This window comes from Halomonas llamarensis (genome assembly GCF_023555005.1).
Classification (GTDB): domain Bacteria; phylum Pseudomonadota; class Gammaproteobacteria; order Pseudomonadales; family Halomonadaceae; genus Vreelandella; species Vreelandella llamarensis.
The window spans coordinates 172,734-228,883 of record NZ_JAMJPJ010000001.1 but is presented as its reverse complement, the minus strand read 5'-3'; the positions used below and the strand labels follow the sequence as shown (position 1 = coordinate 228,883).

Genomic DNA, 56,150 nt, shown 5'->3' with positions numbered 1-56,150 from the left:
GCGGCACCCTTGCCTCTAGTAAAGTTACAGACGCCAGTGAACCGCTAACGCTTAATGGCGCAACGCAGGTAGAGCTTAACTTCGGTGCTGACGGCACCGCGAGTAGCGTAAAAGTGGATATTGCGGCGGATAGCAGTCTAGAAGATATCCGCGATGCGATTAATGCCAACAAAGACGCCGGAGTGAGCGCCAGCGTGATTTTTGATGGCACAGATTACCGTTTAGCGTTGAGCTCTAACGAAACCGGCGTGGACGCGTCTGTTCACAGTTTCAGTTTCCTTGATGGTGCAGGTGCCGCCGCCGCCGTTGATACCGCCGAAGGCACCGCGCTAACCAGCGGTACGGCAATTGGCGGGCAAGATGCGGCGCTGACGGTTAATGGTATCGCCATCACCAGCGAAAACAACCAGGTGGAAGGCGCGATTCAGGGGGTTACGCTCAACTTGGGTGGGCTCAATATCGGAGTGGGGGAAACCGCCAGTAGTACGGTCACGGTAGAGCGCAATACGCTCAAAATCCGTGAGGCCGTGGGTGGCTTTGTTAAAGCCTTTAACGACATGAAAGAGACGATCGGTACGCTGACAAAATATTCGGGCGATAGGGAAACTGCCGGTGAGTTGGTGGGCGATAGTACAGTGCGTACCATTGAAGGTCGCTTGCGTAGTGCGCTGACAAACGGCGTGGCGGGTGGGGAGTTCTCAACGCTCAGCCAACTGGGTATTACGCTGCAGCGCGACGGCACGCTTGAAATCGACGAAGACACCATTAGCGATCTGGCTAAAAATAACCCCGATGCGCTGGGCGATTTCTTTGCCGGTGTTGAGGACGAAAATGGCTTGGCCGACGCCCTGAGCACTACCACGGCCCAGCTGACCGGAAACAACGGCACGCTCGGCATTGCGATTAGCGGCGCGGAAAACCGCATCGAGAGCCTTAACGCACGTTATGAGCGGATGGAACAAAGCATTGACCGCACGATTTCGCGCTATCGGGTGCAGTTTGGCCAGCTCGATGCCATGATTGCGCAAATGAATCAAACCAGCTCCTACCTAACACAGCAATTTGATGCGCTGGATATGGCGCTGGGCCGTAAAAAGTAGCGGTAAAAGAATCGCTTTACGGTGCGATCAAACGCCTCTATTTGCGCACAATAAAAAGCCCCGGCCGACATCGTCGTGCTGGGGCTTTTTAAGTGCCTAGATAAAACGCTAGCTAAATAGGGCAAAGCTTTCCGCATTCAGCATCATGTGGACAATGATGCTCGCCGCATAACCGAGGAAAATGACCGGCGTCCAGCGCAGGTGGCCCATAAACGTATAGGCACCACGTGCCTGCCCCATTACCGCGACGCCCGCAGCGGAGCCAATGGAAAGAAGGCTACCGCCCACGCCCGCCGTGAGGGTAATCAATAACCATTGGCCGTGTGACATATCGGGTTCCATGGTCAGCACCGCAAACATTACCGGGATGTTATCCACCAGCGCGGAAATAACCCCGAGGGTGATATTAGCCGCGGTGGCATTCCAGCCGATGTAAAGCGCCTCAGAGAGCATGGCGAGGTAGCCCATAAAGCCCAGGCCACCCACACACATCACCACCCCGTAGAAGAATAGCAACGTATCCCACTCGGAGCGGGCGACACGGTTGAAGACATCAAACGGTACGACACTACCCAGCTGTTCGAGTTTCTTGTTGTCGCCACGGCGGCTGTAGCGCTCGCGCTTGCGCTCCAACGAGCGTGGCAAGCTGCGGCGCAGGTAGTAGCCGAAAAACTGCAGATAACCAAGCCCCGTCATCATGCCCAGTACCGGCGGTAGATGCAGCAACGTGTGACATAAAACGGCGGTGATAATCGTGAGCAGAAATAGCGCAATAATGCGTCGGGCACCGCGCTTGAGCCAGACATCTTCGTAAACACTTTCGGGCTTGGCGCTTTTGATGAAGAAGTTCATGATCAACGCCGGGATCAGGAAGTTCACTAGCGCCGGGAAGAACAGGATGAAGAACTCTTGGAATTCTACCATGCCCGCCTGCCATACCATCAGCGTGGTGATATCGCCAAAAGGGCTAAAGGCGCCGCCAGCGTTGGCGGCCACGACGATATTGATACACGCCATGTTGATGAAGCGCTTATCACCCTCGGCGACTTTGGTGACCACGGCGCACATCAAAAGCGCGGTGGTCAGGTTGTCGGCGATGGGTGAGAGAACAAAGGCAAGCCCACCCGTGAGCCAAAATAACTGGCGATAGCTGAAGCCCTTGCGCAGCATCCATGAGCGTAATGCATCGAAGACCTTACGCTCGTCCATGGCGTTGATATACGTCATGGCGACCAGCAAGAACAGCATCAGCTCGGTGAACTCCAAAAGCGTGATGCGGAATGCGTGTTCGGAATCTGTCGACATACCGTTTTGGACGTAAACCCAACCGATAAGGCCCCAAATGATACCGGCGGCCACGAGTACGGGTTTCGATTTGCGCATGTGAATCTTTTCTTCGGCCATGACCAGCATGTAGGCCAAAACGAAGATCGCGACGGCAAAAAAGCCCACACCGCTACTGGTGAGATCGAGTTCACCGGTAACGGCGAAAGCGCTGGGACTAACAAAGAGCAGCAGAGAGGCCAACAAAAAAAGCCAGCGGCGATAAGGTCGCGGCTGGCTTGATGGCGCATATAACATTGTCATGGCGACGTTTTTCCTTTCAGTCAAGCGTCAAGGGGAGGGATGAAAAAGCGACAATATTTTAACAAGCGATACTGCAGCGCAATACGGAATAAAAACGAACGAAATAAGTTCATAGCTGCGTGATCGTGTCTTTTTTTAGTAAGTTAGTCGTTTGTGCACTGGTATCCCAGCAAATATTGCGTTCTTTGTTTGCGGCAATATGCTGCGCTACAGTTTTGCGCCCGTACGCCGATAACGTATGCTAGGCAATGTATTAACATTACGTCGATTTGACTGTTTGCGCACAATAAACGCACTATTAATGCTATCTCGCCCATACCGCATTCAAGTTACTGATACGGTTAAATTGTTCATACGCATCAGTCATTCATTGTAGGAGTCACTTACTTTCCATGTGGCCAACTATTTCTCTTAATAATCGCCCGCTCGTATGGGTGGCGCTGATGGCGCTGCCTGCTTGCGTGTGGATTCCTGATGCGCTTTTACGCTTGGTCGCTACGGCGATTGTCGCGTTGGGGATATGGGACGGGTGGCGTCTAGTGTGTCAGCAGCGCGTGTATATGCGGCTGTCGCAAGATGTGATTAGCCTAACCGGCGATGCCGTGGTGGTGAGCGATGTGGAGAATCGCGTGATAGCGGTAAACCCGGCGTTTACCGAAATTACCGGCTATGAGAGTTCGGAAATGGTCGGGCGCAAACTCGAAACGTTAGCCGCACCACGTCACGATAAAGCGTTTTACCAAACCTTCTGGAATACGTTGAAAAGCACTGGCCGCTGGGAAGGAGAAATGTGGAACCGACGCAAGCACGGTGATGAGTACCCCGAGTGGCTGAAAGTGCGTGCGGTGACCAATAAACGTGGTGAAATTACGCATTTCATCAGTCTCTTTACCGATATTTCGGCGCAGAAAGCCCGCGAGCAGGATTTGCGTCGTATCGGCTATGAAGACCCGCTGACCGGTTTGCCCAACCGCCGTCGGCTGCACGATTTGACGGCTTCGCGCCTGCGCCATCTGCGCGCCGGTGAGAGCCTGGATTTGGCGTTGATCGATATCGACGGCTTAAAAACCGTCAACGATGGATTAGGCGTTGAGCAAGGCGACCGCCTGCTGGCGCGTTTTGCTCAGCGTTTGGCAAGTTACGCGGCGGGCGGCGTGGTAGGGCGCCTCGGTGGCGATGAATTTTTGGTCATCCGTACCACTACCTTTGATGATCACGATAAGTGGGTGGCGGACGTTCGCGAACACATGTGCCACCCGTTTGAAATCAACGAGCAGTCGCTGCGGTTGGGGATTACCGTGGGCAGTTGTCGCGCACCGGAAGATGGGCGAGATTCCGGCGTGCTGTTCCAGCGCTTAGAGTCAGCGCTTTATAGCGCCAAGCGCTTGGGGCGTAACCATAGCCTGCGCTTTCGTCCGGCGCTGGATAAGCAGGATAACCCGCAGTTGGCGCTGGTCAGTGATTTGCGCGCGGCGTTAGTCTCGGGGGATCAGCTGGAGCTGCATTACCAGACGCAGCACCACCCAGGCTCGGGTGAGCTAACCGGGATGGAAGCGCTGCTGCGTTGGCGCCACCCCCGCGATGGCATGATTTCCCCCGGCGAGTTTATCCCCCTCGCTGAGCGCCACGGCCTAATGACAGAGCTTGGCACCTGGGTCATCGAGAAAGCCTGTGCTCAGCAAGCGCACTGGCAAAATAGCGAGATGCCCAAGGCCACGATTTGGATCAATATTTCCGCTTTGCAGCTGTTTCATGGGGATTTGGAGAGTCAGCTTGCGGGCTGTTTGAAGCGCTACCGCTTGCGCCCGGCGCAAATCGGGTTGGAGCTTACCGAGTCGGTGCTGTTAGATGAGCGCGCCGGCGATATGGGGCCAAGGCTGAAAGCGCTGCGCGACCAAGGCTTTCCGATTGCGATTGACGATTTCGGCACCGGCTATTCGTCGTTGGCTTATCTCAAGCGCCTGCCGGTGGATAAGGTCAAGCTGGATCGCGCCTTCATTCGCGAGCTACCCGAAAGCCAAGCCGATGCCGCCATTGTCAAAGCCGTGCTCGCGATGGCGGAAGGGATGGGGCTGGATGTGGTGGCAGAAGGTGTTGAAACCAAAGCACAGTGCCAGTTTTTGGTCGACGCAGTCTGTAGCATTGTGCAGGGGTTCTATTTTTCCCGCCCCTTGCCGGTGCCAGAGCTGGAGACGCGTTGGCTGGGTGATTCGCCAGGGCGTGCCGAGGCTTCGCTGGCTCAGTCGGCCTCTTAAACACGGAGCTCAAGGTGATAGGTCGTAGCGTGGGAAAAAGCGTGGCAAGTAGCGAGCCAGCACCACACATAGTATGCCCCAAATAACCGCCTGCGTGGGCAGCAGCCAAGGCGCTATTCCAACATCGGCTAGCATCGCGCCACCGTAATAGGAGAAGGGGCCGCTTACCGCACCACCCAAAAACGCCAATAGCGGGTAGCGCCACAGCCATCGCAGCGAGTGCAGAATCAAGGTGGCAAAAAGTGGCCACAACATCCATAGCCACAGCGGCATCAAGCCGAACACCCGTGTGTGGCCACTGAAATCAAACCCGCCCAACAGCGCCAAACCGCCGTCGAGCACAAGCCCGAGCAGCGCGAAGCCGAGAAGCAAACGCCACTCCCCGGGGGCTGCCATCACGCGTAAGTGCCAAGCAATCAGGGCACTTGCTGCTAGCAGTGCCACCCACGAGCCTCCCAGTACGCACAAAAACCAGCCCACTTCAAAGCGCAATACGTTGGCGAGCAGTGCACGCCAAGAAGGAGGCGTTGCCGCCATTACAAGGCTCCTGTCAGCGGTACCGGTTTGGCTTGGGGTTTGGCCATCAGTAAATGGCAGGTGCCGATGGAGCGCTCCAAAAAACCGCCTTCGCAATAGCACAGATAATAGCGCCACATACGCACAAAGCGTTCGTCGTAGCCTAAGTTGGACACGGCTTCTAGGTTCGCCTCAAAACGGTGGCGCCATTCGCGCAGGGTGCGCGCGTAGTGCTGGCCAATTTCATCGAGCGCTACCATATTGAGCGACGTTTTGCGCGTCAGGCTTTTCAGCATGGCGTGGTGCGAGGGCAAAAAACCGCCGGGGAAAATATAGCGCTTGATGAAATCCATCTCGCGTTTTGCCGCTTCAAAGCGCTGGTCGCGAATGGTGATGGCCTGCAGCATGGCTTGGCCATCCTGAGCGAGCAGGCTGTCGATTTTGGCCAGGTAGGTATCTAAGTATTGATGCCCTACCGCTTCGATCATCTCCACCGAAATCACGCGGTCGTAAGTGCCGGTGAGCGCGCGGTAATCCTGTTTGAGTAGGGTGATTTTATGCTCAAGCCCTTCGGCTTTGATGCGCGCCGCCGTATGGATGTGTTGCTCGTCCGAGATCGTGGTGGTGGTGACGTGGCAGCCACGGGTTTTGGCTGCATGCAGGGCAAGCCCGCCCCAGCCGGTGCCGATTTCCAGCAAGTGGTGTTCGGGGCGAACGTCGAGTTTCTCCAACATGAGGTCGAGCTTGTAGGTCGAGGCCTCTTCTAGGCTGGCATCCGGGTAAGGGAACACGGCGCTGGAATACATCCAGTGCTCACGATCCAAAAACGTCGAGAACAAGTCGTTGCCGATATCGTAATGGGCGGCGATATTGCGCTTAGCGCCTTCGACGCTATTACGTTGAAAACGGTAGGCGGTATTGAGCAGCCAACGGGTGAAGCGCGCGCTGCCGGTTTCCAACTTGCTATTGACCTGCTCTAAGTTCACGGCGAAAAGACGCACCAGCGCGACGAGGTCATCGGCGTCCCAATCGTGATCCATGTACGATTCCGCCGCCCCGATCGTTCCCCCGAAGGCTAGGCGTTTCCAGGCCCGCGGATGGCGAATGACAACCGTGACCTGCAGCGGCCCGCCTTGGCCGAGGTGGTGGCGTTTCGTGCCTTCAATCAAGGTGATATGGCCGCCCTGAAACGTGTCGAGCTGCTTGAGCAAGCGCGGTTTTAACCAGCGCGTCACACGATCAGCTTGCGCGGCGGAGGGCTTGGCCGCCGGTGCGGCCGCATCTTTTGCAAGCGCAGGCGACGTAGAGGGTGGGGTTGATGAGCGGGACGTACGCAGGATGGTCATTTTCGTGTCTCCTTGCGTTGAGAATGGTCGTAAAGGGGGACGCGCTTAAGCCACAGCTTGAGCGCTTGAAAGTGAATGCCCGCCACCGTTTTTAAGCTGATCCACGGTTGGCGTGCCAGTGTGCTTAGCAGCACGCGCCGAGTCGTCGGAGCGCCGGTGAGCGTCAGGGTGGCATCAAACTGAAGCGGCGGTGTATCGGGAGCAGGGGCGTTGTGCCAGTTCTCCATGTGTACGAGTAGCTGCTTGTCCGGGGTGTTGAAGCGCCAGCGGTAGGTCATGTCCATGGGGTTAAACGGCGAGACGTGCATGTGTTTGGCAAATGTCGCCGTGTGGCGATGGCGTTTGGGGTCGACCGTGCAGGCATAGGCGGTGCGCTCGCGCCACGGCATGTTGGTGACTTCCCCCAGCACGGCGGCGAGCCGGTCATCGCGGTCGTAAACGTAGTAAAGCGTGATGGGGTTAAAAATGACGCCGAAAGTGCGTAGCTGAGTGAGGATAAAAATTCGCCCTTCAGGGGCGCTGCCTAGCTGGCGGGTGAGCTCGGCGCGCACGGCGTCTTCTAGCGGGATATCCGTCGGCGCCAGGTAGTCTTCGCGGCGAAAGCGTGCCAGCGCCGAGCGGCGGGCACTAAAACCGGGCACGCCGTCGAATAGCGCGGGGAGCTCGTCAAGGTCCAGCCACGCCATCCATATCCGGTAACTAAAGGCATGATGGCGCGGCGTAAAGCGGCGGTGGCGCAGTGTGCCACAATAAATACGCGAGCTAACCGTCTCTGCCATGATGCTCATCCGAGCCCGTCTCCCACGCCCGCGTGGGGCATTAGCTCATGCGCGGGTAGGGCGGTGGGGGCGTCTAGTGGCGGAGCGGCTTCGTCGCAACCCAGGGCGCGAGCGACGCGCAGCGCGCTCCAAACGCCGTCTTCGTGAAAACCGTTGCGCCAGTAAGCCCCACAGAAGTGGGTGCGGCCAAAGGTCGACGGTGCACCGGAAATCTCGCCGTGGCGCTGCTGCGCGGCGTAGCCCTCAAGGGTGAACTGCGGATGGGCGTAGGTGAAGCGTCTAAGTACTTTGGCGGGGTCGATGCTTTCGCTGTCGTTGAGCGTCACACAAAACGTGGTGTCGGCCTCTAAGCGCTGCAGAATATTCATGTCGTAGGTAACCGAAACGCGCGCTTGTGCGTCGCGCTGGTCGAGACGGTAGTTCCAGCTGGCCCAAGCGCGCTGGCGCCGAGGTAGCAGGCGTGTATCGGTGTGCAGCACGACATCGTTGTCTTGATACGGCATCGCCCCGAGGATGTCGCGCTCAGCGGGCGAGGCATCGGACAGCATTGAAAGCGCCTGGTCGCTATGGCAGGCCAGCACCACTTGATCGAAGCGTTCTTCGCCTGACGGGGTGGTCAGCGTGACCCCGGTGCTATCGCGCTGGATGGCGCTGACCGGTGTGTTCAATCGAATACGCGCGGCATAAGGCGCGGTGAGCGCGGGGATATAGGCCCGGGAGCCGCCGATTAAGGTGTACCACTGCGGGCGGTCGCTGACGCTCAAAAGCCCGTGGTTGCGGAAGAACCGCACGAAAAACGTCAGCGGGAAAGCGCGCAGATCATTAATGCTTGCCGACCAAATCGCCGCGCCCATGGGCAGCAGGTAGCGGCGCTGAAAGGCGTCGCTGTAGCCATTGCGATCAAGATATTCACCAAGCGTCATATTGGCGGGTAGGCGTTCGCTGTCGAGGTCTTTGGTCGCCTCGCGGTTAAAGCGCATGATATCGCTAAGCAGCCGGTAGAAGGCCGGGCGCAGCAGATTACGCCGCTGGGCGAACAGTGAGGCTAGCGTGTGACCGTTGTACTCGAAATCGGCCTCGGTTTCGTGCACCGAAAAGCTCATTTCGGTGGGCTGCACGGCGACGTTCAGGGTTTCTAGTAGGCGTTGAAAGTGCGGGTAGGTCCAGTCGTTAAAGACAATAAAACCGGTGTCGATGGCATACGGCTTGCCGCCTACCTCCACGTCGACCGTCGCGGTGTGGCCGCCCAATCGCTCGGCGGACTCAAACAGTGTCACTTCATGCTGCGCTGAGAGATACCAAGCGGCGGCCATGCCACTAATGCCGCTGCCAACAACGGCGATACGCTGCGAGGCGTGAAACGGAGCCGGCTGAGTCATGCGTTATCTCCTTGCGAGCGGGCCATGCGCAGCCCAATAGCGCGACGAAACCTTGGCGGCAGAATGCCGATCAGCTTAACGAGGAAGGTAAAACGGCGCGGGAAGTGAATATCCAGCGTGCCTTTGGCCAAGCCATTAAGGATGGCCTCAGCGGCGTCATCAACGCTTACACGCATTGGCATGGGAAAGTCATTACGTTCAGTTAGTGGTGTTTTCACAAAGCCAGGGTGGATAAGGCTGACGCCGATGCCTTCTGGGTGCAGATCAAGGCGCAGCGATTCCAGAAAGTAGCTCACCGCCGCTTTGGAGGCGCCGTAAGCTTCAGCGCGGGGCAAGGGGAGATAGGCAGAGGCGCTAGACGTGGCGGCAAGGCGTGCCGGGCGGCCTTCTTTACGCGCCGCGCGCAGCAGCGGCAGGGCGGCTTCCACCCCGTACAGCGTACCGTACAGATTAGGGGTGAAAACCCGCTCGATTAGCGCCATGTCAAAATCAGGCATGTTCACGTACTCGCAGGTACCGGCGTTGAGCAGCACCACATCCAGCGCACCGACGCGTTCACGAATCGTTTCGCCGGCGGCAAGTACGGCGTCGCGGTCGCTGATATCCAGCGGCAGCGCAATGGCGTTGAGGTGATGAGCGCACAGGGCGTCAAGTTTGTCGGCGCTGCGGGCACTGAGTACCACCAGGTGACCTTCATTGAGCAGTTTTTTCGCTACGGCTTCGCCGATCCCGGAGGTGGCGCCGGTCAACCATATGCGTTGCGGCGTTTCCCATCGACTCATGTGACACTCCGTTAACTGACTGCCTGGCGTTAATTGACTCGCCTTTTAAGCAGGCGTACCAAGCGGCCTAAAATAGGGACGTGCTCGTACAGCATAGCACCCGCATCAAAGTAGTCTCGGTGGTGCGCGACACGCCCGTCGTCTGCGAATGTTAGGTGTGAGCACCCTTCAACCGCGATGACTTTGCCGCTTGCCAATGACGAGTGCGCAAAGTGCATGGTCCATGTCACAAAAGCGGTATCGCCTTGGCACACGCGTTGGTGATAGATGAAACGACACTCAGTCACGTTTTCGTACATCACCGAAAAGTAACTCTCCAGCGCAGCACGCCCTTCGACGCGGTGCAGCGGATCGCTAAAAACGACATCATCAGTATATACCTCGTATAGCTTTTCTGTACAGGTATTGTCTAGTTTATTAAAAAAAGCACAAAAGGTCTCTAACGAGGTATCGTGAGGCATGAGGATCTCCTTAAGGCTAAATCCTGTCCACTTTTCGACAAGCGCCCTTCGACAAGCTCAGGGTGAACGGATGACGCTCGCCCTGAGCCTGTCGAAGGGCCCGCCACCGGCTTATTTCAGCGCTTTGAACGCCTCAAGCGCGCGCTGGCGTGCCGCTTTGTGCTCGACAACCGGGGCGGGGTAGTCGAGCCGGGTGAGCAGGTCAGAGGGAGGAGCGTGGCGGGCTTTCGCCGGGAGTTCGGCGAGCTCGGGCAGCCAGTGGGCAATAAAGTCGCCCGCCGGGTCGAAGCGGGTGGACTGGGTCGTGGGGTTAAAAATACGAAAGTAGGGCGCGGCGTCGGTGCCGGTGGAAGCGGCCCATTGCCAGCCGCCGTTGTTGGCGCAGAATTCGCCGTCGATAAGATGGCGCATAAAAAACGCCTCGCCTCGGCGCCAGTCGATGAGTAAGTGTTTACTCAAAAACATCGCGGTTACCATGCGCAGGCGATTGTGCATCCAGCCGGTGGTCACCAGCTGGCGCATGGCGGCATCCACTAAAGGGTAGCCGGTTCGCCCCTCGCACCAGGCGTGAAAACTCGCCTTGTCATCGCGCCAAGCAAGCGCCCGAGTGTGGTCTTGAAAAGGCTGATAGCGGCATACCTTGGGAAAGCCTACGGCCACATGCTGGTAAAATTCGCGCCAGATCAGCTCATTCACCCAGGCGGTTAGCCCCGCATCGCCGTCGGCTAAGTGACCGCCGTTTTCGCTCATGACTGCCTGCAGGCACTGCCGATACGAAATCATCCCTAGCGCCAGATAAGGCGAAAGCCCACTGGTGCCGCGCACGGCAGGAAAGTCGCGCTGGTCGTGATAGTAGCGACCGCGAAAGCGTAAGAATCGCTCCAGGTGATCTGCGGCGGCGTTTTCACCCGCTGGCCACTGGCGGCCATCCACGGGCGTGTCGTCAAGTTCGGGAAGCGCCGGGAGTGGGTCGCTGTCGATATTGAGTGGCGTTTGTGGCGAAGGCGCGTCGCGCAGGGTTAGTTGCTCGGGTTGTACATTTTTATGCCAGGCTTTCGCGAACGGGGTAAAAACCCCGTAATAGTCGCCTTTGCCGGTGAGCAGTGTACCTGGAGCAAAGGCAACGGCGTCGTGGTAGCCGTGGGCGGCAATGCCAGCGTGATGAAAGGCGTCAAAGACGTCCTGGTCGCGGCGCTGCTCGTTAAGTGGGTACTCGTGATTAACGTGCAGCGCCGAGATGTCGTGCTCGCGGGCGATGTCTAAAAGCGCTTGAGGCGCGCTGTCGAAGGTGTCGATATCGCGGTGTAAAAGGGGAATGTTCAGCCCCTCAAGGGCGTCTTTTAGCGCGGTAACGCCACGGGCGTAAAAATCGAGTTTATTAGCGCCGTGGCCGTGGGCTTGCCACTGCGTGATGCTGCGCAAAAATACTGCGACCACAGGCCCTTTTGCCGCGGCGGCAGCAAGCGCGCTGTTATCGTGAATGCGTAAATCACTGCGAAACCAAACCAGCTGCCGTGCCATATTGCCTCCATTAACGCGAGAAAGCGCCGCGCGATCTAGCGCTATAGCACGCCCGATTCGCGTAGCAGCGGACGTAAGCGTGAGATGGCTTGCGGCAGGTCATCCCCCAGCAAATGGACCGAATCATCGCTGAAGGCGTGCTCTCGTAGGCGAGCCACTTCCCCGCACACGCCAAGCGGTACGTTCAGGGTTCTAGCGGCGTTAGGCAGCGCTTCGTGAATGTAGTGATCGCTCTCTTTTTGGCCGCTGGCCAGCAACACCATCGACGAGTGCAGGCGGGCCACGGCCTGGGGGAGATCTTCCAGCGGTAGGTTGCGATCTAACAGCTGCACGCGATAACCCTGTTCACTGGCCATCAGGGCGGCCATGAGACTCCATAGTGGGCCGGGGTCGTCGGGCATCACGTTGAGCAGAATCAGCGGCCCGCGCGTGGCCTGGTTGGCGTAATGCAAACGGATACCAATTTGACTGCGCAAAAACGCTTCCAAGGTGCGCCGTACTAAAGCATCGGGCGTGTTGGCCCATTGGGCTTCCAAGCTGAGAATCACCGGTTGCCACAGCTCGTTAATCGCCACGCTAACCGGATAGATAGAAAGGCTTTGGTAATACAGCGACTCAAGCTTAGGCAGGTTTAGCGCTTCGATGGTGGCCTGTAAGTGCTGGCGCTGGCTCTCCCAATCACCGCTGGTCGGTGTTGGGGCTTCGACTTTTTCCGGCTGGTCGAGCAGATCGCCGACTTGGCTGACCGGTACGCCGCGGTTTAGCCACTGAAGAATACGTTCAACCCGAGCGATGTCGTCCTGAGCATAGAGGCGATGCCCTTTTGGCGTGCGCTGGGGGCGAATGAGACCGTAGCGCCGCTCCCACGCACGCAGCGTCACCGAGTTCACACCCGTTAAGCGGGACACTTCCCGGATCGGATAAAGCGGAGTATCGGGTGGATGGGTCGCCTTGTGACTCATGGGCGCGAATGCCTCTTGATTGTCTTATCTATATGGTGACGTAACACCATTGTCGTCATACTGGGTAACGGGTGTCACGTTAATGCGTAATGTTACCACGTATTATACACGGTTCCTTTGTACAACTTGTGGCCGCCGGGTACAACCATTCAGCGTGGTGACGATCCCTTTTCTTCTAGCAGCGCCTGGGCAAGCCGGTAGCCTGAAAGCCATGCATCTTCAACGCGGCCTCCACGTAAGCTGTCGCCACAAAGTGCCAAGCCATCGCGGCCGATGGCAAAGCCCTCAGCCGGCATATCGGCATCCTCGGCGGGCTGCGAATAACGCCAGCGGTGGGCGCCGATATCGGTCACCTTGGGAAAGGTCAACGGGGCGGGAAATACGCTTTTTAGCGCGTCAAATAGTTGCTGTGCAACCGCATCGTTCTCGTCTTCTAAGTGCGCTTTGCTCCAATCGAGCTGGGCGATGAGGCTTACGCTTTCCGGCTCGGCTTCGCGCCCAGGCTTGGTGCGATTGCGCGCGATAAGCCGCAGCGCCGGGTGTTGGGCGCGTGCCATCTGCCAATCGGATGCAACGCCGGGAAGTGCTGGGAGAGGCGTCTCAAATACCACCCAGCCCGCCCAGCAGCTTTGCTGGGGAAGGCGTTTGCAGAGCGAAAATAGGGTGTTATCCAAGGGTTGTACCAGCGACTCGGCTTGCGGCGGTGGTGCGGTGATCACCACCTGTGTATAAGGGCCGACAACATCGCCATTCTCGCAGGTTAGCTCCCAGCCGGCCGCCGTGTTAGTCAGCGCCGTGATGCGTGTGCTGGTATAGAAGGTAGCGCCTTGTGGGGTGAGCGTCTCGGCCAAATGGCGCGTGATTGCGCTCATTCGCGGGGCGCCGGTATAGCGCGTTTGCCCATCATGATGCGTCTGCCAGCCACTTGGGTTAGCCTGATAAAGGGAGTTCGGCCATTCGGCGACACAGCCAGCAGCACGCCAGCGTTCGACTTCCGCAGCAAAGTCGTCGTCGCGAACGGTAAATGCTTGCGCGCCGAGATCCACGGTGGCTTCGGGGCGGCGCTTGCTTGACATGCGGCCCCCTGGGCCGCGCGCTTTATCGAACAGCGCCACGCGATGGCCCGCCTGCGTTAGAACGTTAGAGCAGGCAAGACCGGCGAGACCGGCGCCAATCACGGCAATGGCGGGAGCGTCGGTGGGAGGATCGGTGAAAAATTGGGTAGCCGACATAACGAATATCCTTTAATAAACTTACTCAATTGTAACAGTATGGTATAAATATTACTTAATAAAGATTTGCAACATTTTCGCCATCTATTTTCATTATCTATGTCGCCCAACGCGGTGTGGCCAAGGAGTTCTCAATGCGTGTACTAATCACCGGCGGTAGTGGGTTTGTGGGTCAGCGACTATGTGAGCGGTTGGTGGCCGAAGGGCATGAGCCCCAAGTCGTATCGCGCTCGCCGAATGCGGCACGCGGCCAGTTGCCAAAAGCATGTGATGTGCGCGAGAGCGCCCAGGCGTTCCTTGATTCCCCACCCGAAGCGCTAGTGAACTTGGCTGGCGAGTCGATTGCGACAAAGCGCTGGAGCGAAGCGCAAAAAAAGGCGCTGATCCAATCTCGGCTGAAAGCCACACAACAGTTGGTTGTGCTCTGCGAGCAGCTAAAAGATAACGGCCAGCCGCTGCCCAAGGCCATGGTGTCGGCCTCTGCTATGGGGTATTACGGCGATCAAGGCGATAAAAAAGTGACCGAAGAAACGCCGCCAAATGATGAGTTTGCTCATCGGTTGTGCGCCGAGTGGGAAGCCGCAGCCAAAGAGGTTGACGCCTTCGGTGTGCGCTTGGCGATCTTGCGAATTGGCTTGGTGCTCGATGCCGGTGGCGGCAGCCTGCAGAAAATGCTGCCACCGTTTAAGTTCGGTCTAGGCGGGCGCTTCGGTGACGGCGCACAGTTTATGCCGTGGATTCATCGCGAGGACTTGGTCGAGGCAATTGTGTTCCTGCTCAAGGAGGAAAGCCTAAGCGGGCCGTTTAACGCCAGCGCCCCGAATCCGGTCAGCAACGCCGAATTCACTAAGACGCTGGCGAAAACGCTCCATCGCCCGGCGATATTCCCCGTGCCGGCGTTTGTGCTTAAAGCGATGCTGGGGGAGATGTCGCGGCTATTGTTAACCGGCGCCGATATGCGCCCGGCACGCTTGGAGGCGGCCGGCTTCACCTTTCAATACCCTACGCTCGATAAAGCGCTGGGCGCGATTCTGCGTTAACGCCCGGTATCCACGGTAATCACTACCCGCACGGCGTCTAACCGCAAGCGGGTGTTTTCGATGGCGTCGCTAAGGGCAGCACGCTCGGCTTTTAGCGCCTGAACTTCCGTATCGCGTACCGCCGGGTTGTGCTCGGCCAGTGCCGTTAGGCGGGCAAGCTCGTTATCAAGCTGGGCGCGCATGCGGGTTTCCGCGGCTTCGATGATGCTCGGTAGCTCGCGCTCGGCTTCGCCTTCGCCTTGGGTTAAAAGCGTGCGCAGCTGTTCGTGGCGGCTTTTGATCAAATCCCGCGCCAGCGATTTGTTGACCTTCTGCACGTTCTTGGAAAGCCCGGTGAACGAGATCTTGTCGGTCAAGTTGGCGCCGGACTCATCAAGCAGAACACGCACTGCCGTCGGCGGTAGAAAGCGGTTCAGGTGCAGCCGTTTTGGCGCTGGGCAGTGGGTGCGAAATACCAGTTCCGCCATCAAACGCCCACTCGGAATGGCCGGGTGGCGCAGTAGCGCCAGCGCGCTGTTGCCCATGGTGCCGTCGATCACCCGGCCCATCATTTCGCGCAGCAGCGGGTGCTCCCAGGAGAGGCGCTGAATGTCGTCGCGGGCGAGCGCGACATCGCGGTGGTAGGTGGCGGAAAACCCTTCCTCGCCTTTTGCCAGCCCCGGTAGCCCGTCGAGCATCTGCTGGCTGGGTGAGATCAGCATGACGTCGCCGCCTAAGTCTTGGCTATCCACGCCGAAAATATCCAGCGCGCGCTCGACAAAACGGGGCAGCGCCTTATCGTCGTCCAATTCGCTGACGGCGTCGATCACCGCTTGCGCGCGGGCCGGGCGGCAGGCGTTAAGCTCCAGCAGGCGGTTGCGCCCGGCATCGCGCTCGGCAAGCTTGGCTGAGAACATCTCACGGGTTTCCTCGACAATCTCCGTGAGCATTTCGTCGTCGAGCAGGGCATCAGCGAGGGCATCGCCAAAGGCATCGAACAGGTCACTGCCCACGCCGTGGGGCGCGCTGAAGGCGTCCATGCCGTCGTGGTACCAGCGCAGCAGGCGCTCGCCGGGGCTACCTTCGAAAGTGGGTACGTGAACCTCGATGGCGTGCTGCTGGCCGATACGGTCGAGACGACCGATGCGCTGCTCAAGCTGATCCGGGTGCTGGGGTAAGTCGAACATGACCAAGTGGCGGCAGAACTGGAAATTGCGGCCCTCCGAGCCAATTTCCGAGCACACTAGCACCTGGCAACCGTCTTCGTCATCGGCAAACGCGGCGGCGGCGCGGTCACGCTCGATCAGCGAGAGGTCTTCGTGGAACACCGGGGCGTGGTAGCCGCCGAGGACGCGCAGACCTTCGGCAATACCTTCAGCGGTTTCGCGGTGGTGCGCAATAATCAGGATTTTGTCATCGGCAAAGCCGGACTCGCTGTCGTCGCTAAGTTTCTCTAGCAGCCAGTTGATCCGCGGGTCGATGTGCCACCAATCTTCGGCGTTGAGCGGGTCGTTGGAGAGCTCGCGGTACATGGCGTCCGGGTAGATCAACACATCCGGGTGATCCATGCCGGTTTCGATCAGAAGCTCATCGAGGTAGTCCTCGTCGCGCTCTAGGCGGCGGATCACCCGGCGATACGCCGAGGGCATCGCCAGGAGAACGGGGTGATAACGCCGCTCAGGGAAGCCGCCCACGTGTCGGCGGCTATTGCGAAACATCACCCGCCCGGTGCCGTGACGGTCAAGCAGGGCGTCGCGCAGCTGCACGCGGGCGGTATCGTGCTGCTCAGCGCTTGCTTCGGGGTTGGCAAGCGTTTCGAGCAGCGCTTGGCTGTCGCGGTCGTCGGCCACTGCGTCAACGTGAGTGCGGGCTTGCGGGTCGCCGGGCAAGGCGTCCAGCGCGTCAATGGCGCTGGCGACCTCAACGTAGTGGCGCTCTTCTTGCTTAAAGCGTTCTACATCGTGGTAGCGCTCCGGGTCGAGCAGGCGCAGGCGGGCAAAGTGACTTTTCAGGCCCATTTGCTCCGGGGTGGCGGTGAGCAGCAACAGCCCGTCGATCTCGGCCGAAAGGCGCTCCACGCATTGATACCCGGGGCCGCTGCCTTCTTCGTTCCAGTCGAGGTGGTGCGCTTCGTCGACAATCAATAGATCAAAGTGGCTTGCCAGCGCCTGTTCTTGGCGCGCGGGGTTGGCAAACAGCCAGTCTTGGCTGGCGAGAATCAGCTGGCCGCTATCAAACGGGTTGGCGCTGCCGTGGGCTTGGCTTTGGCTTTCATCGAGCAGCGTGACGCTCAGCGAGAAGCGGCGCAAAAGCTCCACCAGCCATTGGTGGGTAAGGCTATCCGGCACCAGAATCAGCGCGCGTTCGACGCGGCCGACGAGCAGCAGGCGGTGAAGAATCAGCCCGGCTTCGATGGTCTTGCCCAGGCCGACCTCGTCGGCAAGCAGCACGCGCGGGGCGTGGCGACGGGCGACTTCATCGGCAATGTAGAGCTGATGCGGGATCAAATCGATACGCGGCCCGGAAAAGCCCAGCGCGCTGTGCTGTTCGATGCGCTGATGGTGGTGCAGGGTGCGAAAGCGCAGATCGAACCAGTCGTTGCGGTCAACTTGGCCGGTCAGTAAGCGATCACGCGCTTGGTCGAACTGCATGGTATCGGCAAGCTTGGCTTCGGGCAGCTCGCAGAGCGCGCCGCTGTTGTCTTGGCCGACGTAAGTGATCAGCCCGTCGTGCTCTTTGCTGTCATCGACAAGCATCTGCCAGCCATCGGCAGAGAGAATGCGGTCACCGCTACCAAACTGCACGCGAGTAAGTGGCGCCTGGCGGGTGTTGTAGGTGCGGGTTTCCTGGCTGGCAGTGAACAAAATCGTCACACTGCGGGTGTCGCAGTTAAGCACGGTGCCAAGCCCAAGCTCAGCCTCGCCGTCGCTGATCCAGCGCTGGCCGGGAGAAAAGTCGCTCATGGTGCCTCAAAGGATGCTAGAAACGGGTCAACGACCGCCGGGTGGGTCCCGGCGGCGAGTGGGGCGGGGGATTCTAACGCAAAGGGGCTGAGGGATTAAGCGCTTGTCGCGTTAATCTGGTTTTCACTCTTTTAACCACTGATCCAGCTGAGCGCGGGTGAGCTCGCCCACGTGCTGGGAAAGCGCGCGCCCGTCGCCGTCGAATAAGACCGTGGTGGGTAAGCCGGGGGACTCAAATGCCACCATCAGCTGTTGGTTCGGGTCGCGTAGTGCGTAGCGGAAATCGAGCCCTTGTTCGTCGAGGTAGCGGGTGATGGAAAGCAAATCTTCGCCCTGGTTGGCGACGACGACGGTGACGCCCTCGCGCTCGGCGGCATCAGCAAGCAACGGCATTTCGCGCAGGCAGGGTGGGCACCAGGTCGCCCACAGGTTGACGATGATGTGGTCCTGACCATTGGCAAGCGCGGGCAAGTGTACCGTGTTGCCGTCAAGGTCTTCTAGCGTAATGTCAGGTAGGGCCGTTACCGTGCTACCACTACCAAGCGGCGAGAGTGTGACGAGCACTAGCCATAGGCTTGAGGCGCCGATCAGCAGCGCCATCGCCCCGCTCATCGCGATGAACCGCTCGCGCAGCGCCCAGGCGCTCCAAATAAGCCCCGCGAGCATACCCCACAGGCCGTGATACCCCGGCTGCCATAGCTTTATGGCATCCCACGGGGCGGCGGCATAGCTCTCGGCGTTAAGGGCGATATGCCCCATACGAGCGCCGATAAGCCAGGCAATCATGAGCCCGGTCAACCAGCGCTGGTAAACCGGCTTGGGGAGGCCGAGCAAATAGCGCGCGGCGATGATCAGCAAAAGCGCACTGGCAAAGGCGTAAAGGCGCGGTAAAGACAGCAGGACAGGACCTAAGGCGATGGCATTCATGGTTATCCTAAATAATCGTTACACTAGAGGCTGATACAAACCCTATCACGCCATTACATACATTCGGAGACATTATGCCCCAGCCAACGTTTGATCCCTTGCGGGCGCTGGCAATTGGCTCGCAGGCGATTGGGCTGATCGTGATCATCACGCTAGATACCGTACTACGTGATGCCGCGCGGCCCTGGCAAGGTGTGACGCTAGCCGTGATGCTGGCCTTTGCGTTGGGTATTGCGTTTATGCGGCGTTACCGACGCAACCGGGCGCGCAAGCGCCTAGCCGAACGCGCTGAGGAGGAAGAAAGATGAAGGATGCCGCACGGACAAAAGTGACGCTAGGGCTCTTTCTCGGGCCGCTTCTCGCCGTGTTGCTATTGCTGATGGAGGCGCCTGCGAATATGCCAGCTGCCGCGTGGAGCGTGGTCGCGCTAACGGTATGGATGGCGGTGTGGTGGATTCTGGAGCCGGTGCCCATGGCGGTTACCGCACTCTTGCCGGTCGCGCTTTTGCCATTGTTGGGCGTGGGCGATATCAGCGACGCGGCGGTGCCTTACGCGAATCCGCTGATTTTTCTTTTTTTGGGCGGTTTTATGCTAGCGGAGGCGATTCAGCGTTGGAATTTGCACCGGCGTATCGCGCTGGGTGTGTTGTCGGTGGCGGGAAAGCGGCCCGATCACCTGGTGGCGGGCTTTATGGCGGCGACGGCATTTCTCAGTATGTGGGTGAGCAATACGGCCACGGCGGCATTGATGGTGCCGATCGGTATGTCGGTGCTGGCGCTGATGGAGCGTGACGATGAGCTAAGTGTCGAACAGCAGCGTGCGCTGTCGCTGTGTATGTTGCTGGGGATTGCGTTGGCGGCGAATATCGGCGGCATGGGGACGTTGATCGGCACGCCGCCCAATGCGCTATTGGCCGGGTTTATCGGTGATAATTACGGTATTCAGATCGGTTTTGCTCAGTGGATGCTGGTGGCCATTCCCCCGGCGTTGATCATGTTGGTCACGGCCTGGAGACTCTTGACCTTTACCATCTTTCCGGTGTCGCACGCACCGTTGAACGGAATCAGCTCGATGTTGAGCCAGCAATCAGACGATTTAGGCCATATGAGCAGCCCTGAAAAGCGGGTGGCGGCGGTGTTCGCGTTAGTCGCGGTGGCGTGGATGACTCGCCCATTGCTACAGGATGTCACAGGGCTAACGCTGAGTGACGGTGGCATTGCGGTCATGGGGGCGTTGCTTTTATTCGTTGTGCCCGCGCGCTGGCGCCAGCGCCAGTTCTTGCTCGACTGGGAGAGCGCGAAAAATTTGCCCTGGGGTGTGCTGCTGTTGGTGGGTGGCGGCTTGAGCCTGGGCACCGCCATTGAAAGCTCGGGGCTTGCGGTGGTGGTCGCCAACGGGCTGGCGGTGTTTGGCGCTTGGCCGACGTGGGCGATGATTTTGATGGTGGTCGTGATTGTGATGCTGATGAGCCACGTCACCAGCAATAGCGCCACGGCGGCGGCGATTTTACCGCTGACCGCCGCACTCACGGTGAGTCTCGATGCTAGCCCGTTGCTGTTGGCGGTGCCGGTGGCAATGGCCGCCTCGTGCGCGTTTATGCTGCCCGTGGCCACGCCGCCCAATGCGGTGGTGTTTGGCAGTGGCAAGGTAAGGGTGATGGACATGCTGCGTGCCGGGGCGGTGATGAGCGTTATCGCCGTGGTGGTGATTTGCCTGGCGATGTTTGCGCTCGCCATGCCGATCTTGGGCTTTGGCTGGGCGGCATAGCGCGTGAGTTTTGTGGTTGGCAGCGTTAAAAGCGGCAAGTTGTGTTTTTTCTGGTTTGGTTCCAAATTGTAAGTGGGTTTTCATTTTAAAGCTCTAAAGCGGGACATTTAGGGATCCATTTATCGGGAGTGCCAAATAACATGATCAATAAACGCATACTCGCCAGTGCCGTGGCCGTGTCTTCGCTGGCTTTAGCGGGAGCGGCCAACGCGGAAGTGAAAGTAGGCTTTTTAGGGGGCTTTACCGGCGGTATTGAAAGCTTAACGCCACCGATTTTCGATGGCGCGCGCTTGGCTGTGCAGCAAATCAATGCGCAAGGCGGCCTTTTAGGCGGGCAAGAACTGGTCATGCCGTCGGGTGATACGACCTGCTCTGACGCCTCAGCGGCCTCGAACGCCGCGGACCGCATGGTGAACACCGAACAGGTAACGGCTATCGTCGGCGCGCTGTGTACTGGGGCGACGATAGCCGCGGCTAATAATGCCGCCATTCCCGGTGGCGTGCTGATGGTATCGCCCGCCTCGACGGCGCCGGCGGTCTCAGCGCTAGACGATAACGACCTTGTCTTTCGCACCGTACCCTCGGATGCGTTTCAAGGCGAAATGTTAGCGAAGCTCTTGCTGGATAAAGGCATCGACTACGTCGCGGTCACTTACGTCAATAATGATTATGGCCGTGGCCTTTCCGACGCGTTCGCTGAAGCGTTTGAGGCCGGTGGCGGCACCGTGGCCGATAACCTCGGCCACGAAGATAACCGGGCTGACTATCGTGCGGAACTCGGTGCCCTTTCGGCGACCGGTGCCGATACCTTAGTCGTGCTGGCGTATGCCGACACGTCAGGGCAAACGGTGATGCGCCAGGCTTATGAGAGTGGAATGTTCACTCAGTACGTCGGCGCAGACGGCATGGTCGGGGATAGCCTGGTCGATGCGATTGGTGCCGATGTGCTCGATGGCATGATCGCCACGCGCCCAGGTAGCCCTGACCTGCCGGGGTCGGATATCTTTAACGCCGCCGCAGAAGGCGCCGGTTTTGATCCTAGCGCGGTCTTTGCCGCTCAGGCGTATGATGCCGCGTTTCTGGTAGCCTTGGCGATTGAACAGAATGGCAACGCTGAGCGTGAAGGCCTGAGTGATGCCTTACGCAGCGTTGCGAATGCCCCAGGCGAGGTGATTCTGCCCGGTGAATGGGAAAAAGCCGCCGAGCTGATCGCTCAGGGCACTGAGATCAACTACGAAGGTGCTTCGGGCACCCACGAGTTTGATGACAACGGCGATGTGCCGGGCGTTGTGGTGGAAATGACGGTAGAAGATGGCCACTTTGTCAGCAAGGACTTGGTCGACCTCTGATCACGGCTTGTGCCGCGGTTATTAACGGCGTTCAACACGGAAAAACCGCTTCCCAGCGTGTGTCTTGGACATGTCATGTGGGAGCGGTTTTTTGTGTGCCATTGTTGTCGGCCACGGCTGACAGCCAAGACGATGATAAAAGGCTCAGTCGTGGTGGCGTATTTTTTCCGGTAGCAGCCCTTTGGGCGCGAAGCGCAGCACCGCGGTAATCAGTACGCCAATCACCAATACCCGTGCCTGCAAGGCTCGGCTATCCATATTGCCCGGGGCATCCCAGCCGAAGGCACCTTCACCGAACGCGACGATCAGTTGCATCAACCAAAGCGCCAGGGGCTCCGACATGATCCAGATGATGTACACGGCCACCGCGCCGAAAATCGTCCCCAGGTTGTTGCCCGGCCCGCCGAGGATCACCATGACGAGCACCAGAAAGGTGTGGTTAAGCGGCAGATAGCCGTTAGGGTCAAACAGGCTGTTGAACGATGTCAGCATGCCCCCGCCGAGGCCCATCAAAATACAGCCGAGGACGAAGATTTCCAGGCGGCGCCGGTTGATGTCTTTGCCCATGGCCGCGGCAGCGACTTCGTTATCACGGATGGCGCGGATCATGCGCCCCCACGGCGCGTGATAGGCGCGGTGGAGCAAAAAGAAGATCGCGGCAATTACCACCGCGGTCACCGACAAATACAGCGCACGCGCAAGCGTAAAACCGACCTCGGCAGGGCCGGGCGTTGGCCACGGCAGCGGTGACACGGTGGCGGTGCCGCGCGTTAGCCAGTCAGAGTTTTTCAAAAACGCTTTGATGATCTCCGCAATGCCCAAGGTGGCAATGGCGAGATAATCGCTGCGCAGCCCCAAACAAATATGGCCGATAAAATAGCCAACGCCACCAGCGAGCGCCCCGCCGACGATCCAACCGACCCAGGCGGGTAAGCCAAAGCCCCCGATAAAACCGGCGCGTGATTCAATCTCGCCGGTCACTTCGCGCAGCAGGCTAATCACGACGAGGTAGAGGGTAAGCCCCACCACCACGGCGATCACCGTGCGCAGCGTTTTTGGGACACCTAAGCGGTCTAAGCGCGTGGCGCCTATCACCACTAGCGTGGCGGCAACGGCGTAAAGCAGCACGCGGCCGAGTTCGCCGGGCAGCTCAGTGCCCCAAAACTCCTCGTTGATCGGCACGCTAAAGAGCATGGCGCAGAAGCCACCTAAGGCCACAAAGCCCATCACACCGGCATTGAACTGCCCGGCATAGCCCCATTGAATGGTTAAGCCCAAGGCTAAAATCGCGTAGCAGGCAGCTTCGACCAGCATCCGCGTGCTGTAGGCCGCGCCCATGGCCGCATAGACCCCCAAAACGGCGAGCAGCAGCGCGGCAAAAAGCAGCACTTCGCGTAGGGGGAAACGCGAGGGGGCGGCGACCAGATCTTCTCGTTTAGGCTGTGTGCTCATCAGATCACCTTACCTTTGAACAACCCGGTGGGGCGCCATATCAAAATAGCGACCAGAATGAAAAACGGCACCACAATTTTGTATTCGGTGCTGACGAACGCGAGATTGGTGGGCAGATCGAGCCACGCAGGAAAGCTGTCGCGGAAGGGCCGCAGGAGAATATTCCAGTTGAATACCGCCAGCGATTCAGCAAACCCCACCACGAAGCCACCGGCAATGGCCCCATAAGGGTGGCCGACCCCGCCGACGATCGCTGCGGCGAAAATGGGCAGTAGCAAAAAGAAACTCAAGTCTGGTTTGAAGGTGACATCTAACGAGAGCAGCGTACCGGCAATGGCCGCAAGCCCCCCGGCGATGACCCAGGTAACGGCGACAATCACGTTGGTATTGATCCCCGAGGCTTGGGCAAGCTCAGGGTTATCTGACATTGCGCGCATCGCTTTGCCTAGCCGCGAGCGGTTTAAGAACAGGTGGAGGGCAACCACGGCCACTAGGGTAATGACGAACAAGTAGATTTGCGGCTCGGTGATCACCACCGGTACACGCACGCCGTCAAACGGTAGCGCCAGTCGGAATATCTCTTTGCGGTCATCGACATACAGGCTTTGCCCGCTAGTGCCCGCGAATAAGCGGATCAAGCCTTGCAGAATCAGCGTCACGCCAAGCGAGCCAATGACCATGACAATCGGTTTGACGCCGTGGGCGCGCAGCGGCTTATAAAACACTTTATCAATGCCGACGGCGAGGGCGGCGGTGAGCACCATCGCCAGCGGCAGCATGATCAGCGCGGTGGGTATACCGATGCTGGCCCCGGCGGCAGGAAACGTCGTGGTGAGTAGCAGCACCATAAACGCGCCGAACGTCATCATATCGGCATGGGCAAAGTGAGCGAAGCGCATAATGCTGAAAATCAGCGTCACGCCCACTGCCCCGATGGCGTAGATGGATCCGGACACGCTGCCGGCGACCATCACGTTGTTAATAAAGAAAACCCATTCGTTCACGGTGTTTTTCTCCCGTACTGGCTCTAGCGGCTAGCCGCCCAAAAAGCTTTTTGCTACCTCAGGGTCGGCCAGCAAGGCCTTCCCGGTATCGGTAAAGCGGTTTTGACCGGCGGCGAGAACAAAGCCTTTATCGGCAATTGCCAGCGCCTGCTTGGCGTTTTGTTCGACCATCAAAATGCCCACTCCGGCCGCATTGATTTCTTTTACCCGGTCAAAAATATCGTTCATGTAACGCGGTGAAAGCCCGGCTGTCGGCTCGTCAAGCAGCAGAAGGCTTGGCTCAGCCATCAGCGCCCGGCCCATGGCGACCATCTGGCGCTGGCCACCGGAGAGCTCGCCAGCGGGCTGGTGGCGCTTGTCATAAAGCGGCGGGAAGAAATCATACACTTGGGCGAGCATACGTTTGACGTTGTGCGGTTTGAGAAACGCGCCCATTTCCAAATTCTCCTGCACGGAGAGGCTTGGGAAGATGTTTTTCTCCTGGGGAATAAACCCCATTCCACGCTGCACCAGTTTGTTAGGCGGAAGGTTATGGATTGGCTCATCCAACAATAGAATTTCGCCCTGGTTGACGTGCAACTGGCCAAAAATGGCTTTCAGCATGGTCGACTTACCGGCCCCGTTGGGGCCAACGATCACCCCGACTTCATCGGCTTCCAGCGCCATGTTGACGCCGTTGAGGATGTTCATGCTGCCGTAACCGCCGTGCACGTTGCGTGCTTCAAGTAGTGGCATGGTCTTAGTGTCTCAAAGTGGTATCTCAGAGTGGTGCTGGGCGTTAGGCAGCGCTGCCGCCGAAGTACGCTTCTATGACCTCGGGATTATTCTGCACGTCATCGATGTTGCCCTCCATCATCACACTACCTTGGGCCAGCACGATCACTGGGTCGCATAGCCGTGCGATCATGTCCATATCGTGTTCGATAACCAAAAAGGTATAGCCCATCTCCTGGTTTAGGCGTTCGATATTGCCGATTAAGTCGCCCAAAAGCGTACGGTTAACGCCGGCGGCGATCTCGTCGAGCAGCACAACCTTGGCATCGGTCATCATGGTGCGACCCAGCTCAAGAAGTTTTTTCTGGCCACCGGATAGGTTGCCAGCAAGCTCGTTGCGAACGTGGTAAAGGCCGATGAAGTCGATGACCTCCAGCGCCCGGCGGCGCACCTTGGCATCGTGCTCACGAACGAGCCTCGGCTTGAACCAGGTCGTAAATAGGTTCTCACCGGGCTGGTGGGAGGGCACCATCATCAGGTTTTCCAGCGCGCTCATATGGCTAAATTCATGAGCAATTTGGAAAGTGCGCAACAGGCCTTTATGAAAGCGCGCGTTGGCGCTAAGCGCGGTGATGTCTTCGCCGTCAAGCAAAACGCGGCCACTATCGGGCGTTAGGGCGCCAGCAATCAGGTTAAACAGGGTCGATTTCCCCGCGCCGTTAGGGCCAATCATCCCGGTGATGGAGCCCTTAGTAACCTGTATCGAGCCGTCATTGATCACCCGCAGGCCGCCAAACGCTTTGTTAACCTGCTGCACATCGATAATAGGTGTCATGACGCTACCTCATTGTTATTGATGAGAACTATTGACCAGAGCTATTGACCAGAACTATTGATGTTCGTTAGTGGCTATAAAAGTGCGCCCGGCGGCAAAGGCGCCGACGATAACGCAAGCGCCAATCGCCGGGATCCAATAGCCTTCGACTTGCGGCAGGGTGCGCAGGAACACAAACGCCACGGCCGCCGGTGCGATAAAGCGCACCAAAAAGCGCCAGACGCGAAACCAGGTATCGTGCCCGCCGAGTTCTTTGGCCACTTCGCTTTGGGTCAACGCCCAGCCAGCGAACAAGGCAATCAATAACCCGCCGAGTGGCATAAAGATATTGGTCAAAAGCTCAATAAACTCAAAGGCACTGCGGCCAAAGAGCGCGTGGAAAATCGTGCCTTCCGCCCACAGGTTAAAGCTCATCACGGTAAGAAGCCCCAGCGCCCAGCTGGCAATGACCATGATGGTGACCGCTTGCGGGCGGGTAAGATCAAAACGCTCGACCAAAAAAGCGGCCACGGGCTCGATTAACGAAATAGATGAACTCAGGGCGGCACCCAGTACCAAGATAAAGAACACACCGCCTACCAGGGCGCCAAAAGGCATCTCGGCAAACGCCATGGGGAGGGTGACAAACATCAGCCCCGGCCCCTGGGCGGTCTCAAGCCCTGCACCAAAGACCAGCGCGAAAATGGCGAGCCCTGCCACCAAGGCAACGGCGGTATCCACGAACGCCACCGACAGGGCCGTGCGGGTGAGCGAGGCATCGCTCGACATGTAAGCGCCGTAGGCCATGATCGCGCCCATGCCTAAGCTCAAGGTAAAGAAGGATTGCCCCATGGCCTGCAACCATCCCTCTAGGCTTAAATCGGCAATATTGAAGGTAAATAAGAAGCGGGCCGCCGCGCCGATATCGCCATTGACAACGCTATAGCCCAATACCCCCAGTAAAATGACAAAAAGCGCCGGCATAATGATGCGCAGGCCCGCCTCGATGCCCTTGTGAATCCCCATGCCGACAATGAGCGCGGAAAGCGCGATAAACAGGGTGTGGTAGAGCGTCATCAGCCCGGGCGAGGCCAGCAGTTGGCTAAATCCAGCGTTGATGGTGTCAGCATCGGCACCGGCGAGCGAGCCGGTAAGCATCTGCCAGGTGTAGTGCAGTGACCAACCGGCGACAACTGAGTAAAAGCTCAAAATAAGAAACGCCGAGGCGGCCCCCAGCCAGCCAATGGTTTCCCACGCCCGCGATGTCTGGTGGGTGTTGGTTAGGTGGCGCATGCCCATGATGGGGCTTTGACGGCTCGAGCGGCCAAGCATGATTTCCGCGATTAAAATAGGAATGCCCACGGCAAAAATTGTCAGGACATAAACGAGAATAAAGGCACCGCCGCCGTTTTCGCCGGTAAGGTAAGGGAAGCGCCAAAGGTTGCCCAGGCCCACGGCAGAGCCAACCGCCGCGAGTAAAAATGTCCCCTTGTGTGTCCAGACGTTGTGACCGCTCATGTAAGGAGTATCCGTGTTGGTTCGGTGGATGAGTGCTTACCAAGCAGCAATTAAAACACCCGTATTGCACGCTACTTTGCGTGACTCCCGCGCGGCTTTCTAGCCGTTTTGCGTTTAGGCTGCGTTTAGAGGCAGGGCTTGGCAAATGGCGGCGGGAGTATAAACGGGAGAAAATTGCCTGCTCATAAAAAAAGCCCGCGTTAAGCGGGCTTTTGGGCGACGTTTGCATTGGCGTCGTCGACGCCGTTTACGCAGCGCTGCAAAAGCGCTTACTTTTTGTTGGAGCGTTTACGCTCGTTTTCTTTGAGCAGCTTCTTGCGTAGACGAATATGGCTCGGCGTGACTTCGACTAACTCGTCGGAATCCAGGAATTCGATGGCCTGTTCCAGGCTGAAGTTAATCGGCGGCGTCAGCACGATGTTTTCATCGTTACCGGTCGAGCGCATGTTATCCAGCTTTTTCCCCTTGGTCGGGTTAACCACCATGTCGTTGGCACGGTTGCTAATGCCGATCAGCATGCCTTCGTAGACCTCGGTGGCGTGATCGATGATCAACTTGCCGCGCTCCTGAAGCGCGAAAAGAGCGTACGCCAGTGCCTTACCGTCGACCATCGACACCAAGACGCCGTTACGGCGCTCGATAGAGGCCTCCGGTTTCAGCGCGCCGTAGTGATCAAAGCGGCTGGTCAAAATGCCGGTACCCGACGTCAGGGTGAGGAACTGACCGCGAAAGCCAATCAAGCCGCGCGCCGGAATGATAAAGTCCAACCGAACGCGGCCCTTGCCGTCCGGGTTCATGTTGGTCATCTCGCCCTTACGATAGCCCAGCTCTTCCATGATGGCGCCTTGGTGCTGCTCCTCACAGTCGATAATGACTTCTTCGTAGGGCTCTTGCTTCTCGCCGTCGATTTCTTTGATGATTACTTCGGGGCGGCCCACGGCCAGCTCAAAGCCTTCACGGCGCATGGACTCGATCAACACCGACAGGTGCAGTTCGCCGCGTCCGGAAACTTTAAATTTCTCCGGTGTTTCACCTTGCTCAACGCGCAGCGCCACGTTGTGAATCAGCTCTTGTTCCAGGCGGTCTCTAATATTCCGGCTGGTAACGAACTTGCCTTCTTTGCCAGCAAACGGCGAGTCGTTGACTTGGAACGTCATCGATACGGTAGGCTCGTCAACGGTCAGCGGTGGCAGGGCCTCGACGCTGTTGACATCGCAAAGCGTATCGGAAATTGCTAAGTCTTCAATGCCGGTGATGCAGATGATATCGCCCGCGGTAACTTCGTCGGTTTGGACCCGATCTAAGCCCATGTGGGTCATGACTTGGCCGATTTTGCCTTTGCGGGTGTGGCCTTCTTTGGACACCACGGCAATTTGCTGATTGGGTTTCACGCTGCCGCGGGAAATGCGGCCTAAGCCGATAACGCCTACGTAGCTGTTGTAATCGAGCGCCGAAATTTGCATCTGGAAAGGACCGTCGCTCTCGACCTTAGGCGCGTTAACGATCTCGACAATCGACTGAAACATGGGCGACATGTCGTCGGCCAGTTCGTCGGGGTCGGGGCCCGCGATGCCATTGAGCGCTGAGCAATAAATGATCGGGAAATCCAACTGCTCGTCAGACGCGCCGAGGTTATCGAACAGGTCAAAAATTTGATCGATAACCCAATCAGGCCGTGCGCCGGGGCGGTCGATTTTGTTGACCACTACAATCGGTTTCAAGCCGCGGTCGAACGCTTTTTGCGTCACAAAACGCGTTTGCGGCATCGGGCCGTCGACGGCGTCAACGAGCAGCAATACCGAGTCCACCATGGACATTACGCGTTCGACTTCGCCGCCAAAATCGGCGTGTCCCGGCGTGTCCACGATATTGATGTGGTAGTCAGTGCCGTTAGGGTCTTGCCACTTAATCGCGGTGTTTTTGGCCAGGATCGTGATACCACGCTCTTTCTCCTGGTCGTTGGAGTCCATAATCCGCTCTTGGCCTTCGGCCTTACGGTCGAGCGTTCCAGACTGGCTTAACAATTTGTCGACCAAGGTGGTTTTACCGTGGTCAACGTGGGCGATAATGGCAATGTTGCGAAGATTCTCGATCACGAAGCGATCCTGCTAAAAAAATAGGGCAGCATTATAAGGGCTGGGGGCGGTCGACTGCCAGTGTTGTCTTGATTATGGTGCGGGTTTGTTTTCGCGCCGTGAAAGCTTCCGGTAAGATGTGGCTTTTCCCAGGTGGGGCAGACTATGACCATCGGCAATCTGATGCGTTTATTAAGCGATGGCGATGTCCACTCCGGCGAGCAGTTGGGTGAGGCGCTGGGTATCTCCCGCGCGGCTGTATGGAAGCAGCTGAAAAAACTCGAGGCGCTAGGCGTTGAGGTGGAGGCAGTCAAAGGCCGCGGCTACCGCCTGTCACAGCGGCTAGAGCCATTAGACGGTGCGAACGTGGTGGCGCATCTACCGGCAAGTGCCCGGCATCATTTATCGCGACTGTTCGTCGAAGATCAGCTGCCTTCAAGCAATGCGTATCTGCGCGAACGCTTTCAGCAAAGCGCCGGTCACGGCGAAGTGTGCTTGGTAGAACTGCAAACGGCAGGTCGTGGCCGCCGAGGGCGAGGCTGGACGACCCCTTGGGGGCAAAGCTTGATGCTTTCCGTTGGGTGGCGCTTTGAAAGCGGCGTGGTAGCGCTTGAAGGGTTAAGCCTTGCCGTTGGGGTGGTCGTGGCGCAAGTGTTAGAGCAGCACGGAGCGGCGCCAGCCCTTAAGTGGCCCAACGATGTACTGCTCAAAAATCGTGACAATGAATTGGCTAAGCTAGCCGGTATTTTGGTGGAAGTCACCGGCGATGCGGCGGGCCCCTGTGAAGTAGTGATCGGCATCGGCATGAATCTTTGGCTGCCTGACGCATTGCGCGACACTATCGATCAGCCAGTCGCTGCCTTAGCGGATACCTGTCCGCATATCGCGCGTAATCAGCTAGCGGCCGATATGGTGGCCGGGCTTTTGGATATGCTCGCGACATTTGAAGCGCGTGGTTTTAGCGCTTGGCAGGCGGCATGGAATCAGCGTCACGCCTTTGCTGACCAGCCGATCCATGTGCTTCAGGGCAAGAAAAAGCATGACGCGACGGCCGGTGAGGTAGATGCTAGCGGCAACCTCTGGATAACAGAAGCAGCAGGGCAGTCTCGGCGTCTTGTCGGTGGTGAGATCAGCATACGCAGGCGCTTATGATTCTGGACCTGGATATTGGTAACACGTTGTCTAAGTGGCGGCTCAAAGAGGCGCAAAGTAGTGAGATCCGCTCGCGAGGGGCCGTATGGACGCGCGAAGAGTGGCGACCTGGGGCGGATATTCCCGACCTGGATGTGGTGGAGTCGGTGCGTATTTCCAGTGTTGCGCGGGCAGCCGTTCTCGACGAAACGGTCAATTTACTGCGCCATCGGGTGCCACATGTTTACGTGGCGCGCTCAATGCGGGAGTCACTTGGCGTGGTTAACGGCTACGATGAGCCGAGACGTCTGGGTGTCGATCGTTGGATGGGGGCGCTGGCGGGGTATCAGTTGGCCGGCGGTTGCTGTGCGATAGACTGCGGTAGCGCGATTACCGTGGATTTCGTACTGCCCGGTGGTAGCCATCTGGGCGGCTATATTATTCCTGGATTGCGTTTAATGAAGGAGAGCCTGAAGCTCGGTACCCGTAACGTGACCATTGACCCCGAAAGCGAAGCGGAAGCGCTTTTGGAGCCAGGTAAGCGGACCGTCGAGGCAGTGAATCACGGTATTTATATGGCGGCAGTGAGTGCCATTAATCGTATCTACAGCGAGGTGTGCGACCAGCAAGGTGTGGCGCTCCCCATGTTGTTAACCGGTGGGGATGCGCGAGTTGTCTCTCGGGGTGTGCAGGTACCGCACGCGGTATGGCCCGATATGGTGTATGGCGGGCTAGAGGCGTGTTTTCCATTAACGCTTGCCGAGCGTGCCGGAAAAATGTCGGGCGCGCCGAATGTGCCCGAGCCGGTATCGTTAGAAAAAATACGGGCAGGACTTGCATTCTCTATGCTGCTTTGACAGAATGCAGCGCGTTCCAAGGCGGAAGTGCAGGCATATCCTGTGCGGCAAGTTGGTGATTTGGTTGCTTTATATAAGATCAATCTTCGCTTGACACTGTTTTGGAGGCTGGCATAATATGCCGCCACAGACGGAGGGGTTCCCGAGTGGCCAAAGGGAGCAGACTGTAAATCTGCCGCGAAAGCTTCGAAGGTTCGAATCCTTCCCCCTCCACCAAATTTTATGATTAGCCGTCATGATTTGCTGAGCAGGTAGTAGATCTGTTTTTAGAAAGTTCTACAGGCATTTTTTGTGGCCATGGTTTAGCGGGCATAGTTCAATGGTAGAACCTCAGCCTTCCAAGCTGATGATGCGGGTTCGATCCCCGCTGCCCGCTCCAGGTAAGTTCGTGTAAGTAGGTTTGTGCAGCATTTGCTCATGTAGCTCAGGGGTAGAGCACACCCTTGGTAAGGGTGAGGTCGACGGTTCAAATCCGTCCATGAGCTCCATATTGCGATGAAAGCGAGCAAAGCTCGCTTTTTTTGTGTGCGCCAGGCATGGCGCGCAGCGCCTTGACCGGCGCTGTTCCTGGGGGTGGTGCCTCAGGATGACTTGGGGGTGAAAGTCCCCTGCACGCCCGGCAAGGGGAAGTGCTAGCTGACGGCAAGGGTGTCCCCCGCGAGGGGGAATCCGAAGGCAGCCCGAGGCAAAACGCTGGCCTGACGAACAGGAAGCGGATACGAGGCGTTATGGCGGGGTGAGGTGGCACGAATCACCAAAGCCCAGTACTTGCACGGAACGTCATGACGTAGATCCGACAGGCATAAGCGGGAAGGTCGCGCGTCTTACCCTGGGAGGTCTGGTGGTCTGCCACAGTGCTACCGGCGTCGAGAGGCGACGGGATGGACCGCCAGACGTCAGCCGAGGCCATAGTAAGTGTCGATTCACCGCGGCACCAAGGGCCGAACATGAAGAACCGCGAGTAGGCGATAACGTCTCGAGGATCGATCATGAAGACAGAAACCGACGCTAATACCGTCACTCACCCAGAAGGGCAGGAGCAGTACTCCGCGCCCCAGCCGGTGAGCGTCGAGACGAGCCCGGCGTCATTATCGTGGACGAAAGCGGAGTCAACCTCGCTCATGGAACGGGTCGTTGACCCGGAAAACATGGAGCGAGCTTACCATCGGGTGGTCACCAACAAAGGCGCCCCGGGTGTCGATGGCATGACGGTGCACCAACTGGGTGATCACCTAAAGCAGTACTGGCCAACGCTGCGCGAGCGGCTATTGGCCGATGAGTATCACCCCAGCCCGATCCGAGCCGCCACGATCCCCAAGCCCAAGGGTGGGGCGCGGCAGCTCGGTATTCCCACGGTTACCGACCGCCTAATCCAGCAAGCGCTGTCCCAGGTGCTCATGCCGATCTTCGACCCAGCGTTCTCCGCGTCGAGTTACGGCTACCGCCCCAAGCGGAGTGCCAAGCAGGCCGCCTTGGCCATGAAGGCCCACGTCACCGCCGGTCACCGCTGGGTGGTCGATCTTGACCTGGAAGCCTTCTTCGACCGCGTGAATCACGACCTGCTGATGGCCCGGGTGGCGCGGCACGTTGACGACAAGCGCGTGCTGCGTCTGATCCGCCGTTACCTGGAAGCGGGCATGTTCCAGCACGGCTTGCCCACGCCGCGACGGCAGGGGACGCCCCAAGGCGGGCCACTCAGCCCGCTGCTGGCGAACATCCTGCTGGACGACATGGACAAGGAGCTGGAACGCCGAGGCCACCGCTTCTGCCGCTACGCTGATGACGTGCAGGTGTATGTCAAAAGTCAGCGAGCAGGCGAGCGTGTCATGGAGAGCTTGAGTGAGTATCTCGAGAGCTCACTTCGGCTGACGGTCAACCGTACGAAAAGTGCGGTGGATCGGCCATGGAAACGCGGCTACCTGGGCTACAGTCTTACTCGGCACAAGCAGTCGAAACTGACGCTAGCCAAGAGCAGCCTGAAGCGAATGATGCAGCGTGTCCGTGAGATCCTGAAGCGTGGCAGGGGGCGTCACATCCAGCGAGTGATCAAGGAGTTGGCACCCACCCTGCGGGGTTGGGCCAACTACTTTGACCTCGTTGACGTAAAACGCCCGCTGGAAGCGCTGGATCAATGGATACGCCGCCGCTTACGCGGCCTGATCTGGCGGCAATGGAAACGCCCAGCAACTCGGCGACGGAAGCTGCGAGGGCTAGGACTGGATGCGTACCGTGCTTGGAAATCGGCGGGCAATGGGCGAGGGCCCTGGTGGAATGCAGGAGCCTCGCACATGAATCATGCCCTGCCGAGGAGATGGTTCAACAACCAAGGGCTGATCTCAATACTCGATACGGTAAGATGGCTTAACCGTTGTTCATGAACCGCCGTGGTACGGAACCGTACGCCCGGTGGTGTGAGAGGACAGGGGAGGCGACTCCCCTTCCTACTCGATTTTACCTGCCTAGCATTATTGACCTAGCGAGGTGTTATTAGCCTAGATAAGCGTTAAGCATCCACACGGTTTTTTCCTGCTCGCGGATGTAGTCGCCCGCTTGAGCGGCGGTGCCTTCGTCATCGGCATCAGACGCCAGCGCCAATACTTCACGCTGCAGCTCGATCAGCGTTTGATAGCCTTGGAGCACGCCTTTTACACAGGCTTCACCGTCGTGAACGTCTTTATCTTCTTGGATGCGTGAAAGTTTCACGTAGTCGGTGTACGCGTGAACCGGCGTGTGGCTTAAGGTCAAAATCCGTTCGGCCACTTCATCGACTTTGGCTAACAGATCGGTGTAGAGTTCTTCAAACTTGGCGTGTAGTTCAAAGAAGTTACTGCCTTTTACGTTCCAGTGATAACCGCGCACGTTCATGTAAAAAATCTGATAGTTGGCCAGCAAGTCGTTGAGCTTTTCTGCCAGTTGGCTGGCGCTGCCAGAATGTAAGCCAATGCTATTGGTATCGGTCATATCTATCTCCTTGAGTGACTGAAAGGTCTGGGACTCATCACTATACATCTATGTGCGGTTGGTGGTCGTTAGTTTCAAGAGCCTGCCGCGCGCCATCGCCTCGGCGGCTGCCTGGGCACTCAACGTATCCTTAAAACTGTCGGGGCAAAGTAGAACGTGCATCAGGACTCCATCATAATCGCAAGGCATTAGCAGGCGAGATAACGTCTTATGAAGAGCGTAACGCAAAATGCGAGAACACGCTGGATATCCCGGGGGCTGGTATTGGGGGTGGTTGGCATGCTAGCAAGCGCGCTGCCGAGCGCTGCCTTGGCGCACCCTCACGGCTGGATTGATCTGAGCGTGGAGGTCATCACGGATGCCGACGGCAACGCCACGGCGCTGCACCAGACGTGGCGGATGGATCCTTTCTATAGCCTTGTGGTGTTGGAGGAGCTTTCTCAGGGTAAGGAGGCAAACTTAGACGAAGGGTTGGACCAGCTCGGTCATGAGATTCGCGATAATGTAGCGGCCCAGCATTACTTTACCGAAGTGCGGCTTAACGGCGAGCGTCAGGCGCTTGGCGAGGTAATCGATTACACGGCCTTGGCGCGAAATGGGCGACTACATTTTATGTTCCGGCTGCCGCTGTCGGAACCGCAGCCGCTGGAGGAGAGCGAGCTGACGTATCAAGTCTTTGACCCGACCTATTACCTGGAAGTGGTGCACGAAGCGGAAGATAATAACGTCAGTGATGACGCGCTTACGTTGCGTGGTGAGCGCGAGTGTTCGTTAAGCGTCGAGCCTGCCGACCCGGACCCAGAGCTCATTATGCGTGCGGCAATGTTAGATAAAAACGAATCGGGTGAGACTGGGCTTGGGCGCCATTTTGCAGAAACGGGGGTGGTGACATGTCGTTAAGCTGGCGTCAATGCTTGGCGGTGGCAGGGTTGGCTGCGCTTGTGGCGGTGTTGGCTTATGCCGCTTTATCCGGGGCCTTTCAAGCGCTGAGCTATCAGCTGTTGAGTTGGCAGCGTGATTTGCATCGCGCCCTGACACTGACGATCACCGAGCTTTCCCAAACGCCCTCCGCCGCGACCTGGATGATGCTGATCGGCGTTAGCTTTGGCTATGGTGTGTTCCACGCGGCAGGCCCGGGGCACGGCAAAGCCGTATTGGCAACGTACCTTGCCTCCCACGGCGGCGCGACACGCCGGGCGCTAGGGCTTTCGTTTGCCGCCTCAATGCTGCAAGGGGTAACCGCCATTGCGCTGGTGGTCGTGCTGGTGCACGCACTGGGCTGGGTCACGCGCCAGGCCATGGGGAGCGTGACAGTGGTGGAACAGGCGAGCTTTTTGCTGGTGGCGTTGCTCGGGGTGTGGCTCTGTGTGCGCGCGTTCAAGCAGCTTAACGCGGCGTACCGCTTGCCGGTTGCGCAAGTGCGTGATCACCTTCATAACCATGAGTTCCATCATGTCCATGCACACACGCCTCACCATGACCACCAACACGATGGGGCATGCGGCTGTGGTAACGCCCATCATATCGCCCCTGCGCACGCTTTGGATTGGCGCACGGCGATAATGACGGTGATTTCCATCGGCATGCGCCCGTGTAGTGGCGCGGTCTTGATGCTTGGCGCGGCGAGCCTGCTGGGGCAGTTTATGCTGGGGGTGGCGGCTGTGGTGGCGATGTCGCTGGGGACGGGGCTGACGGTGTCAGCGCTGGCCTTGGCGACGGTGTTGGCTCGCGATTGGGCAAAACGGCGATTGGTGAGTCAGCGCCAGCGCCAACGCGGACAAAAACTCGCCGGTTGGCTGGCGCTGACTGGCGGTGTGGTGATCGTCGCCTTGGGTGTATCGCTAAGTTTGACGGGGGCCGCGCAGCCAGGCGGCATGCCGCTGCTCAATGAGCCAGCTACGCAGCAAGAGTCGAATCCGTTAAGGGGTTAAGCGTGGCTCTCGGGTTCTAGGTCGAGTCCTTCAATGAGCGCTAATAATCGCTCGCGTGTCTCACCCTGTTGCTCAAGGTCATACGCTATTGATTTGCCCACGCCCCATACCGGGCCGGGCCAGGCGGCGTCGTCGTGGTGGCGCACGATGATATGGATATGTAGCTGGCTGACCACGTTGCCAAGGGTGGCAATATTCATTTTGTCGCCGTCAAACCCCGCTTTTAAGGCTTTGGCCAGCGCACCGGCTTCTCGCCAGAGCTGCGCTTGGTCATCAAGGGCAAGCTCGAATACTTCGCTGACATTGGGTTGGCAGGGCACCAGCACCACCCAGGTAAAGCGCGTATCGTCCATTAACAGCACCCGGCATAGCGGTAGCTCAGTCACCGGGAAGGTGTCCGCTTCTAAGCGCTCATCCAAGGCGATATCATTCATGCAAGGTTCCTCTATCCGGGATTGAAGGGTCTCGGCGTGAAGCATGAGCATAGCAGCCTTAATGAGCGTAAACCTATCATTGCTGTTACGCTGAGGTAACGCACGTTTTGGATAACGTCAGCCATGAACGGCGTCGATCGATTTTTTTAATTGATGAAACGTGGAAAGAGAAGGAAAGCACTATGAAACGATTCAGCATGAAAAAAGCCCTTACAGGCAGCTTTATCGCGCTACTGACCATGGGCGCACTAAGCGGTTGCAATACCATGGCCGGCATGGGGCAAGACGTGGAAGCGGGCGGCAAAGCCGTTCAGGATGCGGCAAGTTAAGATAACGGTTCCCCGTGACGCGGATGGCTTGGTGCCACGGGGAGTTTTTGTAAGTCGCACGTTTAGCCCGATGCTTCGTGTTGCTGTTGCGTCAAAAGCTCTTCTCGCTCGGCTTGTTTGCGCCGTTTTTTACGCAGCACCGCCTTCTCAAAACGCAGTTTTTGCAGCGGCGTTTCTACACTAAGTGGCGGCACGCGCGCTGGCTTCCCCTCATCACCCACCGCGACCATGCTGAGATAGCAGCTATTGGTATGGCGAATGACTTTTTGACGAATATCCTCCGCTACCACTTTGACGCCGACTTCCATCGAAGAGCGCCCGACGTGGTTTACACAGGCGAGAAACGTCACTAACTCCCCCACGTGAATGGGTTGCTTAAACAACACCTGATCCACCGAGAGCGTCACCACGTAGTGGCCCGAATAGCGGCTGGCGCAGGCGAAGGCGACTTCATCGAGCTTTTTGAGAATTGCCCCGCCGTGAACCTTACCGCTGAAGTTAGCCATGTCCGGTGTCATCAGCACCGTCATGGAAAGATCGCGCTGCCCTGGCAGCAGTGTGTCATGGGCATTGTTGGAAGAGGGCATGAAAACTCCGATTGCGGTAGGTGGCGATGGAAAAGCCGGCCACTATAACGGCAACGCCCACGGTTTTTACCGTGAGCGCGACGTACTCTCACTTAGTAAGCGTTTAGAACCACACCAAGCCCACGGAAATGATCGCGCCGGTGATGAATAGCTGCACGAGGCAAAAGCCCATAATGTCCTTGGCTTTTAGCCCGGCAATGGCGAGTACCGGCAATGCCCAGAACGGCTGCAGCAAGTTGGTCCAGGCATCGCCCCAGGCAACCGCCATGGCGATGCGCGAGACGTCCGCGCCCAAGGCTTCAGCAGCGGGCAGCATCACCGGGGCTTGTACTGCCCATTGGCCGCCGCCGGAGGGCACGAACAGGTTGACGATACCGGCGCTAAGAAATGTCCAGAACGGCAGTGATGTCTCGGTGGCAAACGAGACCAGCCACTCTGACATGCTGGCGGCGAGTCCTGACTGAATCATGATCGCCATGATGCCAGCGTAAAACGGGAACTGAATAACGATGCCGGCGCCGCCTTTGACCGCTTCGTGCAGGCTGGTCAAAAGGCTGCGTGGCGTGCGGTGGAGCACAATGGCCAAGAACAGGAACATGAAGTTGACCACGTTCAGGTTCAGACCACCGCCCCGTAGCAAGAAGTGATCGAGCAGGAAGATAAGCCCTGGAATACCCACTAGCCACGCGAGAATAACGCTGTTTTCCATGCGCTCCGCCGGGCGGTTAATGCGCGCCGGGCCTTTTTCATCGGTGGCGTCTTCTAGCTGGTCGCGATCAACGTAGACGCTGTCTTTCTCATCCGGCAGCATCATGCGATTAACCAACGGCATGACGATAAATAGGCACACCACAATCGCCAGGTTAAACAAGGCAAAGATAGTTGAGCCGGTGCCGATCACGCCGATCTGGTCGGCGGTAAAGTGACCGTCGGTGGCAATGGTCAGCGGAATAGAGCCCGCCAGCCCGCCATGCCAGATCACAAAGCCTGAGTAGGCACTAGCGACTAGCAGGCGGTAATCGACTTTTATCAGCTTGGCGAGCTCTTTGGCGAACAGCGCGCCCACCACCAAGCCAAAGCCCCAGTTGATCCAACTGGCGATAAGCGAGACATACGTCACCAGCAAAATCGCACCGCCGGGGGTGTTCGCGAAGCTGGCGATTTTCTGCAGCAAGCGTTTAACGGGAGGAGAGCTTGCCAGCATAAAACCGGTCACTAGCACCAGCAGCATCTGCATTGAGAAGGTAAGCAGGTTCCAAAACCCGTCACCCCACATCCGCATGACGGCCAGTGGCGTCTGGCGTTCAACGGCAATCGCCGCAGCGGCGGCAATAAGGGTGAGAAGGAGAACGAAAATATACGGGTCAGGCAAATAACGCTCGACCAGCTTAACCGCCGGCCTTGAAATCATCTTTAACATGAGAGGCTCGCTTTTATTGGTTATACGTTACGTGCGCTACTAATATACGGTCTTTGAAAAGAATTTTGCAGCCTTTGCGTTTTTACGCCTCGACAGGCTCAGCGTGAACGGTGGCCACCGCGACTACCGCCAACGGGTTAAACGGTAACGGCGATAGTAGGCGATCAAAACGCCCGAGCGCACCAAGGTAAACAGCGTGAAAGCGAACCAGAGGCCATGGTTGTGGTACTCGTGGCTCAGCATCTCGGTGGCGAGCCACCACGCGGGCAAATAGGCCGATAGGCCGATAAAAATGCTGTTGCGCATCTCTCTAACTGAAGTGGTGCCGATGAATACGCCGTCAAGCAAATAGCTCCACACCGCCAGAAGCGGCATGGCCACCATCCACGGCAGATACACTGCCGCCGTGGCGCGTACTTCCGGCAGCCCCGTGAGTAAGGCGATGAGCGCGTTACCGCCGAGGGCAAACGCCAGCGATGCAGCAAGGGTCGTCCACAACGAAAAACGCGCGGCCGCCTTTACCGTCGCGGCAAACGCTTGCCAGTCGCGACGGCCGAAAGCGCGCCCAATAAGCGACTCCGCCGCGTGGGCAAAACCATCCAGCGCGTAGCTTACCAGCATAATGAACTGCAACAGCACGGCATTGGCGGCTAGGATGGTATCGCCTTGGCCCGCCCCCTGAGCGGTGAAAAACGCCATCACGAACAAAAGCCCGAGGGTGCGCACGAATAGATTGGCGTTGACATGAAAAAGCGCCCGATAAGCGCCCAGCGAAGTGAGCTCTTGGCGCAGAAAGCGCCCTTCGAGATAGCCGAGCTGGCGCAGTACGAGCGTAGCGCCAAAGACAAGTGCTGCGTAGTCGGCCAGAATGCTCGCCCAGGCCACGCCGTCGCTGGTCATTTTAAGCCCGACGACAAACCATAGATCAAGCACGATGTTGACGCTGTTGGTCAGCACCAGAATCATCAGCGTCACGCGCGAATTTTGCTGGCCGAGAAACCAGCCCAAAATGGCGTAGTTCGCCAGCACCGCCGGGGCCGAAAGAATGCGGATTTCGGCGTATTCCCGCGCCAACGGAGTCGCCGTCTCGCTGCCATCGAGAAGCCACAGACCCAGTGAAATCAGCGGTGAGGCAAATACGATCAAGAGTACGCCAATGACGGCGGCCATGATCAACGCCTGGCCAAGCAGGTTGCGCACTTCCGTGTCGCTTTCACGTCCGACTGCCTGGGCGGTGAGCCCGGTGGTGCCCATGCGCAAAAAGCCAAAGCCCCAATAGAGAAAACTAAAAAGCGTTGCCCCTAAGGTGACGGAGGCTAAATAGCGCGAGTCCGGCAGGTGGCCGACCACCGCCGTATCCACCAGCCCCAGAAGGGGGACGGTAATATTGGAGAGAATAATTGGCCACGCTAGCGCCCAGATGCGCTGGCGTGGTGGGGAGGTGGCGGAAGACACGAAAAGCGGTTAGCTCGAGGTAATCCGGTGGTACTTTTCCATTAGCTGGTCGTGGGTCTCGGGGCGCTCAGCGTCGAGTGGGATGCAATCCACCGGGCATACTTGCTGGCACTGCGGCTCGTCGTAATGGCCAACACACTCGGTACATAGGTTGGGGTCGATCACGTAGATCTCTTCGCCAGGAGAGATCGCGTCGTTAGGGCATTCCGGTTCGCAGACGTCGCAGTTAATGCACTCGTCGGTAATCATTAGGGCCATGGGCATACCTCACGTATGGCGTCGCCACTCGATATCGCGGCGGGCGATACCTGAGTGTTTAACTCAACAATAGGCAGTTGGCTAGCTATTGTAGTGCTTGTGTAGCGCCTGCGCGACCTGTGGATGCACCATCAGTGAAATGTCGCCGCCAAGTTTGGCGATTTCGCGCACCATGGTGGAGGAAATATAGGAGTTTTCTAACGCCGGTGTGAGAAACACGCTCTCAAGCTCGGGGTTTTGGGTGCGATTCATATTGGCGAGCTGCAGTTCGTACTCAAAATCCGACATTGCGCGAAGCCCGCGGAGAATGATATTGGCCTGCTGCTCGCGCATAAACGTGGTCAAAAGCGATGAAAAACCGACGACCTCGATATTAGCAAGATCGCCGCAAACCTTCCGAGCGAGCGTGATTCGCGTGTCGAGATCCAGTGTCGGGCGCTTGCCAGGGCTTTCCGCGACGGCAATGATGACTTCATCGAACATACGGGCGCCGCGCTCAATTAGGTCAAAGTGGCCGTTGGTAATAGGATCAAAGGTGCCAGGGTATACGGCGATATTCATCACGTTTCCTTGTCATCCGGTGTCGCGTCATTTAGGCGGCCAAAGGGGGTGTCGACGCTTAGCGAGACGGCTTTAGCGTAGCCGGGGATATGAATCCGGTCAGCGTGAATCTCAAGCTCGGGGCCTTCCAGTACCTGCTCGCCGAATTGATAGCGTGGTTGATAGTGCCCGCGGTCAGCTTGCTCAAGGTAGGCGTTGGCGGTCTCGCGCACGCCGTCGCGGCGTTTTTTCCATTCGGTGATAGCGCGTGCGCCGTGGCGCTGAGTCAGCAGCCGCTCGGTGACCTCTGGCGAAAGTACCACGCCGGTGGCGTTATTGCCGCCAAAGCCCTTGGCGTTAATGAAAGCGGCATCAGCGTGAAACGCTTGCGCAGGCTGTGAAAAGCGCAAGCGACTGGCATAGACGTCATCGGCAACGGCATCCAACGTGGGGATGCCCGGCAGCATGTCGTGAGCGAAGCTCCCTAGTGCGCTCATGAGCTGATCTCCCGCCGACGAACCCTGTGAATGGCCGACAAACGCTTTGATTGCCACGACCGGCCAGTTCGAAATCCCGTTGGCGCGGGCAATTTCATCGAATACGTGGGATTCGGTGACGCGGTTTTTCGGCGTGCTGGTGCCGTGGGCGTGGAGAAACGTCCGCTCTTGCAGCGCACGTTCGCCCAGTAGACTACGCGTCAGTGACGCCGCTTTGCCCAAGGTAATGTAGTTGCCGATGCCGGGTGCGGAGATGGAGCGTTTGAAGCCGTCGGCATTGACGAATACATCCGGCACCGCGCCGAGGATATCCGCGCCGGTTTCCAGTGCCAGGGTATCGTCCATCAGCATGACAAACTGGCTTGACTCGGCCATGGTAAAGCCGCAGTTGCGCGCAAACGGGCGGCAAGCGCGCTGGTAGTCAGCGTCGGTTAGCATTTCTAACGCGTCTAAGGCTTTCAAACCCGCGTCATCGGCAAGCGCACCCATGGCGCGAAAGCCTTCGATGATTTCCGGTGTGATCGGCGCATCGGCGGTGCCGACCATCACCACCCGGCAGCGCCCGGCGCGAATATCGTCGATGCCCAAGCGCAGGTTATACAAAAAGCTGGCGCAGGCGCCGAGCGCGGCGCCGGTGCCGCCAACGCTCCCAAGCACATAGGCGTTCAAAAAGTCGGCTGGCATTTGCGCGTAGCCAAGTGGCATCTGTTTGGATGTCGCGCGCTGCCCGCTGACCAAGCTTTTGATCAGGCCTCCCCAGCCCTGATCATCCAGTTGCCCGATGGAATTGCCGGCATAGACGGCAATCTGGTCCGGGTCGAGCTGCTGGCGCAGGGTTTCCCAGGTAAAGCCGCTCGCCCCGATGCAGTCGCTGGCGCTAAAAATCGCCATGGAAAGCCCGCGTGGATGGTGAACGCTGCGGTAAAGTGAGGCCGGATCAAAGCCACTGGGCAGCTGGGCCGCGGTCGAGACTTTGGGCGTCTGGGCGTCGGGCAGCAGCACATTGAAATCACCCGCGGGTACGCTGACTTCCACCTGGCGAGCATCGAGTTCGCGCACGTCCCAGTGGTCGGGAATGTGCTCAGGAAGCTGGCGGCGGCGCAGCTGAAAGCGCAGCGGTTCGCTTAGGCCCAGCGAGGCTTGGCGGTTGGCGGGCAACCCCGGGGGGGTAAAGAGCGGGTCTTCGTTGCGACGCACTAGGGTATGCTTAAGCACCTCTTCGCGCAGCGCATCAAAGGATAATGTGGCACCGGTATTAAGGCGCATGAGTGCGGCCAGGCTCTCTAAGGTCTGACGTTGCTGATCGGTAGAGAGTGCATCAAGCACGGTGCGGCGAAAGGCCTGATGGCCCGAGGTTCTGCCGGCGGGATTGATGCCGCCCATGCCGACAATCACCGGTAAGTGTGGCAAGCCGGGTTCCTCGTGGTGCGGTGGTGGTTAAAATCGTTTTTATCGACACGCGGTCACTGTAACGTGGTTGTCACGTGCGCTTCATCATTTTCTTGGGTGTGATCATAGCACCAGGCGCGCAACGCCGTCATGCTACAAGCACACGAGCCTGATAGAATCTGCTTCTTTTGGGCTAATAATGGGTGAAAAACGCCATGCAGACGCGATCACGCGCGGTCGAATCTAATCAGCCGGGGGCGCACCCAGACGTATCGCGCCGGGTGTCGCGCGCGCTGGCGCACCCGTGGCAAAAGCCTATCGCCGCGCATACGCAAAAAGCGTTTGAAACGGCTAATGCCTGGCTAGGCGAGCGGTGCGCGCCCCTTATTTTGGATGCCGGCTGCGGGGTAGGGCTTTCCACTCGGCGCTTAGCGGCCACCTTCCCTGACCATGCAGTGATCGGAGTGGATCGCAGTGCGGATCGCCTGGGGCGTGACCACGGCGCACCACCGGAGAATGCCCTTCTGGTGCGCGCCGATCTCGTTGATTTCTGGCGCTTGGCACAACGTGCTGGCTGGACGCCTTTGCGACACTATTTGCTTTATCCCAACCCTTACCCCAAGGCGGCGCATTTAAATCGGCGCTGGCATGGGCACCCGGTCTTTCCCACGCTGCTGGCACTGGGTGGTCGGTTGGAGCTGCGATCGAATTGGAAAATTTACGTTGAGGAGTTTGCTCAAGCCGTGGTGCAAGCCACGGGTAAGTCGCCGGATATTACGGCGCATTATCCCAGCGGCGACTATTTAACCCCGTTTGAAGCGAAGTATGACCATAGCGGCCAGGCCCTCTGGCGTCTCATCGTAAATCTGGAGCGTGTATGACGTTTGTTTTTTTAGTGCTTGCGATTGTCGCTGAAGTGGTAGCCACCAGTGCGCTTAAAGCCTCCATGGGCTTTACTCGCCCGCTGCCGAGTATCGTGGTGGTGGTGGGCTACGGCTTGGCCTTTTACTTGTTGAGCTTGGTGCTTCGCACGCTGCCGGTCGGCGTGGCCTACGCGATTTGGGCGGGCCTGGGTATTGTGCTGGTTACCCTAGTGGGCATTGTGGCGTTTGGCGAACGGCCTGATTGGCCCGGCGTGTTGGGCATTGGGTTCATTGTGGTCGGCGTGGTATTGCTGCAGGTGTTTTCCAAAATGAGCGTGCATTAAGGAGGCGAATGGTGACTAACACGTTATTGAAAAGGCGCTCTAGGTCTATCGTCGGTTCGCTCGTGGCGGCAGCGTTTATGCTGTCGTCTAGCTCCTTGGTGATGGCGGATTTTTCGCGTTTGGCCGAACTGCAAGAGAGTGGTTTCGCGATTAGTGCCGAGGCGCGGTTGCTAAATGCCTCCGAGGTGACGCTGGCGAGCATCAATCCCCACGCCGAGCGCTCACCCGCGTCGGTGACCAAAGCGTACCTGGGGGCCGCAGCGCTTAACCGCTTTGGCCCGCAGCATCGCTTCACTACGGCGTTGGTTAGCGTCGGCGAGGTCGATACCAACGGCGTGTTGCAAGGCGATTTGGTGTTTGACGGCGGCGGAGACCCCGGGCTTACCAGCGAAAATTTATGGCGTTTGGTACAACGCTTGCAGCAGGCCGGCGTGCGCGAAGTGGCCGGTGGCTTGGTCGTGAGCCAGTGGCGTTTTGGCCCGGTAGCATGCATCACCACCGACCGCTGCGATGCGCTGTCACGGGTGGCGAACAGCTACAGTGCGCCGCTCTCATCGGCCGGGGTGAACTTTGGCAGCTGGTGCGTCAACGTCGCACCGGCAAGTACGGCGGGTGAGCCCGCGCGCATCACCCACTGCGACGGTCCGTCATCGCTTACGCGAGTGGATAACCGCGTCACGACCCGCCCCGATAACAGCGGGACCGAGCTCAACGCCGAGCGCATCACCGACGAACGCGGCGATATCATGCGCATCAGTGGGCAGATCTCCACCAACGCCTGGCCGCGGGATGTCTACCGGGCGGCAAGCGACAGCGCGGCGCAAACCGCGCAAACGCTTCATGCTATGCTCATGCGGGCAGGCATTGTGATGGGGAGCGACCCCCGGGTAACTGCCGAACCACCGCCTGAAGGTGCAAGTCGGCTGGCCGCGGTAGACGGTAAGCCGCTGCAGGAGATTTTGCTGCGGACAATGAACTACTCCAATAATTACATGGCCGATGTGCTGGCATTAAATTTGGTGGAAACACCCAAGGCGCAGCTGCGCGAGGCTGGCGAGGCATTAGAGGCGTATGCCACAAGCCTGCCGGGGCACGGTCCGGTGACGCTAGAAAGCGGCAGCGGCTTGACCACCGGCAATCGCACCAGTGCCCACGGTATCAACGTGATGCTGGAATCGATGTTTTACCAAGCGTCGCTGTTCCCAAGCTTCGCGGCCACGTTTCAGTCGCCAGCCAACGGGGTCATGCGCTTTATTCGCCGCGGCCCCGATGCTTTCCAAACTAACGTGATGATAAAAACCGGTACGCTCAATCAACCGTTTGCGGTGCGCGCTGCGGCGGGGTATTTCCGTACCGTTAGCGGGCGTTGGGGGGTATTCAGTGTATTGGTGAACGGTAATTCAAACACGCCATACCTCAACTGGACCAAAGTGCTAGAGCCGCTGGCGCAAGATTTGGATGAAATGATACGGGCCCATTAACCACAAAATGAGGCTTGCCACGTTGAGGACGATTGATGAAACCTGGCCATACGGGCTTAACGCACTTAAAGCACTCTACTCGCTACTCGCTCAAAGGATTAAACGCAGCATTTCGCCATGAAGCCGCGTTTCGCCAGGAAGTTGGCATCACACTCGTGCTGCTACCGTTTGCTTGGTGGATTGGTGATGGGCCGCTCGCCTGGTTGATGTTGATGGGCAGCTGCGTGCTGGTGTTGATTACCGAGCTATTAAACAGCGCGATTGAAAGTGTGGTCGACCGCATCGGCACTGAGCACCACGAGCTTTCGGGTCGAGCGAAGGATATTGGCTCGGCTGCAGTCATGCTGGCGCTCATTCTCGCCGGGCTGACCTGGGGCCTGCTAGGCTGGGGCAAGTTCTTGGGATAAAAAACCACCAACGACCAACGAGGGCGCTATGGAACTCAATGACGACGTGTTACCTCTGGAATTTCTGCCCGCGCCACTGAAGACACCGGCGCAACAGGCCCGCGAGCGCTTGAATGAAGCGCTTGAGCAGGCGGATAACATCGCGTCCATGAGCGACCAAGAATCGCCCTCGGAAAGCTGGGACGCGCTCAGTACATCGCGGCGCGAGGCGCTCGTGCAGGTTATGACGATCTCGACCTTTGCGCTGGATGTGCTGGTACGCACGCCGACGTTACTCGCCGAGCTCGATGCCGCCGGTGAGCTGGATGCAACCCCCAGCCGCGAGGCACAGGCAGCGTGGCTAGGCGAGCGGTTAGAGACGGCCGAGGATGAAGCCGCCATGCACCAGGCGATTCGCCGTTTTCGTCAAGCGCGGATGCTCGGCATTGTCTGGCGCGACCTTAATCGCCCCGAAGGCTACGCAATGTGGGATACCGCCGCGGCGGTGTCGGACCTTGCCGAGGTATGCCTGGAAGGCGCGCTTAATTGGTTAGAAGCATTCTTGCAACCGCGCTGGGGGCTACCGGCGCGGCGTCGCGACGAGAGTGATCAGCGCCTGGTCGTGCTGGGGATGGGTAAGCTGGGCGCCGGAGAGCTTAATCTTTCCTCGGATATCGACCTGATTTTCGCCTTCCCGGAAAACGGCGATACCGCAGGGGGACGCAAGTCGCTTGAGCACCAGGAATACTTCACCAAGCTAGGGCAGAAGCTCATCGGGGCGCTGGACGCGGTGACCGCTGATGGCTTTGCGTTTCGCGTGGATATGCGCCTGCGTCCGCTAGGCGACGGCGGCCCGCTGGTGGGCAGTTTCTCGGCGCTTTCGGCCTACTATCAAGATCAGGGCCGCGAGTGGGAGCGCTATGCCATGCTCAAAGCGCGCCCCGTCGCGGGGGATATTGACGCAGGCTTTGAGCTGCTTGCCAGTTTGCGCCCCTTTGTGTACCGCAAGTACCTGGATTTTGGTGCGATCGAGTCACTGCGCGAGCTGAAAGCGATGATCAACCGTGAAGTGAAGCGCAAGGGCATGGAGAGCAATATCAAGCTCGGCCCGGGCGGCATCCGCGAGGTGGAATTCGTGGTGCAGGCGTTTCAGTTGATTCGTGGCGGCCGTGATACCGAGTTGCAGGTGACGTCGCTTCACCGGGCACTGAACCGCCTGCCCGAGCTAGGGCTGTTGCCGCAGGCCGTGGTGGACGAGCTTATCCCCGACTACGCCTTTTTGCGCGATATTGAGCACGCCTTGCAGGCCTTGGAAGACCGCCAAACGCAGCGCCTGCCGGATGATGATCTCAACCGTGAGCGCGTGGCCTTGGCACTCGACATGGAAGATTGGCCCGCGGTCATGGCGAAATTGGACGAGGTGCGCGAGCGGGTGCGCCGCCACTTCGATGCCGTGATTGCCGACCCGGAAGACGACGTGGAAGAGGCCAGCGACAGCGACGCGAGCCTTGAGCAGTGGCGCCTGGTATGGCGTGGTGAATTAGAGCAGGAAGAGGCCGAAAACCATTTGGCTGACGCCGGTTTCGTTGAGCCGGCCAAAGCGCTCAAGCAGCTGAGCGGGCTTTATCACTCACGCGCGGTGCAAAGTATGCAGCGGATTGGCTATGAGCGCTTGGATGCGCTGATGCCGCTGTTGCTCGACGCGTTAGCGCAAAGTGAGACGCCCGATACCGCGCTACCCCGGGTGCAGCCGCTGATTGAAGCCGTGCTGCGGCGCACCGCGTACCTGGCGCTGTTGCGTGAAAATCCGCAGGCGTTAGAGCATCTGATGCACTTGTGCTCGGCAAGCCCCTGGATTGCCGAGCAGCTCGCGCGCTACCCGATCCTGCTCGACGAGCTGTTGACGCCGGAATCGCTCTATACCCCGGCGGATAAAGACCGGCTTGCCGATGAACTGCGTCAAGCGTTAAACCGCCTACCCGAAGACGACGAAGAGGCGCAGCTAGAAGCGCTACGAGTGTTCAAGCACGCCCAGACCTTACACGTCGCGGCCTCCGATATTGCTGGCACGCGGCATCTGATGAAAGTAAGCGATTACTTAACCTATATCGCTGAGGTGATACTCGATGCCGTAATCGCCATGGCGTGGAAGCACCTAACGCGCAAACACGGCACACCGCCGGGGATGAGTGCCGATACAGCCGCGTTTTTGGTCGTCGGCTACGGCAAGCTTGGTGGTATCGAACTTGGCTACAGCTCCGATCTGGATTTGGTCTTCCTCCACGACAGCGATGGCAAAGGCGCCACCGATGGCCCGCGGTCGTTGGATACACCGGTGTTTTTCACTCGCCTTGGTCAACGCATTATTCACCTGTTAACGGCGGTGACGCCAGCGGGTTCGCTCTACGAGGTCGACATGCGCTTGCGCCCTTCGGGCAACGCCGGGCTTTTGGTCACCTCAATCGACGCCTTTGCCGATTACCAGCGTGAAAATGCCTGGACCTGGGAGCATCAGGCGTTGGTGCGCGCTCGCGTGGTGGCGGGCAACGAGGCGCTTGCGGAAAAATTCAACGCCGTGCGCGGGGAAATTTTGGCGCAGCCGCGTGAGCGTGGAGCGCTACGCGCAGATGTGGTCAAAATGCGCGATAAAATGCGCGATCATCTGGCGAGCAAAAAAGCCGGGACGTTCAATCTCAAGCAAGACGCCGGTGGTATGGTGGATATCGAATTTCTGTGTCAGTACGCGGTGCTTTCGCTGGCCCATGAAACGCCGGAGCTGCTCACCTACAGCGATAATATCCGCATTCTTGAAACGCTAGCGGCGAGTGACCACTTGCCGGAGGACGAAGCCGAGCGCTTGCGCGACGCGTATTTGGCGTATCGCAGCACTACCCACCGTGCGGCCTTGACCGGTGAAAAGGCGAGCGTGGACGAGGGCGATTTTCAGACTGAGCGCGATACGGTGAGGGCGCTGTGGAAGCGCTTTTTGGCAGCCAAAGACTAAATGATCGGGCAGATTCGCGCCATGTTTTTGCCGGTGCCGATTGGCAACCTTGGCCGCTGCCTTTGCGTGGGTATTTCCGCCAGCGTAGCGCTACTTTATTTTAGCCGCGTCGGTCTTTGTCTTTGACCTCGTAGTGACCCTCTAGCACATCCTGCCGATGGCGCGACTGTTGGTGAGCGTGACCGCCGCCGACATCCTGCGCTTGGTTAGCCCGCATCGCCTCCATGCGCTTTTTCATTTTGTGGCGCACAAACGGCATCATAGCCCAGCCCACCAGCAAAAATAAAAGCCCTAAGACAACGCCGACGATCATTAGCACGCCAAACGCCAGCCAAGTAAAAAACAACTTGATGGTGCCCATTAAGCCGTCAGGGCGCGTTTGCGCTGCCCTAGCCCGCCACTGATGGGCAGCCTGCCAAGCGGCGTTGCGTTGATTGTGGTTTGGGTCTGGCATGTAAGCCTCCAAAGAGTAGTGTTAGCCGATTGGAACACACTTATCTTGTCGAGTTCATTTCTGCCCGCCTGACGGTGACGTGGATGCGCAGTCATCCGATAAAGCTGCGGGAAAATGATATGGTTCTGGTACAACGAACGGCATCAGCCAGTGTTTGAAGCTGGCGATGTCCAGCGCCGAGTGTGGCGGACGCTGGTGATTCCTCCTACCTTGTGAATTGCCCTAGACCTTGTAAGTATCGAAAATGCTCTTTGATAGCTGCGGCTGCCGACGGGGGCTGGGAGGCTCCCGCTGAATGTCCCCCGTTAGAGAGAACGGGGAGCGGTCGTGTTTCCATTCCCGGGTTAGGCTTGCAGCGGCTGTTTCTTTCCCTTTCTGGGGACGCAGTGTTCCTCCTAGCTTCACGTAGATGTTCTTCATGCGTTCTCGCTCGGCAAGCTGGCGGTGGTCCGTGTCGGTGAATTTCTTTTTCGATAGGTTGGGACGTTCGGCGTACCGGAATACGTTCTTCGCGGTGATCGGCGCGGTGAACTCGTTCAGAGTGAATTCGATGGAGGCCTTGACGCCAGAGGTGATGACTTCCGTCATCTTCTTACTGGCCTTGGCTTCGGCCTGCATCGCCTTGTCGACATAGTTGCGGCGCGCGGTGTCCATGGTGCCATGATTCTTGTATCCCTTGGCAAACAGCCCCTTTCCCGCGCCGGTAGGGTGCTGCATCTTTTCGCTTTTGGTGGCATAGCCGGAGAACTCTGTCGGCATGCGGGCCGTAGAGGCGATGTCCACTAGCTCTACCAGATGCTTGAAGTCGGCGGTCGTCAATTTGGTGGTTTGGGCCTCCTTGACGATTCCCTCAACTAGATTCCGCGTAAAGGCAGTGGAAAAGGCTTCGTCCATGCCTTTCCAGGCCTCGCGGAAGCGGGTATCGAAGGTGCTCTTGGTCTCTGATGAAAGCGCTAAGCCCCCCTTTTTTTTGCCTGCCTTGGTTTTGATTAGGCGCTCAGCGACCCGAAGATTCGGGCCGCGTTTTGCTTTGAGGGCCGGAACCTTGGCTCCCGTGTCCTTGAACTTGAGCAGCTTTCTGCCGAGCTGTTGGGCGCTCCGATCCTGTTTCGCACGCGAGCGCTTGAGGCCGACGCGCTTGACCCTTTTCGACAAGGGCTTGTTGCTGTTGACGTATTTCCCCATCTGCGTCTCCCGTGGCTAGCGATACCGTCAGACCTCGCCGATGGCGGTAGCGAACAGCGTGTAGCTGGTCGGAGCGGAGGCGTCGACCTTAATGATGTCGATCTCCACCGTGTTGGTGCCGACGACCAGGTAGTCGTGGAAGTTGATGGAGGTGAACTCAAGGTTCCGCAGGTCGATGGTGGAGACATTGTTCTGACCGCCAGTGCCTTCGGCTTCATTGACCAGGATGGCGCCGCTCCAAGTTCCGTTGACGGTCCAGTGCAGTTCGCACGCGCCACTTTTCTGGCCGATCCAGTGCATCAGCAGCAGGGCGTAGGGATTGTCGGTGTCGGCGATCTTGAAAGTGATGGTCAGCTTCGGCTTTTCCTTGAAGCTGGTGGTCATGATGTCGTCGAAGCCGGTGCCCGTGACCTGAAGGTTGCCGGCTGGCGAGACGATCTTGAACGGCGTCTTCGGCGCGGTCGGTGGGTAGGTGAAGGAATGGGCGGTGAAGCCGATCGCGGCACCATTGTCACTACCCGGCCCGGCAATCGGCGTCAGGGCGTAACGGCTGAGATCAATGGCATCTGAGCTATAGGTGCTGACGTTCGCTTCCTGGCCATTTTGCAGCGTTGCGACCAGGGCGCCCCCATTTTTCTGATGGCTGGCAGAGTAGCTGCTGGTGGTATGGGAGATGGTGACGGTTTCGTCCTCGCTGACCCCTTCGGGGAAGTCGATGATCCAGCCGGCCGTCATAGTGAAATCCAGGCCAAAGAGTGACAGCTGGCTGGGCGGCAGGACCAGGCTGCCACTAAGCATCCGGTCAGACACGAACTTCGGCAGATCAATGTCGGTGCCGTTGGAGGACTGGTTGTACTGGATGACGTCCCAAGGGTAGCTCTGCCCCCAGACCCAAGACGGTGCGATGGCCTCGTTGTTCAGGTAGCCGTAGGAACTCCAGTCCTTGATACTCATGCTCGCAGCGGCACCGGTGCTGTGAGAGTCGCCCTGGGAATGACCTTCGCTGGAGGAATGCGAGTGGCTGTGTTCCCAGGAGTGGGAATAGTTGGTGCTCAGATTGACCACTGGCAGTTCACCGAAGATCCCCGCGGAGATGCCGACGCCGAAGGTGTTAACGTTAGTGTCCGATGAGCCCGAGGTGTTCTGCTGCGTCATCCCCGTCTGGCTAGAACTGTCCGAGCTGCGCGAGGTCGAGACCTGGGAGTTCAGGGTCTTCGGGAACATGTTCTGCAAGACGATCTTGGCGTTGTTGTTAGCCGTGATGTCCAGTTCGTTAACCAGGATAGCAGGGTAGTTGTCATAGGCGCTCGACGACGTTGGCCCCGGCCGATAGCCCAGGGTGCTTGGGATAATGATGCGCTGGGTCATCATCACTGTATAGCTGTGCGACGAACCCAAATTTTGCACATCGCGCCGACGACGGATCTCGTATTGGGTGATAGAGCGGCCGAAAGTAGAACCGGAAGAGCCGTCCTTCAGCGGCACGTCAGTCTGGAAGGTGTAGAAGTTGCGTATGACCTGAGGTAGGGAAGGTGCCACGATTTTGTCTCCTATGTGAGGAAGCTGACGGGCAGCCGCTCAGCTGATTTGGTGGACCGGCTTTTCGGCCGGTGTCAGGATATGAATGCGGGGCCCTTTCCGGCCGCGCCCCGGGCGGCCATCCAGACCTCGATGTCCAGGCGGGCCATCAGAGGCCGGTTCGAGATCGGCGGACGTTGTGCCGTCGAGTAGGAGGCGGTGACCACCGCCCCCGGGATGGCCGCCCTGGCCGCCGTAGCCGGGTGCTCCGCCTAGGCTGTCCTGGGCAATAGTCGTGACAGCGGCGGTGGCGTCGGTGGGAACCTCGACGAAGATGTGGCCGCTTAGGCCGCCATTGCCGCCATGTCCGCCGGTTCCGCCGTCCCCTCCATGGCCACCACGTCCGGGAGCTTGGGGCGCGGACCCACCGTTGCCTCCGGCCCCACCGTCGCCGCCCGAGGCGCCGGGTCGCCCGGCCCCGGCCTGGCCGAAGATGCATAGGCCGCCGGGGGGGAAGCCCGTTAGTTTGCCCAGGTGGATGGCAGCGAGCATGCACATGCCTCCATTCTGGCCGTGGGTACCGTCAGCTCCAGCGGCACCATCGCCACCATCGGTCGCGGCCTCGTTGGTCGGGCTAGGGGGGTGTATGGGCCCGAAGATCGAGGGTCGGGGGCGGGGTGGGGCGACGGATCGGCCAGGGTCACCGTTTTGGCCGACACGGCCAGGTTCAGCCGGCGCCCGGCGAAATTGGGAAAAGGCCGGGTGGTCGGTGCCGAGGATGCGCACGTCCAGCAGCGAGGCTTCGGGGAAAGAAGCCGGTGCGTCGGCGACCGCTTCGTCACAGGTCAGGACTAGGACGTTGCCACGCACCTGAAGCACCGCCCCCGGTGCGACAACCAGTCGGTCGACATGCATGTAGACGTAAAGCTCCTCGCGGTAATGTAGCCTGGGCCAATAGGTGTGCGAAGACGTAATGTCATAGACCTCGCCTGGGCCGAGTCGCAGAGTCTTTAAGCGCAAAACCTTGACGTGCAACGGCAGGTGGACGCTTTGTCCGTGGCGGTCATCGCCGTGGAGGTTGCCGTTGGCGAAGACGTATTCCTCGCCGCGGTCATGCATGCCAAGCCGCAGCCGTCCGCGATTGCGGATCTCGCCGTCTCGCCAATAGAGGCGACTGCGTGCCTGACGGACTGTTTGGGATACGGGGCCGAGGGCGCGGCGAGCGGCCTCCAGCGTCGGAATCTGAGTCAGGTAGGTTCCATAGGGCCAAACGAAATCGTCGGCGGTCCAATCGAAGGATATCTCTTCCATAAAGACACTCCGTATGAGGTCGTCACGGTACCAGGGGCGCACTAGCCCTAAGGGACGGCCGTGGGGCCAGTGCGCGCCGTGGACGGGTCAGATATAGCTGACGTTGATATTGCCAGCGGCACCGGTCTTGGTGCCCGAGGTGCCGGGTGTGCCGTGATCGCCGTGGTCGCCGCTTTGGCCGTGCTGACCGTTGGTTTTGTGCTTGCCGCCCTCGCCGCCCTTGCCGCCGACGCCAGCCTTGCCACTCGCTCCGCGCTCACCGCCCTCGCCGGGCTTGGCGGTGTCGGTGATCGTCTGCAGCAGCGACTGCTGGGCTCGCGGGAAAGTGACCGAGATTTGTGTTCCGCTGACGCCGTTACCGCCCGGGCCGCCGTTGCCACCGTTGCCGCCGTTGCCGCCCTTGCCGCCATCGCCGCCGTCGGTCCCTTCGCAGCCGGAATCGCATCCTTTGCCGCCCTTGCCGCCGTCCTGACCGGGGCCGCCCTTGCCGCCCTTGCCGCCATCGCCGCCACCGCCGGAGCGCGTATAGATGACGAAGGGGCTTGGCGAGGTCGCATCCATGGACCGAATGGTGATGCTGGCTGGCAGATTGGTATGGCCGTCCTCGCCGTCCTTGCCCTTGTCACCACCTTGGCCCTGCTTGCCAGGATCGCCTGTGCCGCCGTTATCGGCGCCAGTACAGATTCCCGGGCTGGGCGCGCTAGCATCCTTGCCGCGGGGGGCGGGTTTGTCGTAAGCCGGGCTGGGAGGGCAATCATCACCATCGGCGCCCTGCTTGCCCAGGACGCCGACGGTGTAGGATTTGGTGCCGGACTTGACGATCTTTAGCTTGTCGGCGGAGATGGTCAGCGATGTCGTGACCGCCGTGATGGAGCCTCCGTCGAAGGTCAGAGTCCCGGCGTTGATGAGCTTAGGTGGACCGGACGGGCCGTATTCTTGGTCGCTTTCAATGGTGACGGATTCGCCGGACGTTACGGCGACGGTAACCGGGAACAGCTTTTCGGCGTGGCTCTTGGCCTCTGGTGACAGATCCTTGGTGCCGTAGACGTAGTCGGCCAGGGCATCGATCATAGCGTCATCGGCCGGAGCCTCGCCACTGCTGAGCCCGGAAAAGCACTGGCGGTGGTCATCGGTCAAACCATCGCTCATCAACTCCTTGAAATCCTCTATGGAGTGAATGGTGGCGGTGCCTTCGAGTGTATGTCCGGCCTTCAGGGCCTCCACGTCCTGTCCCAACTTAGCCGCCCGCTTCAGATAACTTTTGGCGTTTTTTGTCAGCTTCGAGGCATCGGCGCTGAGTTCTTCGGCAGGATTGTGAGAGTTAGGGTTTTTGTCTGAGGATGACATTGAGGTTTTTCCTCCATACGTTAGTGAGCAGCATAAGCTGCGTTTGACGAATCCGAAGACGCTTCCGAACGGGAAGAGACCACGGGTGTAGAGAACAACATCAAACTAAAACTGTATTCATTGATTGAATAGTCATGGGGAACTTCCCCTGAATTCGATCCATTACGGCCGTTTCCCGTTATGCCCGAGAAAGGTCGTTAGTTACGGGGTATCATGCGTACTCCCAACGACAACCTGAACGCGCCCCGATGTAGTGAACAGCACTTGATTTTGGATCAGTAATGAGTTTGCAACAGCCATGGCAACATAAGGGAGAAACATGCCCCATAGGTTGTAAATACTTATGCTCTTTAGAAAATAGACATTTCTACATAGTTGTATTTATATGACTGAAAAATGATTTCTTATAAAAAAGATCTCCTAGTCAGGCGAAAAGACAACAGGAGAAATCTTATGCCTTTCTCGAAAACTTTACGCAATTTTTATCTTTTCTCATTTCAATGTAGCCTAACCACCTCATATTTCAAGTATTAATTTCCCTTTTAAAAACAAATAATTATAAAAAATTAAGTAACGCATTAAAAAATGATACGAGAAAAAATCAGAATTATGATTAAAGAAAGCTATCCAAATATCGGCACAAATATTGCTGGAAAGTACACAAAAAATGTAAGCGCCGCTAAACCGACACACTTGACCTAACCGTATTGCGCCACTTTTTTTACGACAGCCGACAAGGCCACGTTCCAGGGAAGCAATGCTTCCAGTGCCTCCAGCGTATCAGCGGTGGCGATACGTTCTAGGTTGTGACCTAATTCTTGCTCGACCAATAACGCGAGCCCGTTGGCTTGCTTGCGGAAATCGATAGGCGCGCGATAAAGATAAATCTCGGGCATTTCCCACGCGGGGCGCAGATAGCGCGACCGCTTCATAGCTGCCTCAGCA

At 58.4% G+C, this 56,150-nt stretch carries 51 protein-coding genes and 3 tRNA genes (1 of these 54 only partly in view); 21 read left to right on the top strand and 33 right to left on the bottom strand.

All coding sequences use genetic code 11. The features are described 5' to 3' along the window. Positions 1 to 1,100, top strand: partial view of a flagellar filament capping protein FliD gene (gene fliD, locus M8006_RS01035; protein WP_250079142.1) — the 3' portion only. It extends 313 nt beyond the left edge of the window; only the last 1,100 of its 1,413 coding nucleotides appear in the window; its start codon lies beyond the left edge, outside the window; its stop codon occupies positions 1,098 to 1,100. 108 nt (positions 1,101 to 1,208) lie between these two features. Here the strand turns inward: fliD and nhaD are convergent, their stop codons facing one another. Beyond that, complete coding sequence (gene nhaD / locus M8006_RS01030; RefSeq protein WP_250079141.1) at positions 1,209 to 2,687, bottom strand: sodium:proton antiporter NhaD; 1,479 nt, start codon at positions 2,685 to 2,687, stop codon at positions 1,209 to 1,211. A gap of 392 nt (positions 2,688 to 3,079) precedes the next feature. On the opposite strand from nhaD, the gene M8006_RS01025 reads away from it, so the two are divergent. Continuing rightward, positions 3,080 to 4,942, top strand: coding sequence for a putative bifunctional diguanylate cyclase/phosphodiesterase (locus tag M8006_RS01025; protein WP_250079139.1), 1,863 nt, complete (start codon positions 3,080 to 3,082; stop codon positions 4,940 to 4,942). Between the two features lie 9 nt (positions 4,943 to 4,951). Here the strand turns inward: M8006_RS01025 and M8006_RS01020 are convergent, their stop codons facing one another. The 9 genes from M8006_RS01020 to M8006_RS00980 all read right to left on the bottom strand — a co-directional run bounded on the left by M8006_RS01020 (position 4,952) and on the right by M8006_RS00980 (position 13,920). After that, entirely contained in the window at positions 4,952 to 5,479 is a 528-nt protein-coding gene (locus M8006_RS01020) for a DUF2878 domain-containing protein (RefSeq protein WP_250079137.1), read from the bottom strand. Beyond that, positions 5,479 to 6,804 (bottom strand): SAM-dependent methyltransferase, encoded by a 1,326-nt coding sequence (locus M8006_RS01015; protein WP_250079135.1) that lies wholly within the window; start codon positions 6,802 to 6,804, stop codon positions 5,479 to 5,481. The genes M8006_RS01020 and M8006_RS01015 overlap by 1 nt, the downstream gene beginning before the upstream one ends. Further along, positions 6,801 to 7,583 (bottom strand): DUF1365 domain-containing protein, encoded by a 783-nt coding sequence (locus M8006_RS01010; protein ID WP_250079533.1) that lies wholly within the window; start codon positions 7,581 to 7,583, stop codon positions 6,801 to 6,803. The genes M8006_RS01015 and M8006_RS01010 overlap by 4 nt, the downstream gene beginning before the upstream one ends. Before the next feature lie 5 nt (positions 7,584 to 7,588). Further along, a complete protein-coding gene (locus tag M8006_RS01005) occupies positions 7,589 to 8,962 on the bottom strand; it encodes an NAD(P)/FAD-dependent oxidoreductase (RefSeq protein ID WP_250079134.1) in 1,374 nt (457 codons plus the stop codon). Continuing rightward, the gene (locus M8006_RS01000; protein WP_250079131.1) at positions 8,959 to 9,744 is read right to left on the bottom strand and encodes an SDR family NAD(P)-dependent oxidoreductase; all 786 of its coding nucleotides are present in this window, start codon (positions 9,742 to 9,744) and stop codon (positions 8,959 to 8,961) included. The genes M8006_RS01005 and M8006_RS01000 overlap by 4 nt, the downstream gene beginning before the upstream one ends. A gap of 29 nt (positions 9,745 to 9,773) precedes the next feature. Beyond that, complete coding sequence (locus tag M8006_RS00995; protein ID WP_250079129.1) at positions 9,774 to 10,205, bottom strand: nuclear transport factor 2 family protein; 432 nt, start codon at positions 10,203 to 10,205, stop codon at positions 9,774 to 9,776. Positions 10,206 to 10,316: 111 nt separating this feature from the next. Beyond that, positions 10,317 to 11,726, bottom strand: coding sequence for a deoxyribodipyrimidine photo-lyase (gene phrB / locus M8006_RS00990; protein ID WP_250079127.1), 1,410 nt, complete (start codon positions 11,724 to 11,726; stop codon positions 10,317 to 10,319). Between the two features lie 41 nt (positions 11,727 to 11,767). Then, the gene (locus tag M8006_RS00985; RefSeq protein WP_250079125.1) at positions 11,768 to 12,688 is read right to left on the bottom strand and encodes a MerR family transcriptional regulator; all 921 of its coding nucleotides are present in this window, start codon (positions 12,686 to 12,688) and stop codon (positions 11,768 to 11,770) included. A gap of 149 nt (positions 12,689 to 12,837) precedes the next feature. Beyond that, on the bottom strand, positions 12,838 to 13,920 hold the full coding sequence (locus M8006_RS00980; RefSeq protein WP_250079123.1) for an NAD(P)/FAD-dependent oxidoreductase: 1,083 nt from the start codon (positions 13,918 to 13,920) through the stop codon (positions 12,838 to 12,840). A 134-nt stretch (positions 13,921 to 14,054) separates the two neighbouring features. Here M8006_RS00980 and M8006_RS00975 point away from each other — a divergent pair, with 134 nt between their 5' ends. Continuing rightward, a complete protein-coding gene (locus M8006_RS00975) occupies positions 14,055 to 14,960 on the top strand; it encodes a TIGR01777 family oxidoreductase (protein ID WP_250079121.1) in 906 nt (301 codons plus the stop codon). Here the strand turns inward: M8006_RS00975 and rapA are convergent. Further along, positions 14,957 to 17,902, bottom strand: coding sequence for an RNA polymerase-associated protein RapA (rapA, locus tag M8006_RS00970; protein WP_250079119.1), 2,946 nt, complete (start codon positions 17,900 to 17,902; stop codon positions 14,957 to 14,959). The two genes, M8006_RS00975 and rapA, sit on opposite strands and share 4 nt — an antisense overlap. A gap of 123 nt (positions 17,903 to 18,025) precedes the next feature. Beyond that, positions 18,026 to 18,829 carry a TlpA disulfide reductase family protein gene (locus tag M8006_RS00965; RefSeq protein WP_250079116.1) on the bottom strand — a complete coding sequence of 268 codons (804 nt, stop codon included), beginning with the start codon at positions 18,827 to 18,829 and terminating at the stop codon, positions 18,026 to 18,028. A gap of 74 nt (positions 18,830 to 18,903) precedes the next feature. On the opposite strand from M8006_RS00965, the gene M8006_RS00960 reads away from it, so the two are divergent. From M8006_RS00960 to M8006_RS00950, 3 genes are all read left to right on the top strand, one after another. Next, positions 18,904 to 19,137, top strand: a complete 234-nt coding sequence (locus M8006_RS00960) for a hypothetical protein (protein ID WP_250079114.1) — start codon at positions 18,904 to 18,906, stop codon at positions 19,135 to 19,137. Then, positions 19,134 to 20,597: an SLC13 family permease gene (locus M8006_RS00955; RefSeq protein WP_250079112.1), complete on the top strand. Its 1,464-nt coding sequence runs from the start codon at positions 19,134 to 19,136 to the stop codon at positions 20,595 to 20,597. Before M8006_RS00960 ends, M8006_RS00955 begins: the two co-directional genes overlap by 4 nt. A 140-nt stretch (positions 20,598 to 20,737) precedes the next feature. Further along, on the top strand, positions 20,738 to 21,946 hold the full coding sequence (locus M8006_RS00950; protein WP_250079110.1) for an ABC transporter substrate-binding protein: 1,209 nt from the start codon (positions 20,738 to 20,740) through the stop codon (positions 21,944 to 21,946). 144 nt (positions 21,947 to 22,090) lie between these two features. Here the strand turns inward: M8006_RS00950 and M8006_RS00945 are convergent, their stop codons facing one another. The 6 genes from M8006_RS00945 to typA form a co-directional block, all read right to left on the bottom strand. Further along, entirely contained in the window at positions 22,091 to 23,398 is a 1,308-nt protein-coding gene (locus M8006_RS00945) for a branched-chain amino acid ABC transporter permease (protein ID WP_250079108.1), read from the bottom strand. Further along, positions 23,398 to 24,402, bottom strand: a complete 1,005-nt coding sequence (locus M8006_RS00940) for a branched-chain amino acid ABC transporter permease (RefSeq protein WP_250079107.1) — start codon at positions 24,400 to 24,402, stop codon at positions 23,398 to 23,400. The genes M8006_RS00945 and M8006_RS00940 overlap by 1 nt, the downstream gene beginning before the upstream one ends. A gap of 30 nt (positions 24,403 to 24,432) precedes the next feature. Continuing rightward, positions 24,433 to 25,137 carry an ABC transporter ATP-binding protein gene (locus M8006_RS00935; protein WP_250079104.1) on the bottom strand — a complete coding sequence of 235 codons (705 nt, stop codon included), beginning with the start codon at positions 25,135 to 25,137 and terminating at the stop codon, positions 24,433 to 24,435. 43 nt (positions 25,138 to 25,180) lie between these two features. Then, positions 25,181 to 25,951 carry an ABC transporter ATP-binding protein gene (locus M8006_RS00930; protein WP_250079102.1) on the bottom strand — a complete coding sequence of 257 codons (771 nt, stop codon included), beginning with the start codon at positions 25,949 to 25,951 and terminating at the stop codon, positions 25,181 to 25,183. A gap of 54 nt (positions 25,952 to 26,005) precedes the next feature. Continuing rightward, positions 26,006 to 27,448, bottom strand: coding sequence for a sodium-dependent transporter (locus M8006_RS00925; protein WP_250079100.1), 1,443 nt, complete (start codon positions 27,446 to 27,448; stop codon positions 26,006 to 26,008). A gap of 269 nt (positions 27,449 to 27,717) precedes the next feature. Further along, the gene (gene typA, locus M8006_RS00920; protein WP_250079098.1) at positions 27,718 to 29,544 is read right to left on the bottom strand and encodes a translational GTPase TypA; all 1,827 of its coding nucleotides are present in this window, start codon (positions 29,542 to 29,544) and stop codon (positions 27,718 to 27,720) included. Positions 29,545 to 29,688: 144 nt separating this feature from the next. On the opposite strand from typA, the gene M8006_RS00915 reads away from it, so the two are divergent. The 5 genes from M8006_RS00915 (at position 29,689) to M8006_RS00895 (ending at position 31,999) form a co-directional block, all read left to right on the top strand. Continuing rightward, positions 29,689 to 30,675, top strand: a complete 987-nt coding sequence (locus M8006_RS00915; protein ID WP_250079096.1) for a biotin--[acetyl-CoA-carboxylase] ligase — start codon at positions 29,689 to 29,691, stop codon at positions 30,673 to 30,675. Continuing rightward, positions 30,672 to 31,511 (top strand): type III pantothenate kinase, encoded by an 840-nt coding sequence (locus M8006_RS00910; protein WP_250079095.1) that lies wholly within the window; start codon positions 30,672 to 30,674, stop codon positions 31,509 to 31,511. The genes M8006_RS00915 and M8006_RS00910 overlap by 4 nt, the downstream gene beginning before the upstream one ends. A gap of 132 nt (positions 31,512 to 31,643) precedes the next feature. After that, positions 31,644 to 31,727, top strand: a tRNA-Tyr gene (locus tag M8006_RS00905). 89 nt (positions 31,728 to 31,816) lie between these two features. Next, positions 31,817 to 31,890: transfer RNA gene (locus tag M8006_RS00900), tRNA-Gly, on the top strand. Positions 31,891 to 31,924: 34 nt separating this feature from the next. Further along, positions 31,925 to 31,999, top strand: a tRNA-Thr gene (locus M8006_RS00895). 263 nt (positions 32,000 to 32,262) lie between these two features. On the opposite strand, the gene M8006_RS00890 is transcribed toward M8006_RS00895, so the two are convergent. After that, entirely contained in the window at positions 32,263 to 32,502 is a 240-nt protein-coding gene (locus tag M8006_RS00890) for a hypothetical protein (RefSeq protein WP_250079092.1), read from the bottom strand. Between M8006_RS00890 and ltrA the strand changes: the two genes are divergently transcribed. Further along, complete coding sequence (ltrA, locus tag M8006_RS00885; protein ID WP_250079090.1) at positions 32,501 to 33,889, top strand: group II intron reverse transcriptase/maturase; 1,389 nt, start codon at positions 32,501 to 32,503, stop codon at positions 33,887 to 33,889. The genes M8006_RS00890 and ltrA overlap by 2 nt on opposite strands. 109 nt (positions 33,890 to 33,998) lie before the next feature. Here the strand turns inward: ltrA and M8006_RS00880 are convergent, their stop codons facing one another. Next, complete coding sequence (locus M8006_RS00880; protein ID WP_250079087.1) at positions 33,999 to 34,472, bottom strand: Dps family protein; 474 nt, start codon at positions 34,470 to 34,472, stop codon at positions 33,999 to 34,001. 279 nt (positions 34,473 to 34,751) lie between these two features. On the opposite strand from M8006_RS00880, the gene M8006_RS00875 reads away from it, so the two are divergent. Continuing rightward, positions 34,752 to 35,372, top strand: a complete 621-nt coding sequence (locus M8006_RS00875; protein WP_250079532.1) for a DUF1007 family protein — start codon at positions 34,752 to 34,754, stop codon at positions 35,370 to 35,372. Next, positions 35,363 to 36,403, top strand: coding sequence for a nickel/cobalt transporter (locus tag M8006_RS00870; RefSeq protein ID WP_250079086.1), 1,041 nt, complete (start codon positions 35,363 to 35,365; stop codon positions 36,401 to 36,403). The genes M8006_RS00875 and M8006_RS00870 overlap by 10 nt, the downstream gene beginning before the upstream one ends. On the opposite strand, the gene M8006_RS00865 is transcribed toward M8006_RS00870, so the two are convergent. Continuing rightward, positions 36,400 to 36,837 carry an HIT domain-containing protein gene (locus M8006_RS00865; protein ID WP_250079084.1) on the bottom strand — a complete coding sequence of 146 codons (438 nt, stop codon included), beginning with the start codon at positions 36,835 to 36,837 and terminating at the stop codon, positions 36,400 to 36,402. The genes M8006_RS00870 and M8006_RS00865 overlap by 4 nt on opposite strands. 182 nt (positions 36,838 to 37,019) lie before the next feature. Between M8006_RS00865 and M8006_RS00860 the strand changes: the two genes are divergently transcribed. Beyond that, positions 37,020 to 37,166, top strand: a complete 147-nt coding sequence (locus M8006_RS00860; RefSeq protein WP_430886804.1) for an entericidin A/B family lipoprotein — start codon at positions 37,020 to 37,022, stop codon at positions 37,164 to 37,166. 62 nt (positions 37,167 to 37,228) lie between these two features. On the opposite strand, the gene M8006_RS00855 is transcribed toward M8006_RS00860, so the two are convergent. Beyond that, positions 37,229 to 37,753 (bottom strand): acyl-CoA thioesterase, encoded by a 525-nt coding sequence (locus tag M8006_RS00855; protein ID WP_250079083.1) that lies wholly within the window; start codon positions 37,751 to 37,753, stop codon positions 37,229 to 37,231. Here M8006_RS00855 and M8006_RS00850 point away from each other — a divergent pair. Beyond that, positions 37,752 to 37,904, top strand: a complete 153-nt coding sequence (locus M8006_RS00850) for a hypothetical protein (protein WP_250079081.1) — start codon at positions 37,752 to 37,754, stop codon at positions 37,902 to 37,904. The two genes, M8006_RS00855 and M8006_RS00850, sit on opposite strands and share 2 nt — an antisense overlap. Here the strand turns inward: M8006_RS00850 and M8006_RS00845 are convergent. From M8006_RS00845 to M8006_RS00825, 5 genes are all read right to left on the bottom strand, one after another. Next, positions 37,857 to 39,173, bottom strand: a complete 1,317-nt coding sequence (locus tag M8006_RS00845; protein WP_250079079.1) for a short-chain fatty acid transporter — start codon at positions 39,171 to 39,173, stop codon at positions 37,857 to 37,859. The two genes, M8006_RS00850 and M8006_RS00845, sit on opposite strands and share 48 nt — an antisense overlap. A gap of 123 nt (positions 39,174 to 39,296) precedes the next feature. Next, complete coding sequence (locus M8006_RS00840; protein ID WP_250079077.1) at positions 39,297 to 40,628, bottom strand: MATE family efflux transporter; 1,332 nt, start codon at positions 40,626 to 40,628, stop codon at positions 39,297 to 39,299. Positions 40,629 to 40,637: 9 nt separating this feature from the next. Beyond that, positions 40,638 to 40,886: a YfhL family 4Fe-4S dicluster ferredoxin gene (locus M8006_RS00835; protein WP_179929210.1), complete on the bottom strand. Its 249-nt coding sequence runs from the start codon at positions 40,884 to 40,886 to the stop codon at positions 40,638 to 40,640. An 81-nt stretch (positions 40,887 to 40,967) separates the two neighbouring features. After that, positions 40,968 to 41,447 carry a pantetheine-phosphate adenylyltransferase gene (coaD, locus tag M8006_RS00830; protein WP_250079076.1) on the bottom strand — a complete coding sequence of 160 codons (480 nt, stop codon included), beginning with the start codon at positions 41,445 to 41,447 and terminating at the stop codon, positions 40,968 to 40,970. Beyond that, entirely contained in the window at positions 41,447 to 43,306 is a 1,860-nt protein-coding gene (locus M8006_RS00825) for a beta-ketoacyl synthase (RefSeq protein ID WP_250079528.1), read from the bottom strand. Before M8006_RS00825 ends, coaD begins: the two co-directional genes overlap by 1 nt. A gap of 221 nt (positions 43,307 to 43,527) precedes the next feature. Between M8006_RS00825 and trmB the strand changes: the two genes are divergently transcribed. Genes trmB through glnE form a run of 5 tightly spaced genes read left to right on the top strand, consistent with a single transcriptional unit; the run spans position 43,528 to position 49,390 of the window. Then, entirely contained in the window at positions 43,528 to 44,193 is a 666-nt protein-coding gene (gene trmB, locus M8006_RS00820) for a tRNA (guanine(46)-N(7))-methyltransferase TrmB (RefSeq protein WP_250079074.1), read from the top strand. Continuing rightward, the gene (locus tag M8006_RS00815; RefSeq protein WP_250079073.1) at positions 44,190 to 44,519 is read left to right on the top strand and encodes a DMT family transporter; all 330 of its coding nucleotides are present in this window, start codon (positions 44,190 to 44,192) and stop codon (positions 44,517 to 44,519) included. Before trmB ends, M8006_RS00815 begins: the two co-directional genes overlap by 4 nt. Before the next feature lie 8 nt (positions 44,520 to 44,527). Further along, entirely contained in the window at positions 44,528 to 46,000 is a 1,473-nt protein-coding gene (gene dacB, locus M8006_RS00810) for a D-alanyl-D-alanine carboxypeptidase/D-alanyl-D-alanine endopeptidase (RefSeq protein WP_250079070.1), read from the top strand. Between the two features lie 35 nt (positions 46,001 to 46,035). After that, a complete protein-coding gene (locus M8006_RS00805) occupies positions 46,036 to 46,407 on the top strand; it encodes a diacylglycerol kinase (protein ID WP_250079068.1) in 372 nt (123 codons plus the stop codon). 28 nt (positions 46,408 to 46,435) lie between these two features. Continuing rightward, complete coding sequence (gene glnE, locus M8006_RS00800) at positions 46,436 to 49,390, top strand: bifunctional [glutamate--ammonia ligase]-adenylyl-L-tyrosine phosphorylase/[glutamate--ammonia-ligase] adenylyltransferase (RefSeq protein WP_250079066.1); 2,955 nt, start codon at positions 46,436 to 46,438, stop codon at positions 49,388 to 49,390. Positions 49,391 to 49,490: 100 nt separating this feature from the next. Here the strand turns inward: glnE and M8006_RS00795 are convergent, their stop codons facing one another. The 6 genes from M8006_RS00795 to M8006_RS00770 form a co-directional block, all read right to left on the bottom strand. Beyond that, positions 49,491 to 49,844, bottom strand: coding sequence for a hypothetical protein (locus M8006_RS00795; protein WP_250079064.1), 354 nt, complete (start codon positions 49,842 to 49,844; stop codon positions 49,491 to 49,493). 222 nt (positions 49,845 to 50,066) lie between these two features. Then, positions 50,067 to 51,029 carry a hypothetical protein gene (locus M8006_RS00790; RefSeq protein WP_250079062.1) on the bottom strand — a complete coding sequence of 321 codons (963 nt, stop codon included), beginning with the start codon at positions 51,027 to 51,029 and terminating at the stop codon, positions 50,067 to 50,069. Positions 51,030 to 51,056: 27 nt separating this feature from the next. Next, positions 51,057 to 52,568 carry a hypothetical protein gene (locus M8006_RS00785; protein WP_250079061.1) on the bottom strand — a complete coding sequence of 504 codons (1,512 nt, stop codon included), beginning with the start codon at positions 52,566 to 52,568 and terminating at the stop codon, positions 51,057 to 51,059. Positions 52,569 to 52,607: 39 nt separating this feature from the next. Next, complete coding sequence (locus tag M8006_RS18105; RefSeq protein WP_284046875.1) at positions 52,608 to 53,858, bottom strand: hypothetical protein; 1,251 nt, start codon at positions 53,856 to 53,858, stop codon at positions 52,608 to 52,610. A gap of 87 nt (positions 53,859 to 53,945) precedes the next feature. Beyond that, a complete protein-coding gene (locus tag M8006_RS00775) occupies positions 53,946 to 55,205 on the bottom strand; it encodes a hypothetical protein (protein WP_250079058.1) in 1,260 nt (419 codons plus the stop codon). Positions 55,206 to 55,903: 698 nt separating this feature from the next. Further along, positions 55,904 to 56,137: a hypothetical protein gene (locus tag M8006_RS00770; RefSeq protein WP_250079552.1), complete on the bottom strand. Its 234-nt coding sequence runs from the start codon at positions 56,135 to 56,137 to the stop codon at positions 55,904 to 55,906. Between the last annotated feature and the right edge of the window lie 13 nt (positions 56,138 to 56,150).

What these genes read in the sequence shown, in the direction of transcription:
- coaD (WP_250079076.1), bottom strand. Translation starts at nt 41,447, where the DNA reads ATGAATATCGCCGTATACCCTGGCACCTTTGATCCTATTACCAACGGC.
- M8006_RS18105 (WP_284046875.1), bottom strand. Translation starts at nt 53,858, where the DNA reads ATGGAAGAGATATCCTTCGATTGGACCGCCGACGATTTCGTTTGGCCC.
- M8006_RS01020 (WP_250079137.1), bottom strand. Translation starts at nt 5,479, where the DNA reads ATGGCGGCAACGCCTCCTTCTTGGCGTGCACTGCTCGCCAACGTATTG.
- M8006_RS00985 (WP_250079125.1), bottom strand. Translation starts at nt 12,688, where the DNA reads ATGAGTCACAAGGCGACCCATCCACCCGATACTCCGCTTTATCCGATC.
- M8006_RS00815 (WP_250079073.1), top strand. Translation starts at nt 44,190, where the DNA reads ATGACGTTTGTTTTTTTAGTGCTTGCGATTGTCGCTGAAGTGGTAGCC.
- M8006_RS00790 (WP_250079062.1), bottom strand. Translation starts at nt 51,029, where the DNA reads ATGGGGAAATACGTCAACAGCAACAAGCCCTTGTCGAAAAGGGTCAAG.
- M8006_RS00890 (WP_250079092.1), bottom strand. Translation starts at nt 32,502, where the DNA reads ATGATCGATCCTCGAGACGTTATCGCCTACTCGCGGTTCTTCATGTTC.
- M8006_RS00875 (WP_250079532.1), top strand. Translation starts at nt 34,752, where the DNA reads ATGCTAGCAAGCGCGCTGCCGAGCGCTGCCTTGGCGCACCCTCACGGC.
- nhaD (WP_250079141.1), bottom strand. Translation starts at nt 2,687, where the DNA reads ATGACAATGTTATATGCGCCATCAAGCCAGCCGCGACCTTATCGCCGC.
- M8006_RS00945 (WP_250079108.1), bottom strand. Translation starts at nt 23,398, where the DNA reads ATGAGCACACAGCCTAAACGAGAAGATCTGGTCGCCGCCCCCTCGCGT.
- M8006_RS00980 (WP_250079123.1), bottom strand. Translation starts at nt 13,920, where the DNA reads ATGTCGGCTACCCAATTTTTCACCGATCCTCCCACCGACGCTCCCGCC.
- phrB (WP_250079127.1), bottom strand. Translation starts at nt 11,726, where the DNA reads ATGGCACGGCAGCTGGTTTGGTTTCGCAGTGATTTACGCATTCACGAT.
- M8006_RS00860 (WP_430886804.1), top strand. Translation starts at nt 37,020, where the DNA reads ATGAAACGATTCAGCATGAAAAAAGCCCTTACAGGCAGCTTTATCGCG.
- M8006_RS00935 (WP_250079104.1), bottom strand. Translation starts at nt 25,137, where the DNA reads ATGCCACTACTTGAAGCACGCAACGTGCACGGCGGTTACGGCAGCATG.
- M8006_RS01010 (WP_250079533.1), bottom strand. Translation starts at nt 7,583, where the DNA reads ATGGCAGAGACGGTTAGCTCGCGTATTTATTGTGGCACACTGCGCCAC.
- ltrA (WP_250079090.1), top strand. Translation starts at nt 32,501, where the DNA reads ATGAAGACAGAAACCGACGCTAATACCGTCACTCACCCAGAAGGGCAG.
- M8006_RS00975 (WP_250079121.1), top strand. Translation starts at nt 14,055, where the DNA reads ATGCGTGTACTAATCACCGGCGGTAGTGGGTTTGTGGGTCAGCGACTA.
- M8006_RS00865 (WP_250079084.1), bottom strand. Translation starts at nt 36,837, where the DNA reads ATGAATGATATCGCCTTGGATGAGCGCTTAGAAGCGGACACCTTCCCG.
- M8006_RS00960 (WP_250079114.1), top strand. Translation starts at nt 18,904, where the DNA reads ATGCCCCAGCCAACGTTTGATCCCTTGCGGGCGCTGGCAATTGGCTCG.
- M8006_RS01005 (WP_250079134.1), bottom strand. Translation starts at nt 8,962, where the DNA reads ATGACTCAGCCGGCTCCGTTTCACGCCTCGCAGCGTATCGCCGTTGTT.
- rapA (WP_250079119.1), bottom strand. Translation starts at nt 17,902, where the DNA reads ATGAGCGACTTTTCTCCCGGCCAGCGCTGGATCAGCGACGGCGAGGCT.
- M8006_RS00845 (WP_250079079.1), bottom strand. Translation starts at nt 39,173, where the DNA reads ATGTTAAAGATGATTTCAAGGCCGGCGGTTAAGCTGGTCGAGCGTTAT.
- trmB (WP_250079074.1), top strand. Translation starts at nt 43,528, where the DNA reads ATGCAGACGCGATCACGCGCGGTCGAATCTAATCAGCCGGGGGCGCAC.
- M8006_RS00850 (WP_250079081.1), top strand. Translation starts at nt 37,752, where the DNA reads ATGAAAACTCCGATTGCGGTAGGTGGCGATGGAAAAGCCGGCCACTAT.
- M8006_RS00995 (WP_250079129.1), bottom strand. Translation starts at nt 10,205, where the DNA reads ATGCCTCACGATACCTCGTTAGAGACCTTTTGTGCTTTTTTTAATAAA.
- M8006_RS01025 (WP_250079139.1), top strand. Translation starts at nt 3,080, where the DNA reads ATGTGGCCAACTATTTCTCTTAATAATCGCCCGCTCGTATGGGTGGCG.
- M8006_RS00805 (WP_250079068.1), top strand. Translation starts at nt 46,036, where the DNA reads ATGAAACCTGGCCATACGGGCTTAACGCACTTAAAGCACTCTACTCGC.
- M8006_RS00770 (WP_250079552.1), bottom strand. Translation starts at nt 56,137, where the DNA reads ATGAAGCGGTCGCGCTATCTGCGCCCCGCGTGGGAAATGCCCGAGATT.
- M8006_RS00955 (WP_250079112.1), top strand. Translation starts at nt 19,134, where the DNA reads ATGAAGGATGCCGCACGGACAAAAGTGACGCTAGGGCTCTTTCTCGGG.
- M8006_RS00855 (WP_250079083.1), bottom strand. Translation starts at nt 37,753, where the DNA reads ATGCCCTCTTCCAACAATGCCCATGACACACTGCTGCCAGGGCAGCGC.
- M8006_RS00965 (WP_250079116.1), bottom strand. Translation starts at nt 18,829, where the DNA reads ATGAATGCCATCGCCTTAGGTCCTGTCCTGCTGTCTTTACCGCGCCTT.
- M8006_RS00915 (WP_250079096.1), top strand. Translation starts at nt 29,689, where the DNA reads ATGACCATCGGCAATCTGATGCGTTTATTAAGCGATGGCGATGTCCAC.
- M8006_RS01000 (WP_250079131.1), bottom strand. Translation starts at nt 9,744, where the DNA reads ATGAGTCGATGGGAAACGCCGCAACGCATATGGTTGACCGGCGCCACC.
- M8006_RS00795 (WP_250079064.1), bottom strand. Translation starts at nt 49,844, where the DNA reads ATGCCAGACCCAAACCACAATCAACGCAACGCCGCTTGGCAGGCTGCC.
- M8006_RS00880 (WP_250079087.1), bottom strand. Translation starts at nt 34,472, where the DNA reads ATGACCGATACCAATAGCATTGGCTTACATTCTGGCAGCGCCAGCCAA.
- M8006_RS00925 (WP_250079100.1), bottom strand. Translation starts at nt 27,448, where the DNA reads ATGAGCGGTCACAACGTCTGGACACACAAGGGGACATTTTTACTCGCG.
- M8006_RS00950 (WP_250079110.1), top strand. Translation starts at nt 20,738, where the DNA reads ATGATCAATAAACGCATACTCGCCAGTGCCGTGGCCGTGTCTTCGCTG.
- M8006_RS00910 (WP_250079095.1), top strand. Translation starts at nt 30,672, where the DNA reads ATGATTCTGGACCTGGATATTGGTAACACGTTGTCTAAGTGGCGGCTC.
- dacB (WP_250079070.1), top strand. Translation starts at nt 44,528, where the DNA reads ATGGTGACTAACACGTTATTGAAAAGGCGCTCTAGGTCTATCGTCGGT.
- M8006_RS00775 (WP_250079058.1), bottom strand. Translation starts at nt 55,205, where the DNA reads ATGTCATCCTCAGACAAAAACCCTAACTCTCACAATCCTGCCGAAGAA.
- M8006_RS00930 (WP_250079102.1), bottom strand. Translation starts at nt 25,951, where the DNA reads ATGACACCTATTATCGATGTGCAGCAGGTTAACAAAGCGTTTGGCGGC.
- M8006_RS00825 (WP_250079528.1), bottom strand. Translation starts at nt 43,306, where the DNA reads ATGGGCGGCATCAATCCCGCCGGCAGAACCTCGGGCCATCAGGCCTTT.
- glnE (WP_250079066.1), top strand. Translation starts at nt 46,436, where the DNA reads ATGGAACTCAATGACGACGTGTTACCTCTGGAATTTCTGCCCGCGCCA.
- M8006_RS01015 (WP_250079135.1), bottom strand. Translation starts at nt 6,804, where the DNA reads ATGACCATCCTGCGTACGTCCCGCTCATCAACCCCACCCTCTACGTCG.
- M8006_RS00870 (WP_250079086.1), top strand. Translation starts at nt 35,363, where the DNA reads ATGTCGTTAAGCTGGCGTCAATGCTTGGCGGTGGCAGGGTTGGCTGCG.
- M8006_RS00835 (WP_179929210.1), bottom strand. Translation starts at nt 40,886, where the DNA reads ATGGCCCTAATGATTACCGACGAGTGCATTAACTGCGACGTCTGCGAA.